General features: G+C 66.3%; 49 protein-coding genes and 1 riboswitch (2 of these 50 running past the window's edge). Of the genes, 19 read left to right on the forward strand and 30 right to left on the reverse strand.

All coding sequences use genetic code 11. The features are described from left to right. On the forward strand, positions 1 to 99 hold the final stretch of the coding sequence (locus B9C43_RS30315) for an AfsR/SARP family transcriptional regulator (protein ID WP_084430313.1). The gene continues 2739 nt to the left of window position 1, outside the view; the window shows 99 of its 2838 coding nt (coding positions 2740–2838); the start codon falls outside the window, past its left edge; it ends in the stop codon at positions 97 to 99. 254 nt (positions 100 to 353) lie between these two features. On the opposite strand, the gene dacB is transcribed toward B9C43_RS30315, so the two are convergent. Further along, on the reverse strand, positions 354 to 1883 hold the full coding sequence (dacB, locus tag B9C43_RS30320) for a D-alanyl-D-alanine carboxypeptidase/D-alanyl-D-alanine endopeptidase (protein ID WP_084430314.1): 1530 nt from the start codon (positions 1881 to 1883) through the stop codon (positions 354 to 356). A 333-nt stretch (positions 1884 to 2216) separates the two neighbouring features. Between dacB and B9C43_RS30325 the strand changes: the two genes are divergently transcribed. The 3 genes from B9C43_RS30325 to B9C43_RS30335 are packed head-to-tail and all read left to right on the forward strand — an operon-like array spanning position 2217 to position 5999. After that, on the forward strand, positions 2217 to 3779 hold the full coding sequence (locus tag B9C43_RS30325; RefSeq protein WP_235038918.1) for a discoidin domain-containing protein: 1563 nt from the start codon (positions 2217 to 2219) through the stop codon (positions 3777 to 3779). Positions 3780 to 3792: 13 nt separating this feature from the next. Beyond that, positions 3793 to 5013, forward strand: a complete 1221-nt coding sequence (locus tag B9C43_RS30330) for an MFS transporter (RefSeq protein WP_084430315.1) — start codon at positions 3793 to 3795, stop codon at positions 5011 to 5013. After that, positions 5010 to 5999: a TolB-like translocation protein gene (locus tag B9C43_RS30335; RefSeq protein WP_084430316.1), complete on the forward strand. Its 990-nt coding sequence runs from the start codon at positions 5010 to 5012 to the stop codon at positions 5997 to 5999. Before B9C43_RS30330 ends, B9C43_RS30335 begins: the two co-directional genes overlap by 4 nt. Before the next feature lie 60 nt (positions 6000 to 6059). Here the strand turns inward: B9C43_RS30335 and B9C43_RS30340 are convergent, their stop codons facing one another. From B9C43_RS30340 to B9C43_RS30365, 6 genes are all read right to left on the reverse strand, one after another. Continuing rightward, entirely contained in the window at positions 6060 to 6917 is an 858-nt protein-coding gene (locus B9C43_RS30340; RefSeq protein ID WP_160096780.1) for a peptidoglycan recognition protein family protein, read from the reverse strand. A 136-nt stretch (positions 6918 to 7053) separates the two neighbouring features. After that, entirely contained in the window at positions 7054 to 8037 is a 984-nt protein-coding gene (locus B9C43_RS30345) for a hydroxyacid dehydrogenase (protein ID WP_235038919.1), read from the reverse strand. Next, the gene (locus B9C43_RS30350) at positions 8034 to 8870 is read right to left on the reverse strand and encodes a carbohydrate ABC transporter permease (RefSeq protein WP_084430319.1); all 837 of its coding nucleotides are present in this window, start codon (positions 8868 to 8870) and stop codon (positions 8034 to 8036) included. Before B9C43_RS30350 ends, B9C43_RS30345 begins: the two co-directional genes overlap by 4 nt. Next, positions 8867 to 9778, reverse strand: coding sequence for a carbohydrate ABC transporter permease (locus B9C43_RS30355; RefSeq protein ID WP_235038920.1), 912 nt, complete (start codon positions 9776 to 9778; stop codon positions 8867 to 8869). Before B9C43_RS30355 ends, B9C43_RS30350 begins: the two co-directional genes overlap by 4 nt. Positions 9779 to 9827: 49 nt before the next feature. Beyond that, positions 9828 to 11150 carry an ABC transporter substrate-binding protein gene (locus tag B9C43_RS30360; RefSeq protein ID WP_235038921.1) on the reverse strand — a complete coding sequence of 441 codons (1323 nt, stop codon included), beginning with the start codon at positions 11148 to 11150 and terminating at the stop codon, positions 9828 to 9830. Positions 11151 to 11218: 68 nt separating this feature from the next. Next, positions 11219 to 12295, reverse strand: coding sequence for a substrate-binding domain-containing protein (locus B9C43_RS30365; RefSeq protein ID WP_084430322.1), 1077 nt, complete (start codon positions 12293 to 12295; stop codon positions 11219 to 11221). A gap of 69 nt (positions 12296 to 12364) precedes the next feature. Next, a riboswitch (cobalamin riboswitch) is annotated at positions 12365 to 12568 on the forward strand. Between the two features lie 95 nt (positions 12569 to 12663). Here B9C43_RS30365 and metE point away from each other — a divergent pair. Both metE and B9C43_RS30375 read left to right on the forward strand, forming a co-directional pair. Then, a complete protein-coding gene (gene metE, locus B9C43_RS30370; protein WP_084430323.1) occupies positions 12664 to 14922 on the forward strand; it encodes a 5-methyltetrahydropteroyltriglutamate--homocysteine S-methyltransferase in 2259 nt (752 codons plus the stop codon). A 228-nt stretch (positions 14923 to 15150) separates the two neighbouring features. Further along, positions 15151 to 17253: a transglycosylase domain-containing protein gene (locus tag B9C43_RS30375; RefSeq protein WP_235038922.1), complete on the forward strand. Its 2103-nt coding sequence runs from the start codon at positions 15151 to 15153 to the stop codon at positions 17251 to 17253. Here the strand turns inward: B9C43_RS30375 and B9C43_RS30380 are convergent. Beyond that, positions 17250 to 18815: an MFS transporter gene (locus B9C43_RS30380; protein WP_084430324.1), complete on the reverse strand. Its 1566-nt coding sequence runs from the start codon at positions 18813 to 18815 to the stop codon at positions 17250 to 17252. The two genes, B9C43_RS30375 and B9C43_RS30380, sit on opposite strands and share 4 nt — an antisense overlap. Positions 18816 to 18886: 71 nt before the next feature. Between B9C43_RS30380 and valS the strand changes: the two genes are divergently transcribed. Continuing rightward, on the forward strand, positions 18887 to 21379 hold the full coding sequence (gene valS, locus B9C43_RS30385) for a valine--tRNA ligase (RefSeq protein ID WP_084430325.1): 2493 nt from the start codon (positions 18887 to 18889) through the stop codon (positions 21377 to 21379). Here valS and B9C43_RS30390 read toward each other — a convergent pair. Both B9C43_RS30390 and B9C43_RS30395 read right to left on the reverse strand, forming a co-directional pair. Beyond that, positions 21347 to 22114 (reverse strand): EI24 domain-containing protein, encoded by a 768-nt coding sequence (locus tag B9C43_RS30390; protein WP_084430326.1) that lies wholly within the window; start codon positions 22112 to 22114, stop codon positions 21347 to 21349. The genes valS and B9C43_RS30390 overlap by 33 nt on opposite strands. A 175-nt stretch (positions 22115 to 22289) precedes the next feature. Next, the gene (locus tag B9C43_RS30395) at positions 22290 to 22856 is read right to left on the reverse strand and encodes a TetR/AcrR family transcriptional regulator (RefSeq protein WP_033381823.1); all 567 of its coding nucleotides are present in this window, start codon (positions 22854 to 22856) and stop codon (positions 22290 to 22292) included. A gap of 181 nt (positions 22857 to 23037) precedes the next feature. Between B9C43_RS30395 and B9C43_RS30400 the strand changes: the two genes are divergently transcribed. The 3 genes from B9C43_RS30400 to B9C43_RS30410 are packed head-to-tail and all read left to right on the forward strand — an operon-like array spanning position 23038 to position 26601. Then, the gene (locus B9C43_RS30400) at positions 23038 to 23490 is read left to right on the forward strand and encodes a (2Fe-2S)-binding protein (protein WP_033381824.1); all 453 of its coding nucleotides are present in this window, start codon (positions 23038 to 23040) and stop codon (positions 23488 to 23490) included. Then, positions 23477 to 24427 carry an FAD binding domain-containing protein gene (locus B9C43_RS30405; RefSeq protein ID WP_084430327.1) on the forward strand — a complete coding sequence of 317 codons (951 nt, stop codon included), beginning with the start codon at positions 23477 to 23479 and terminating at the stop codon, positions 24425 to 24427. Before B9C43_RS30400 ends, B9C43_RS30405 begins: the two co-directional genes overlap by 14 nt. After that, positions 24427 to 26601, forward strand: a complete 2175-nt coding sequence (locus B9C43_RS30410) for a xanthine dehydrogenase family protein molybdopterin-binding subunit (RefSeq protein ID WP_084430328.1) — start codon at positions 24427 to 24429, stop codon at positions 26599 to 26601. Before B9C43_RS30405 ends, B9C43_RS30410 begins: the two co-directional genes overlap by 1 nt. On the opposite strand, the gene B9C43_RS30415 is transcribed toward B9C43_RS30410, so the two are convergent. Genes B9C43_RS30415 through B9C43_RS30435 form a run of 5 tightly spaced genes read right to left on the reverse strand, consistent with a single transcriptional unit; the run spans position 26576 to position 31401 of the window. After that, complete coding sequence (locus B9C43_RS30415) at positions 26576 to 28156, reverse strand: bifunctional lysylphosphatidylglycerol flippase/synthetase MprF (protein WP_143446688.1); 1581 nt, start codon at positions 28154 to 28156, stop codon at positions 26576 to 26578. The two genes, B9C43_RS30410 and B9C43_RS30415, sit on opposite strands and share 26 nt — an antisense overlap. A gap of 48 nt (positions 28157 to 28204) precedes the next feature. Further along, on the reverse strand, positions 28205 to 29359 hold the full coding sequence (locus tag B9C43_RS30420; RefSeq protein ID WP_235038923.1) for an epoxide hydrolase family protein: 1155 nt from the start codon (positions 29357 to 29359) through the stop codon (positions 28205 to 28207). Then, a complete protein-coding gene (locus B9C43_RS30425) occupies positions 29352 to 30767 on the reverse strand; it encodes a dihydrolipoyl dehydrogenase family protein (RefSeq protein WP_084430331.1) in 1416 nt (471 codons plus the stop codon). The genes B9C43_RS30420 and B9C43_RS30425 overlap by 8 nt, the downstream gene beginning before the upstream one ends. A 15-nt stretch (positions 30768 to 30782) precedes the next feature. Continuing rightward, positions 30783 to 30971 carry a cupredoxin domain-containing protein gene (locus tag B9C43_RS30430; RefSeq protein ID WP_033381830.1) on the reverse strand — a complete coding sequence of 63 codons (189 nt, stop codon included), beginning with the start codon at positions 30969 to 30971 and terminating at the stop codon, positions 30783 to 30785. Continuing rightward, complete coding sequence (locus B9C43_RS30435) at positions 30955 to 31401, reverse strand: VOC family protein (RefSeq protein ID WP_084430332.1); 447 nt, start codon at positions 31399 to 31401, stop codon at positions 30955 to 30957. Before B9C43_RS30435 ends, B9C43_RS30430 begins: the two co-directional genes overlap by 17 nt. Positions 31402 to 31525: 124 nt before the next feature. Here B9C43_RS30435 and B9C43_RS30440 point away from each other — a divergent pair, with 124 nt between their 5' ends. From B9C43_RS30440 to B9C43_RS30450, 3 genes are all read left to right on the forward strand, one after another. Continuing rightward, the gene (locus B9C43_RS30440; protein WP_200825744.1) at positions 31526 to 32086 is read left to right on the forward strand and encodes a TetR/AcrR family transcriptional regulator; all 561 of its coding nucleotides are present in this window, start codon (positions 31526 to 31528) and stop codon (positions 32084 to 32086) included. 1 nt (position 32087) lies between these two features. After that, on the forward strand, positions 32088 to 32474 hold the full coding sequence (locus B9C43_RS30445) for a tautomerase family protein (protein WP_084430334.1): 387 nt from the start codon (positions 32088 to 32090) through the stop codon (positions 32472 to 32474). Between the two features lie 161 nt (positions 32475 to 32635). Further along, the gene (locus tag B9C43_RS30450) at positions 32636 to 36229 is read left to right on the forward strand and encodes a discoidin domain-containing protein (RefSeq protein ID WP_084430335.1); all 3594 of its coding nucleotides are present in this window, start codon (positions 32636 to 32638) and stop codon (positions 36227 to 36229) included. On the opposite strand, the gene B9C43_RS30455 is transcribed toward B9C43_RS30450, so the two are convergent. From B9C43_RS30455 to B9C43_RS30505, 11 genes are all read right to left on the reverse strand, one after another. Next, positions 36226 to 36966, reverse strand: a complete 741-nt coding sequence (locus tag B9C43_RS30455) for an SDR family oxidoreductase (RefSeq protein ID WP_084430336.1) — start codon at positions 36964 to 36966, stop codon at positions 36226 to 36228. The two genes, B9C43_RS30450 and B9C43_RS30455, sit on opposite strands and share 4 nt — an antisense overlap. A gap of 80 nt (positions 36967 to 37046) precedes the next feature. Further along, entirely contained in the window at positions 37047 to 37910 is an 864-nt protein-coding gene (locus B9C43_RS30460; RefSeq protein WP_235038924.1) for an RNA polymerase sigma-70 factor, read from the reverse strand. Positions 37911 to 37944: 34 nt separating this feature from the next. Next, entirely contained in the window at positions 37945 to 38871 is a 927-nt protein-coding gene (locus B9C43_RS30465) for a hypothetical protein (protein ID WP_143446689.1), read from the reverse strand. Between the two features lie 41 nt (positions 38872 to 38912). Then, positions 38913 to 39323, reverse strand: a complete 411-nt coding sequence (locus B9C43_RS30470; protein ID WP_143446690.1) for a hypothetical protein — start codon at positions 39321 to 39323, stop codon at positions 38913 to 38915. A gap of 128 nt (positions 39324 to 39451) precedes the next feature. Further along, on the reverse strand, positions 39452 to 40660 hold the full coding sequence (locus tag B9C43_RS30475; protein ID WP_084430339.1) for an ABC transporter permease: 1209 nt from the start codon (positions 40658 to 40660) through the stop codon (positions 39452 to 39454). Further along, positions 40660 to 41337: an ABC transporter ATP-binding protein gene (locus tag B9C43_RS30480; RefSeq protein ID WP_084430340.1), complete on the reverse strand. Its 678-nt coding sequence runs from the start codon at positions 41335 to 41337 to the stop codon at positions 40660 to 40662. Before B9C43_RS30480 ends, B9C43_RS30475 begins: the two co-directional genes overlap by 1 nt. Beyond that, entirely contained in the window at positions 41334 to 42857 is a 1524-nt protein-coding gene (locus B9C43_RS30485; protein ID WP_084430341.1) for a peptidoglycan-binding protein, read from the reverse strand. Before B9C43_RS30485 ends, B9C43_RS30480 begins: the two co-directional genes overlap by 4 nt. Before the next feature lie 67 nt (positions 42858 to 42924). Next, a complete protein-coding gene (locus B9C43_RS30490; RefSeq protein ID WP_084430342.1) occupies positions 42925 to 44376 on the reverse strand; it encodes a flavin-containing monooxygenase in 1452 nt (483 codons plus the stop codon). Then, positions 44373 to 45221 (reverse strand): SDR family NAD(P)-dependent oxidoreductase, encoded by an 849-nt coding sequence (locus B9C43_RS30495; protein ID WP_084430343.1) that lies wholly within the window; start codon positions 45219 to 45221, stop codon positions 44373 to 44375. The genes B9C43_RS30490 and B9C43_RS30495 overlap by 4 nt, the downstream gene beginning before the upstream one ends. Continuing rightward, positions 45205 to 46092, reverse strand: a complete 888-nt coding sequence (locus B9C43_RS30500; RefSeq protein ID WP_235038925.1) for an alpha/beta fold hydrolase — start codon at positions 46090 to 46092, stop codon at positions 45205 to 45207. The genes B9C43_RS30495 and B9C43_RS30500 overlap by 17 nt, the downstream gene beginning before the upstream one ends. Further along, the gene (locus tag B9C43_RS30505) at positions 46089 to 47408 is read right to left on the reverse strand and encodes a cytochrome P450 (protein WP_235038926.1); all 1320 of its coding nucleotides are present in this window, start codon (positions 47406 to 47408) and stop codon (positions 46089 to 46091) included. Before B9C43_RS30505 ends, B9C43_RS30500 begins: the two co-directional genes overlap by 4 nt. 87 nt (positions 47409 to 47495) lie before the next feature. Between B9C43_RS30505 and B9C43_RS30510 the strand changes: the two genes are divergently transcribed. The 4 genes from B9C43_RS30510 (at position 47496) to B9C43_RS30525 (ending at position 50779) form a co-directional block, all read left to right on the forward strand. Next, complete coding sequence (locus tag B9C43_RS30510; protein ID WP_084430346.1) at positions 47496 to 48080, forward strand: TetR/AcrR family transcriptional regulator; 585 nt, start codon at positions 47496 to 47498, stop codon at positions 48078 to 48080. A 12-nt stretch (positions 48081 to 48092) separates the two neighbouring features. Next, complete coding sequence (locus tag B9C43_RS30515) at positions 48093 to 48698, forward strand: hypothetical protein (RefSeq protein ID WP_084430347.1); 606 nt, start codon at positions 48093 to 48095, stop codon at positions 48696 to 48698. A gap of 117 nt (positions 48699 to 48815) precedes the next feature. Continuing rightward, on the forward strand, positions 48816 to 49298 hold the full coding sequence (locus B9C43_RS30520) for a luciferase domain-containing protein (protein ID WP_235038927.1): 483 nt from the start codon (positions 48816 to 48818) through the stop codon (positions 49296 to 49298). A 47-nt stretch (positions 49299 to 49345) separates the two neighbouring features. Next, complete coding sequence (locus B9C43_RS30525; RefSeq protein WP_084430348.1) at positions 49346 to 50779, forward strand: Nramp family divalent metal transporter; 1434 nt, start codon at positions 49346 to 49348, stop codon at positions 50777 to 50779. Here B9C43_RS30525 and B9C43_RS30530 read toward each other — a convergent pair. Then, positions 50748 to 51851 carry a hypothetical protein gene (locus tag B9C43_RS30530; RefSeq protein ID WP_084430349.1) on the reverse strand — a complete coding sequence of 368 codons (1104 nt, stop codon included), beginning with the start codon at positions 51849 to 51851 and terminating at the stop codon, positions 50748 to 50750. The two genes, B9C43_RS30525 and B9C43_RS30530, sit on opposite strands and share 32 nt — an antisense overlap. A 139-nt stretch (positions 51852 to 51990) precedes the next feature. On the opposite strand from B9C43_RS30530, the gene B9C43_RS30535 reads away from it, so the two are divergent. Next, positions 51991 to 52731, forward strand: a complete 741-nt coding sequence (locus B9C43_RS30535) for a class I SAM-dependent DNA methyltransferase (protein ID WP_033381845.1) — start codon at positions 51991 to 51993, stop codon at positions 52729 to 52731. Here B9C43_RS30535 and B9C43_RS30540 read toward each other — a convergent pair. The 3 genes from B9C43_RS30540 to B9C43_RS30550 are packed head-to-tail and all read right to left on the reverse strand — an operon-like array spanning position 52728 to position 57024. Continuing rightward, on the reverse strand, positions 52728 to 54455 hold the full coding sequence (locus B9C43_RS30540; RefSeq protein WP_084430350.1) for an ABC transporter ATP-binding protein: 1728 nt from the start codon (positions 54453 to 54455) through the stop codon (positions 52728 to 52730). The genes B9C43_RS30535 and B9C43_RS30540 overlap by 4 nt on opposite strands. After that, positions 54452 to 56173: an ABC transporter ATP-binding protein gene (locus B9C43_RS30545; RefSeq protein WP_084430423.1), complete on the reverse strand. Its 1722-nt coding sequence runs from the start codon at positions 56171 to 56173 to the stop codon at positions 54452 to 54454. The genes B9C43_RS30540 and B9C43_RS30545 overlap by 4 nt, the downstream gene beginning before the upstream one ends. Positions 56174 to 56193: 20 nt before the next feature. Continuing rightward, complete coding sequence (locus tag B9C43_RS30550) at positions 56194 to 57024, reverse strand: helix-turn-helix domain-containing protein (RefSeq protein WP_084430351.1); 831 nt, start codon at positions 57022 to 57024, stop codon at positions 56194 to 56196. 153 nt (positions 57025 to 57177) lie between these two features. Here B9C43_RS30550 and wrbA point away from each other — a divergent pair, with 153 nt between their 5' ends. Beyond that, positions 57178 to 57671, forward strand: the 5' portion of a protein-coding gene (gene wrbA, locus B9C43_RS30555; RefSeq protein ID WP_033381848.1) for an NAD(P)H:quinone oxidoreductase. It continues 118 nt past the right edge of the window; only the first 494 of its 612 coding nucleotides appear in the window; its start codon is at positions 57178 to 57180; the stop codon falls past the right edge of the window.

The following is a 57671-nucleotide window of genomic DNA, read 5'->3' on the forward strand; positions in this document are numbered from 1 at the left end:
CGGTTCGGGGCTTTGACGACCGTGGTGGAGCTGCGGACGAGGTTGGGGGAGTCCGAGGGGTCCACGGCGGATGCGGGTGAGCCGGGGGATCCGGGGTAGTGCGGCCGTCGGCCCCCCGGTTTCCAGTGTAGTGGTGGGTGGGGACAGTTTTGGCGTGCGGAAGATCCGTAGCGGCGGGTTGTTCACAGGCCCTGTTGGGGGGCTTCGGAGCGGCGGGTTTGCCCACAGGCCAGATGCTGTGGTGTGGCTTGTTTTCCATGGGGTTAGCGGGGTGGCGGGTGCCCACAGGCCAGGCGCTGCGGCCTGGCCTGTTCCCACGGGCAACTAACTTCTGTCCGGGCCGCGCCGCTCTCTTAGCAGGCTTTGACCCAGCTGCATTCGACGTTGGTCGGCAGGTCTGGGAACGTCATGCTCTGCCGTGCGGTGGTCGGCTCGCTGGTCTCATCTGCGCGGTACTGCGCCAGCCGGACGCCGACCAGGTCCTCGATTCGCTTGGCTGAGCCGATGAAGTTGTTGCTCAGCATCGAGAAGACCAGTGGTTGGCCGTCCGCTGACGTCACGTATCCGGACAGGCCGCTGATCCCGGTCAGCGTTCCGGTCTTCCCGCGTAGGTTGTTCGCAGCCGCCGTACCCTGCATTCGGCTGCGGAGTGTTCCTCCGACCAGTTTGTCGGACATGCCCGCGATTGGCAGGGAGTTGTACCACGTGGCGAACCACGGTTTGCCGCGCACGGTCCGGAGCATCGAGGTCAGTTGGTCCGGGGCGATCTGGTTGAAGCGGGACAGGCCCGAGCCGTCGGCCAGGTATGTCTGTCCCTCGATGCCCAGGCCGCTCAGCCGCTGGCCCATCGCGGTGAGGCCCGCGTTCCAGGTTCCCGTGCCGGACACCGCTCGGCCTGCGCTCTTGACCAGGATTTCGGCGTGCATGTTGTTGCTCAGCTTCATGAAGGGCACCAACAACTCCGACAGCGGCATCGACTTGTGCTCGGCGACGACCTTCGCGTCCGAAGGGGTCGTCACGCCGGTGACCGTCGGGCCGGCTACCTGGACCCCGCGCTTCTGCAACAAGTCACGGAACACGCCCGCCACGTACCCTGTCGGCTCCTTGACCGTGGTCAGCTTCTGCACCGCCGGTGCCTGTTGCGAGATGAATCCGCTGACCCGCACCACGTTCGAGCCGTGCTTGCGTTCCACCGCGATGGTGTTGGGCAGGCCTGGGCCGCGGGTGATGGTGGCGTTCTCGATGGTCACGTGGGTGGTGGGCGGATCCATCGAGACGACGGCCGCCTTGCCGGGAGCGCCTGGCATGATCGACACGAACGCGGTTCCGGCGTCGTAGTCGCTGTTCGGGGACATCGTCAGGGCCGAAGTCTCGGCACTGTAGTAATAGGGCTCGTCGTCCCAGGCCCATCCGGTGCCCAGGCGGGTCGCGTCGAACCAGGTGTCGTCGGCGATCAGCTTGCCGGCCACCGTGGTGATGCCGCTGGCGGCCACCTTGGCGGCCAGGTCGTCGAGGTTCGCCAGCAGCACCGTCGGGTCACCGGTGCCCTTGAGGTACAGGTCGCTGCCCTGCGTCAGTACGGATGTGGTGAAGCGGTGGTTCGGGCCGAGGATCTCCAGTGCCGTGGCCGAGGTCAGCAGTTTCATGTTCGACGCCGGCTGGCGGCGAGCGGTGCCTTCGCTGGTGTACAGCACCTCACCGGTGTCGGCCTTGCGGACGACCAGGCCGACGCTCGCGCCGCGCAGGCTGGGGTCGTGCACGAGGGTGTTGAGGTCCGTCACGAGCTTGCTGTCTGCGTCTGCCGATCCTGATGCCGGTAAACCGGCCAGTACCACGGCGGCCACTGCCACTCCGCACCCGACAAGTAAGCGTCTCCGAGCCATCGGCACTCCCCAGTAAAGGTTGGATCTCTGGCCTCCCCAGCCTACTGACGAGGACCTTGCACCCCGGGTTTGATGACAGCTGAACGACACTGCTCCGCAAATAGTCGACAGCCCTGAACGGACGCCCGAACCGTCCTTGACGCCAGGGTAGGAAGCCAGGTCATGGGGGTGAATGTTCCGATGTATGGGTTGACACTGTCGTTCACTCGCCGTTAACCTCGCGTTCGTTAGGAAAGTTCCTTAACAAAGTCCCTCTGACGTCCCGGCTTCTCACTGCTCGTGCCGCCGCCAAGCGCCGGTCCTGTCGACCCTGCCAGTCGAGGAGTGTGTTCTGTGACCCGACCTGTCCTGCCCCGCGCCATCGCCGTTGGCGCGGTCCTCGTCCTTGTCTGCCAACCGGTTGTTTCCGCGAACGCGGCGGAGAACCTGTTGTCCTACAACAAACCAACCACCACATCGTCCATTGAGAACGCCAGTTTTGCCGGAAACTACGCGGTGGACGGGAATGCCGCGACCCGCTGGGCGAGCGCGGAAGGCTCCGATCCGGAGTGGATCAGCGTGGATCTTGGTGGTCCCGCCGCCATCACCAAGGTAAAACTGTCGTGGGAGGCTGCTTACGCAAGCGAATACAGAATTCAGACCTCTTCGGACGGTTCGTCGTGGAGCGACGTGAAGTCCGTAACCGGTTCCGACGGCACGGTCGACGAGCACGCCGGGCTTAGCGTCGCCGGTCGTTACGTCCGGATATACGGCACGAAACGCGGCACGCCGTACGGTTATTCGTTGTGGGAACTGGAGGTCTACGGGTCCCGGACCGGCGGAGGCGACGTCGATCCGCCGACTGCGCCATCCGGTCTGCGGGTCACCTCGTCCACTTCGGACTCCGTCGCGCTCGCCTGGGACCCGGCCAGCGACAACGTCGGCGTAACCGGTTACGAGATCCTGCGCAACGGCAACGTGGTCGGCACCGCCACCACGACGACGTTCACCGACTCGGGCCTCGCGTCCGGAACCAGTTTCACCTACACCGTCAGGGCACGCGACGCGGCGGGCAATCTCTCCGCAGCCAGTGCTCCGATCCAGGGCGCGACCCAGCCAGGCAGTTCGACGGGCACCGTCCTCGTGGTCGCCGGCGATATCGCCAAGCCGGAGCTGCCCGGCGAGCACACCAAGACCGCCGCGCTGATCGCCGGGATCAAGCCGAGTTACGTCCTGACCGTGGGCGACAACCAGTACGACAACGGCACGATCTCCGAGTTCCGCTCGTACTACGACAAGACCTGGGGCAGGTTCAAGAGCATCACCAAGCCGACGCCCGGCAACCACGAGTGGTACGACAAGCTCAAAGGGTACAAGGCGTACTTCGGCTCCATCGCGACCCCGCAAGGCAAGCCGTACTACAGCTACGACATCGGCGACTTCCACTTCGTCGCGTTGGACTCCGACCCGTTGACCGACGGCATCACCGGCGAGCAATTGACCTGGCTGCGGCAGGACCTCGCCCGTAACCAGAAAGCCTGTGTGGTCGGCTACTGGCACCACCCGAGGTTCAACTCCGGCAAGTACGGCGACGACAAGACCATCGCTCCCTTCTGGAACGAGCTGCTCAAGGTCCGTGCCGACGTCGTCTTCAGTGGACACGACCACCACTACGAGCGGATCAAGCCGCTGAACTCCAGCGGGCGCGTCGACGAGGCCAACGGACTGCGCTCGGCGATCGTCGGTATCGGCGGCGACAGCCTGTACACGCAGATCAAGCCGCGCGAAGGGGTGGAGAAGTCCTTCGCCAAGCACGGCGTGATGAAGCTTGTCCTGAACGGCAAGTCCTACTCGTGGGAGATCATCGGCACGGACGGGACCACCTTGGACAAGGCCGGCCCATACACCTGCAGGTAGGGGAGACGGGCTCGTGTACATCGCCTCAGCGCGGGATACCGAGTCCCTAGGTGCCAAAGGTCATGACAGTGGCAGGATCGTCTCGGCCAACGTGATCGCGCTGGGCGCGGTCAGCCTGGTCACGGACATCTCCTCGGAGATGGTCACGGCGATCCTGCCACTGTACCTGGTGCTGGGACTGGGTTTCTCGCCACTGCAGTTCGGCATACTGGACGGCCTCTACTCCGGCGTGACGGCGTTCGTCCGGGTCATCGGCGGCACCTTCGCCGACCGGTGGCAGCGCCGGAAGCTGATGGCCGGCATCGGTTACGGCATCTCGGCAGTGGCCAAGCTCGGTCTGATGGGCGCAGGAGGTTCGGCGTCCACTTTGGGCATGGTGCTGGCGGCCGACCGGACCGGCAAGGGGCTGCGGACCGCCCCGAGGGACGCGTTGATCTCGTTGAGCAGCACACCGGACACTCTGGGCCGAGCGTTCGGTGTGCACCGGGCCATGGACACCATCGGGGCGTTGCTCGGTCCCCTGGTCGCGTTCGTTCTGCTGTGGACAGTGGCTGGTGGATACGATGTTGTGTTCGTCGTCAGCTTCTGCTTCGCCGTTCTCGGTGTTCTGCTCCTGGTGTTGTTCGTTCATGACCACAGTGGACCGGTCAAGCAGCGGATCTCGCTGCGTGTGGCGTTCGGGTTGTTGCGGGACAACGATTTCCGTCGAGCGTGTTTCTGGGCGGTAGTACTGGGACTGGTGACTGTAGGTGACTCGTTCGTCTATCTGTTGCTGCAAAGCAGACTGGACATCGAACCGGCCTACTTCGCGATGTCGCCCCTCGGCACGGCCGCGGTCTATCTGACGTTGGCCGTGCCCGTGGGTCGGATCGCGGATCGGCTCGGCCGCTGGAAGCTGTTCCTGATCGGGCACGTCCTGCTGTTGTGCGGGTACGTGGCATTGATCGGTGCGGTGGACGGGGTCTTCCTGCTCTGCGTGACTCTATTGGCACACGGTGCTTTCTACGCGTGTACTGATGGAGTGCTGATGGCTGCGGCGTCTCCATTGGTGCCGTCGGAGCTACGCACGAGCGGGATGGCGCTGCTGCAAACCGGCCAGGCCGTGGCGAAGATGATCTCGGCAGTGCTCTTCGGACTGGCGTGGACAGTCTGGGGAATGCAGGCCGCGGTGATCACGGCGGCCGTGGCGTTCGGCTCTGTAGTCGCTTTGGCGTGCCTGCGGGGGAAGCGATGAGACTCAAACTGTCCATTGCGTTGGTTGCAGTGGCGTTGCTGGCTGGCATCGCCCTGGTCTACATCCAGCAGGCCAAGGCCACTGATCCACGCAGTCAGCCCGTGGACGTGTCCGTTGTGGTGGATCAAGGTGCGATTGTGCTGACCGACCCTGGAAGGCTGTTGTTCCGCAACGAGGCGCCAGGTCCTGATTACGGCAAGGTCGCATCGGTGTCGTTGTCCGATCCACAAGGACCGCGCCGGATCAGCCAGCTGCGGTGCGAACGCTTCTACACCAGTGCTGGACAGGGGCTCTGCCTCGCCGACACGCCAGGGCCGTTGCCCAGCGCCACCCTGGTGACGCTGGAATCGACCATGACGGAGGTGAAGCGCGTCGAAGTGGCTGGAACTCCCAACCGCGCCAAGCTTTCGGCAGACGGCCGGTTCGCGTCGTGGACGACGTTCGTCACCGGCGATTCGTACGCCAGGACCGGCACGTTCTCGACCCGCACCGGAATCATGGCGCCCGAGGAGATCGACACCAACATCGAAGACATCCCACTGCGAATAGGTGGCCGGACGCATCGCGCCGAAGACGTCAACTTCTGGGGCGTCACCTTCGCCGCGGACGGCAGAACCTTCTACGCGACCGTGTCCACCGGCGGGCAAACTCACCTGGTGAAAGGAGATCTCGAAGCGTGGCACGCCGAAGCGTTGCGGGAGAACGTGGAATGCCCGTCGCTGTCACCGGACGGCACCCGGATCGCGTTCAAGAAACGCATTGCCCAGGATGGCGCACGGCCATGGCGTGAACATGTCCTCGATCTGGCCACAATGACCGAGACCGCATTGTCGGAAACGCGGAGTGTGGATGATCAAGTGACCTGGCTGGACAATTCCACAGTCGCGTACAGTCTGCCCGATGGGGAGATTTGGTCGGCCTCAGCGGACGGTTCGGGAGTGCCCCGATTGCTGGTACGCCACGGATCTTCGCCATCGGTCAGCTGAGCGGTAGTGGTTCTGACAAAAGGCCCCATCCTCGCGGATGGGGCCCTCAGTGCGGCAGTGTCAGGACTCTTTGCCGAAGCGGCCTTCCAGCGTCGTGTAGAGACGTCGGGCAGCGTCCTCGGACAGTCCGTTGAGCAACATTTTCGCCTGGTCTTCGGTGAGGTCGACCTGGGTCGGGTTTTCGCCGATCGCGGCGAGCAGGGTGGCCTGGTCGGTGCTCAGGCTGCCCGCGATCGAATCCAGTTTGGCGTTGGCAACGGCCGTGTTGTTGGCCGCCTGCCACGCCGCGTGGTTCGTCCACATCAGCCAGTCGCGCGCCTGGACCGTCGTGACTGTGCCGTCTGGGGCGGTGAACGTGAGGTTCTCAGTCCAGGACAAGTCGTCCTCCTCGCTAATCTCGGTGATCGGTGGCCCAGCCGCAAGCGAGTTGATCAACCCGATGGCCGCGTACGCGTGATTGCCCGGGCAGCCGGTGGCTTTCACGTCCCGGTGCCCGCCGTTGAGCCGGGCGTGCCGGATCCAGCCGCGGCGCTGGCCTTCCTGCAGCAGCCACGCGGCCGCTTGGATCTGTGCGTTGGTAGGGCGCTGGACGTCGTAGTTGCCGACGAAGCAGATTGCCCGGGCTTTCGAGTTGCGGCCGCCGGTGTGCGAGCCGAGCCGGTTGGCCGAGTGGCCCTCGAAGATCAGTCCGGCCGGTGTGATCGGCCAGGTATAGGAAATTCCGCGGCCGAACCGCTGTTCACCGATGGCTTCCAAGGTCCGGATCGCCGCGTAGTCGTCGTCGAACGGCGGCAGCACATCGGGCGCGATCGTAACCGAATGGTGTAACCACATCTCGGACGCGGGCAGCGGAGCAGACCCGCCACCGTTGTCGTGTCTTGCTCCCCATTCACCGCGGAGAATGACGCGCGGTGCCATGCCCATAAGCTCACCTCGACCTGTTGGTTCCCCACTTCGGGCGTGCTTTGAAGCGCCGATTGAAGAACAAGTATCCGACGGATACCCGGTGCACTTCATCAGAAGTACCCCATTCGGCCGAACCTGTCGAGGGCAGTCAGGCCAATTGGCCGAGCCGTTCGCGCAACACCGAATAACCGAAAGGTTGCCCGTTCGCATATCGACGCACTTCGTCGACGGCCAGCGCGGCGAGGCGCTGCCATTCGTTTCCTTGCGAACCAGCGAGATGCGGCGTGATGAGGATGTTGTCGCGCTCCCACAACGGATGGTCCGGCGGCAGGACGTCTGGATCGGTCACGTCCAGTATCGCCCGGATATGACCGGCGTCCAGCAGTGCTTCCTGATCGACCACGGCGCCTCGGGCAGTGTTGATCAGCACGGCGTCCTTGCGCATCGAGAAGATCAACGAACGGCTTACCAGGCCACGGGTTTCGGGCAGCAGCGGAGTGTGGATGCTGACGACATCACTGCTGCTGAACAACTCCTCGATGCTGACGCCGGTGACACCGAGTCCGGCGGCGTCGGTGACATAAGGATCGTGCAGGAGTACCTGGAAATCGAAGGGACGCAACAGGTCGATCACCCGTCGGCCGATCGTGGACGCCGACAGGATTCCGACAGTGCGCCGATAGTTTCCAATGGACTGCGGCGTGGCCAGCCAGTCGTCACGCACGCGGGTGGTGCGCAGGTCATGGGCACGTTCCAGAACCCGTTTGCCGGACAACAAGATCATCGCGAGGGTGTACTCCGCGACCGGCAACGCGTTGGCCGAAGCCGCTGAGGACACCACGATTCCACGGTCCCAGCACGCCTTGGTCACGTGCCCGCGAATCGACCCGGCGGTGTGCACGATCGCGCGCAGCAGAGGCGCGTCGGCCAGCACGGCCTCGTCGATCGGCGGGCATCCCCATCCGGTGACCAGGACCTCCACGTCCCGCAGGAGGTCTTGGGCCTCGGTGAAATCGGTGATGAGGCCAGGCACGAGGTCGCAGACCTCACGCAGTGCGGTCAGCGCGTCGGGGGTGAGCACCGCGGCGGCCGCGTCGGGCTCCATCGCCAACGCCGTACGAGGAAGTCTCACTTGACGGCTCCCGCGGTCAGACCGGATCTCCAGAACCTCTGCAGCAGGGCGAAAGCGACGATCAACGGGATGATCGCCAGCAAGGATCCGGTGATCACCACCGGGTAGTACTCCGGCGACACGGTGGCTTGGCTGTTCCACTGGAACAGACCGAGGCTGACCGGGTAGAGCTTCTGCTCCGACAGCATCACCATCGGCAGGAAGAAGTTGTTCCAGATGGCGGTGAGCTGGAAAAGGAAGATCGTGACGAGCCCGGGGGCGAGCATCCGCAACGAGACCCTGGCGTACACCTTCAGCTCACCCGCGCCGTCCATCCTGGCGGCCTCAAGCACTTCGTTGGGCACGTAGCCCTGGCTGAACACACGTCCCAAGTAGACGCCGAACGGGTTGAACAACACCGGGACGAACACCGCCCAGAAGGTGTTGACCAGACCGGTCTCGGCCGCCATCAGGTACAGCGGCAGCGCGAGCACGGTCTGCGGCACCATCACGGCGGCGAGCACAAGGCCGAAAAGCTTTTCCTTGTGCCGGAACTGGTATTTGTCGAATGCATACCCGCAGGCGACGCTGATCATGGCGGCTGCCGCGGCACCGAGTACGGCGTAGAGCAGGCTGTTGACGTACCAGCGGCCGTAGATCCCGCCGTCGATGGTGAACACGTTGCTGAGGTTGTCGATCAGGGAGAAGTCCTTGAGCGAGAACAGATCACTGTTGAACAGCGCGTCGGTGTTCTTCGTCGCGGCGAGCACGAGCCAGAGCACCGGCAGCAAGGTGTAAAGCACCGCGATGCCGACGACGGCGTTGGCCGTCGTCCGGCCGAGCAGGCGGTTCATTGGGCCTCCTGCCGGTTGGTCCAGCGAGTGACGAAGTACGACAGGGCGATCGTGAAGGCCAGCAGCACCACCGCGGCCGCGGCGGACATGCTGTAGTTGTTGCGGGTGAACGCGGCGTCGAAGATGTACATGTTCGGCGTGTACCGGGAGTTGATCGCCGGTGTGGCCTGGTTCAGCAGGACAGGTTCGGTGAACAACTGCAACGACCAGACCAACGTGAACATCACGACCGTGACGATTGACGCCCGGATCATCGGCGTCTTCACCCACACCGCTGTGCGGACCGGTCCGGCACCGTCCACCACGGACGCCTCGACCACCTCGTTCGGAATGGCCTTGAGCGCGGCGTAGAAGATCACCATGTTGTAGCCGAGGTTGCTCCACAACGCGATGTTCACAATGGACGGCAGGACCGCGTTCAGCCCGAGGAAGTCGATGGTGATGTCGGCCTTGGCGAACAGGTCGATGATCGGGCTCAAGCCAGGGGTGTACAGGTACAGCCAGATGAGGGCCGCGATGATACCGGGAACCGCGTGCGGCAGGAACAACGACAGCTGCGCCCAGCGGGTCAGCTTGGCCATCCCGGAGTCGAGCAACAGCGCGAGCGCGAGCGCGCCGGCCACCATCAGCGAGATGTAGATCACGCAGTACAACACCACGACCGACAGTCCATTGAGGAATGTGGGGTCGGACAGCACAGCCGCGTAACTACGCAGTCCGATGAAGACGGTCTGCTCGGGCCCGAAACCCAGACCGGGCTCGTCCTGGCTGAACAGGCTCAGCCAGAGTGCGGTGCCCAACGGGATCAGGAAGATCAGGGTGAACAGCGCGAAGAACGGCGCCATCAGCACCGCACAGGCGATCTTCTCGCGCCGCCGGGTCTTGGTCTTGGTCTCGCCTGTCCCCATTGGTTCGGCTGTCCGAGGCGGGGATGCTGTCAACGTCATGGCTCGCCTCTCAGCTGCTGTGTTCCGATGTGGACAGGCCAAGGGCCTTCAGGTCGGGCATGGTGCCGCTTTGCCCGTGACGCAAGGCTTCGATGATGGTGCCGCCCGCGCTCATCCGCGCGAAACCGTCGTTCACCACCCGTTGGGTCGCGGACATCCGCGGTCCCCAGATCCAGCCGTCCCTGATCTTCTTGGCCTCCTCGTCGAACAGCCGGTAGATGTCCTGCCCGCCGTAGTAGGCACGGTCGAACGACTCACTACCGACCGGGATCAACGCGGGCGACGAGGGAAACGCGCTGCTGGTGCCGCTGGTGAGCCGGGCTCGCAACGAATCGGGCTGGGTGACTTGCCACTCGATGAACTCCATCGCGGCTTCCGCGTGCCGGCTGTCCTTGCTGATCGCGAACGTGGAACCGCCTTGCGTGCCGACGACCGCGTCAGCGGGGTCCCACTGCGGCAGCGGAGCGATGGCCCATTGGCCCTTCTGCTTCGGCCGGGCTCTCATCTGCGCGCCCGCTTCCCACGCACCGGAGAATCGAACGAGGAGAAGGCTGTTGCCGATCTGCGCGTCGTATTGCTTGCCCGCGCTGGGGTTCACCCAGACCAGGTCGTCGTCGACCAGCTTCTGCCAGTACTCGGCGATCCGCCGGGACGGAGCGTCCGTCATGGACACGTTCCAGACGCCCTTGGAGATGTCGAACCACTGGCCACCCGCCTGCCAGGCGAAGGCGGCGACGTTGTACGCCCCGTCTGTCGCGAAAACCGCGGCCCGCTTGTCCGGGGCCTTGTCGCGCACTTTGCGGGCGAGACCCGCGAACTCGTCCCATGTGCGCGGCACGGTCAGCCCGTACTGGTCGAACAGGTCCTTGCGGTAGTGCATGACCATCGGTTCGATGTCGAACGGCACCGCGAAGGTCTTGCTGTCGAACGTGGCGAGCCGCCACGCCTGCGGCACGATCTGGTTGCGCAGCCGGTCGCTCATCAGCCCGGTGATGTCGGTCGCGACGCCGTCGATCGCGAACCCCGGCAGCTGCATGTATTCGATCGTGCAGACGTCCGGCGCGTTGCCCGCGCGAGCGGCGTTGCTGAGTTTGGCGTATCCGCCTTGGTCGCCGCCGGGGATCTGCTGGAAGATCACTTTGATCTTGTTCTGACTGCGGTTGAACGCGTCGACGACGGGCTGGCTGCCCCGCAGTGCCGACCAGAACGTGATCTGAACGGGCCCGCCCGAGGACTGTGTCGCGGCAGGCGCGCAGGCACCGGCGAACGGTGCGGCTATGGCCCCTGCCAGCAGGGAACGGCGACTCACCACAGGCTGACCCAATAAAGGCACCGATGCCTCCTCGTGTCGAGACACCGCCATCCTGATCGGCTGAGCGATAAACGGTCAATAGTGCCGAGCTAATCGGTCAAACGATCAGTCGAGCCGCGAACCTTCAGCTCCGGCATCAACTCGATGCGCCTCGGCCGTCCCCAGCCCGGTTTGCTCAGCCGTTCGAGCAGCAGCTCAGCGGCCACGCGGCCGACCTCGGCCTTCGGCGGGGCGACCGCGGTGAGCGGCGTGCTGCCCAACGCGGCGACCACATCGTCGTACGCCACGACCGAGCAGTCCTGCGGCACCCGGACACCGGCCTCGGCCAGTTGCTGGACCAGCATCAACGCGTCTTCGTCGCCGTGCATGACCGCCGCCGTCGCCTTGTGTTCACGCAGGACTGTGGCGAAATCCGGTGGCTGATCGGTCGGGTCGATACCGGCGCCGCGACCGCTGAGCACCACGACCGCGTCCTCGATCTCCGGACGATCGGCCACGATCTGAGCGAACGCGGCACGCACGGTCCGCGCGGTCGGGCTGTCGTAGCGCGCGGCCAGCACGATCCGCCGATGGCCAAGCCCGACCAGGTGCTCAACCGCGAGGTAGACGCCGTACCAGTGGTCCGAACACACCGAATCGACGGCGTGCAGCAAGCTGCCGGTCGACGGCCGCCGTTCCATGATCACCATCGGCACGTCGACGTTCGCCAGCCAGGTCCCCGCGGCTTCCTGCTCCTCGGCGGTCCGCCACCGCGGTGCGATCAGCAGGCCTTGGGGGTTGTCCGCCAGCGCTCGTTCGACCAGCGACTGCTCGACTCCGGCGTCTTTCGGCGCGATGTGCAGCACGACCCGCATCCCGGCTTCCTCGAGCGTGGACCGGGCGCCGTGCAGGGTCTCGTAGAGGTACGTGTGCCGCTCGGGAACCATGAGTGCGATCGCTCGGTCGTTGTCGGGCATGGGGTCCGCGGGAGCCTCGACGGGCACGATCGAACGGGCGACGCCGTGGCCACGGCGCAACTTGCCAGCGCGGGCGAGTTCCTCCACGTCACGGCGGGCCGTGACGATCGAGACTTCCAGCTCTTCGGCCAGGTCGCTCACGCGAGCGGCGCCACGGGAGCTGACCATCGCGAGGATGCGCTGCCTTCGGACGTCGCCAGGTTGCCGCATGATCCATCCTGTTCGTTTGATCGCTTGACCGGATCATATCGATCGCTCTGCTGGGAAGCGAGCCTCGGCTAAGCTCGCAGTGCTGGTGGTTCGCCGTGCCCCCGTGGTGTGGCGAGGCAAGAGGGAACCCGGTGCGAATCCGGGACTGCCCCGCAGCGGTGAGCGGGAACGACCGCCGTCATCAAGCACTGGGCGAGAGCCTGGGAAGCGACGGCCAGTAGGACCAGTTGGATGCCCGCGAGTCCGAAGACCTGCCACCGGTACACGCACCGCCGGTGCGTGTGGTCCGGAGCCTCTCGGGCGGGCTCACGCGACGCTTCTTTTCGCGTGCGCTGCCCGTGGGCTCACGAGCTCGCGAGGAGAGAGCTGTGTCCCTCATTGGGTCGACGGTGCTGGGGTATCCGCGGATTGGTCCGCGGCGGGAACTCAAGCGCGCGTTGGAGAAATACTGGGCCGGTGACCTGGAGGCGTCCGCGCTGCGCGGCGTCGCACGAGACCTGCGGGTCTCGACGTGGGCCGAACTGGCCGCCAGCGGCCTGGATTCGGTGCCGTGCAACACCTTTTCGTACTACGACCAGGTGCTGGACACCGCCATGCTGGTCGACGCGATCCCGCAGCGGTATCGCGATCTCGGACTGACCGGACTGGACACGTACTTCGCGATGGCCCGCGGCCGCGACAGCGTCGGCGCGCTGGAGCTGACGAAGTGGTTCGACACCAACTACCACTACCTGGTGCCGGAACTCGGCCCGGACACGAAGTTCGCGTTGACCGGCGACAAGCCCGTCGCCGAATACCTCGAGGCGAAGTCGCTGGGCGTGGACACCCGTCCGGTGCTGCTCGGCCCGGTCACGTTCTTGCTGCTGTCCAAAGGCGAGGGACGGCTGGACCTGCTGGACGCGTTGCTGGAGTGCTACGCCGAACTGCTCGGCCTGCTGGCCGGAGCGGGCGCGGCGTGGGTGCAGCTGGACGAGCCCGCGTTCGTCGCGGACCGCACGCACGAGGAACTGGAAGCACTGCGCCGGGCGTACGACAAGCTGGCGAGCCTCCCGCAGCGGCCGAAACTGTTGGTGGCCGGTTATTTCGGTGATTTCGGCCCGGCGTTGCCCATCCTCGCGAACACCGTGGTGGACGGCGTCGCCGTCGACCTGGTCGCTGGACGCGAGGCGGTGGATCGGATTCCCGCCGTCCTCGGGCTGCGGACGAAAACCGTGGTCGCCGGAGTGGTGGACGGCCGCAACATCTGGCGCACGGACCTCAGCGCGGCCGCCTCGATCTGCGCCCAGCTCATGGGATCAGTCGGTGAGCTCGCGGTCTCGACATCATGTTCGCTGCTGCACGTGCCCTACGACCTGTCCGCCGAGAAGTCCCTGGACCCGGACCTGGCCGCACGGCTGGCGTTCGCCCGTCAGAAGGTCGACGAGGTCGTGGTGCTGGGCAAGGCGTTGAAACGCAACGATCCCGCGCTGGTGAAGGAACTCGTCGCCGCGGGCGAAGCGGTGCGCAAGGGCGTCGAACAGGCCAGGCGGGACGACCGGGTCCGGGCTGAGATCGCGGCCCTGCGCCCGGAACACCGGCGACGCGCGCCCTACGCCGAACGCGCCGAGATCCAGAACGAACGCTTGAACCTGCCGCCGCTGGCGACCACCACGATCGGATCCTTCCCACAGACCGGGGAAGTCCGCAAGGCCAGGGCGGATCTGCGCGCCGGACGGCTGGACGAAGCGGGGTACGCCGAGCGGATGCGGGCCGAGATCAAGCGCGTGATCCGGACCCAGGAGGACATCGGCCTGGATGTCCTGGTGCACGGCGAACCAGAACGCAACGACATGGTCCAGTACTTCGGCGAACACTTGGACGGCTTCGCGTTCACCGACAACGGCTGGGTGCACTCGTACGGATCGCGATGCGTGCGGCCACCGATCCTGCACGGTGACGTGTCCCGCCCGGCGCCCATGACGGTCGCGTGGAGCACATACGCGCAATCGCTGACAACCAAGCCAGTCAAGGGAATGCTGACCGGCCCGGTGACGATCCTGGCGTGGTCGTTCGTGCGCGACGATCAACCCCTTGACGTGACAGCCGACCAGGTCGCGCTGGCATTGCGCGAGGAGATCGAAGACCTCGAGGCGGCCGGGATCAGCATCATCCAGGTGGACGAGCCGGCGTTGCGGGAACTGTTGCCGTTGCGCGCCGACGCCCGCAAGGAGTACCTGGACTGGGCCATCGGAGCCTTCCGACTGGCCACATCCGGTGCCACCGCGGCGACCCAGATCCACACGCACCTGTGCTACTCGGAGTTCGGTGACGTGATCGAAGCGATCGACGGGCTCGAAGCCGACGTCACCACCATCGAGGCCGCGCGGTCCAAGATGGAAGTGCTCGAAGATCTCGCCGCCGTCGGATACAGCCGAGGCGTCGGCCCGGGCGTGTATGACATCCACTCGCCCCGCGTGCCAAGCGCCGAGGAGATGACCGAACTCCTGCACGCCGCTGTGCGTGCGGTTCCTGCGAAACGCGTATGGGCAAACCCGGACTGTGGCTTGAAGACGCGTGGCTATGGGGAGGTTGAACCCGCATTGCGCAACTTGGTCGCCGCTGCGCGTCAAGTCCGCGCGCAACTGTGACGAATGCGTGGTGGGGTGGTTCATTCGCGCCACCCTGCCACGCTATTCTCGCCACCCTGTGCCGCGCCGCGCGAAAGGCGTCGTACGGCAGATCTATGTGAGATCGATGTGAGACAACAACTGGGGATTTCGTTGTCTGGATCACGGCTGCCGGTACGAGGCAACTTTCCGGGGTACTTGTGCATCTAGTAGTCGGGGAACGATCTTCACAGGTGATTGGGGTTTGGTGTGGCCGCCTCTCAGGCGAAGGCGCTCGGCAAGTTGTTGGCGTTGTGTGTGACAGCGGGGGTGGTGCTTGCCGCCATCCTGTTCCCGTACGTCGGCGGGATGGGGGTGGCCGCGAACCGGGTGAGTGACACCATCGCCGCCGTGCCCGCGGATCTGGTGGCGGCGAATCTGCCGTTGGGCAGCACGATCCTTGATCGCAACGGCCAGCCGATCGCGTACTTGTACGACCAGGACCGGGAGATCGCCAAGCCTGAGGAGATCTCGCAGTACATGCGTGACGCGATCGTCGGCATCGAGGATCATCGGTTCTACGAGCACAACGGGCTGGACACGCAGCGCAGCCTCAAGGCGGTGGGCGGGTTCATCGCCGGTGAGGCCGCAGGCGGCGGGTCGACGCTCACCCAGCAGTACGTGAAGAACTACCTCGCGTACGTCATCGCGACCGACGAGGCCGGGCGCAAGGAGGCCATGGCGCACAGCCCGGCCCGCAAGATCCGGGAGGCCAAGCTCGCGCTGGAAGTCGAGCGGCTGATGGGCAAGGACGACATCCTGGTCCGATACCTCAACCTGGTTCCCTTCGGCGGCAACGTGTTCGGCGTCAAGGCCGCGGCACGGACGTACTTCGACACCACACCCGACAAGCTCACCCTGCCGCAGGCGGCGTTCCTCGCCGGACTGGTGAACAAGCCGAGCACCCTGCTGAAAGACCCGGTCCAGGCCCTTGAGCGGCGCAACCTGGTGATCGACCGGATGCTGGCCACCGGCTTCCTCAAGGAGGGCCCGGTCGCGGCCGCGAACGCCAAGAACTCACCTCTCGGCGTGGTCGAGGGGCGCAACAACCGGCCGAACGACTGCGGCAACACGCCCGGCGGCACCACGACCGGCTTCTTCTGCGGGTACGTCCTGGACTACCTGGCCAAGGCCGGTATCTCCAAGAGCGACCTGAAGCGCGGCGGGTACGTCATCAAGACCACCATGGACCCGGTCGCCACCGAGAACGCCAAGAAGGCCGCGGAGCACCAGGTCGCCAAGGACACCAAGGGCATCGCCAACGTGATGGCGATCGTCGAGCCCGGCGCCGACAAGCACCCGGTCCGGGCACTGGCGGCCAACCGCGACTTCGGTGTCGACGCCGCCAAGGGACAGACCGCGTACCGGCTGCCCAGCACGATCACCCGGTTCGGCGCGGGCTCGATCTACAAGATCTTCACCGCGGCCGCCGCGCTGGAACACGGTGTCGGTGTGCTCGAACCGATCGACGTGCCCACGACCCACACCTCCACCGTCTACAAAGGATCCGGCAACAAGCCGTACACGGTCAAGAACGCCGATGACGCGGCGGACCGGAAGTTGACGTTGCAGCAGGCGCTCGCCCAGTCGCCGAACACGGGTTTCGTGATCCTCGAGGAGCGTGCGGGTCTGGACAACGTCGTGGACATGTCCGTCAAGCTGGGCATGCGCGACAGCATGCAGTCGGTCAACCGCGGCGGGGAGAAGCCGGACCCACAGGCCAAGGACCCGTCGCTGCGGATCAGCCAGGACAAGTGGATCAAGGACGGCAAGGTCGGCTCGTTCACCCTTGGCGTGACCGTGACCAGCGTGCTGGAGCTGGCCAACGTCGGCGCCACCATCGTCAGCGACGGCAAGTGGTGCCCGCCCAGCCCGATCGAGCAGATCACCGACCGCGACGGCAAGCCGGTCACGATCAACGAACCGGGGTGCGAGCAGGCCGTCGAGCCTGGCCTGGCGCGCAGCCTGGCCCAGGGTTTGAGCCACGACACGGTCAGCGGTACGGCGGTCAACGCGGCGCGTAAGACGGGTTGGGACAACCGTCAGATGATCGCCAAGACCGGGACCACCCAGATCCACCAGTCCGCGGGCTTCGTGGGTGCCACCCCGCAGATGGCCGGCGCCGTACTGACTTTCAGCGACAGCGACACACCAAGGCCGATCTGCGACGGCGACCGCCCGTTCCTGTGCAAGACCGGAAACATCTTCGGCGGCAAGGTCCCGGCGGAGACGTGGTTCGAGGCGATGAAGCCGCTGCACAAGGACATCAGGCCGACGCCGCTGCCGCCTGGCGATCCGAAGTACATGAACTAGACAGCCCAGATCAGGTGCCGGACCGTCGGGTCCTCCTCCGCCAGGTCACGGGCCCGCTGCTGGACGTTCACATCTACGGCAGTACCTCGCTCGAGGTGCTGCCGTAGATGTTCTTGCCAGGTCGCGAGCACGAACGTCTCCAGGAACAACTCGGGCGCCTCGGCGTCACGGAACAGCCCCCACATGGACGCTCCGGTCCGCCGCCGGGAACGCCCGACTCGTTGCATCGCTTCGGCGAACTGCGTGACGTTCTCCTCCGACACCCGCCATTCCAACGTCACCAGGACGGGACCGTCCTTCTCGTCAGGTCCCTCCGGCGGCTCATTCCAGACACTCGCCGGTGTCACGTCCAACTGCCGTTCGGTGAGGGGAAGTTTGTACACCGCGTAGAACGCGATCAGGGCCATCGCGACTGCGGGGATCACCATCGCCCAGCGCAGGTCCAGCGCATCGGCGATCACGCCCCACAGCACCGCGCCGATGGCCTGGCCGCCCATCAGCATCAGCTGGTAGTACGCCAGCGCGCGAGCACGAGTCCACGCAGGCAGGAGCACCTGGGCCGTGGCGTTGAGGGTGGACAGCACGGCTATCCATCCCGCGCCGGTGACAAGCATGGACAGGACCGCCACCGTGGTCGAGGTCGTGATGCCCGCGATGGCCGTGGACGCCGCGTAGGCGATCGTCGCCATGGTGAGCACGAGGTTCTTCCCGGCCGTCCGCAGCAGCCGCGGCACGATCAGTGCGCCGCCGATCGCGCCCGCGCCGACGCAGCCGAGCAGGACGCCGTAGCCGCCCGCGTCCAGGCCGAGCGGACCACGCGCGATCGCGGGAAGCAGTGCCCACAGTGAACTCGCGAAGAGGACAAAGAGGACGCACCGCACCAGAACCCGTGAGTACGCGGGCGAACTGCGGACATATCGTGCGCCGCTGCGAACAGCGGTGAGGATGTGCTCGGAACCCAGCGGCCTGCGGTCGGCCGGACGCCGCCAGAATCCCAGTACCAGCAACACACCGATGAACGACACGGTGTTGAACGCGAACGTCGCCTCCGGACCGACCGCCGCGATCAGCACGCCACCCAGCGCCGGACCGATCGCCCGGCCCACGTTCATGTTCACGCCGTTGAGCAGCGCCGCCTGCGGAATCTCCTCGCGCGGCACGAGTTCCGGCTGGATGGCCTGGAACGACGGCATCGACAGGGCCTGCCCGACACCCATCAACGCGATCAACGCCAGCAGCGTGGCGGGCGTGGTGATGTCGCTCGCGGTCAGCACCATGAGAGCACCCGCGCCCAGCAGCATCAGCGCTTGGCCGGTCATCAGCACCAAGCGCCGATCGAGGATGTCGCCCAGCGCGCCCGACGGCACGACCAGCAAGAACACCGGGAGGGTAGTGGCTGCCTGGACGAGCGCGACCTGCAGCGAAGTGCCGCCGAGGTCGCCCATCAACCACTGGGCGCCGACAGTCTGCGCCCACGTGCCGACGTTCGACGCGAACTGAGCCAGCCACAGCGCACGGTATGCCGTGCGGCGCATGGGAGCCCACGCGGATGGTGCGGTCATACCAGGAATCTTGCCCCGCGGCGGCCATATTCACTCGGTTCGCCAGGACGACACGACTAACCTTGGCCCTCATGAGTGTCCCGGATCGACCGTCATTGGACGGGTTGGCTGAGAAATGGTCGGCGCAATGGGAGGCGACGGGCCTGTACAGGTTCGACGCCCCGCAGCAGCGCGCCGACGTATTCTCAATCGACACGCCGCCGCCGACGGTCAGCGGGTCACTGCACGTCGGGCACGTGTTCTCCTACACCCACACGGACATCATCGCCCGATACCAGCGCATGCGCGGCAAGCACGTGTTCTACCCGATGGGGTGGGACGACAACGGACTGCCGACGGAACGCCGTGTGCAGAACTACTTCGGCGTGCGATGCGATCCCTCGCTGCCCTACGACCCGTCCTTCGAGGCGCCGCGACCGGGGAACAAGAAGGTTCAGGACGTGTCCCGGCGCAACTTCATCGAGCTGTGCGAACGGCTCACGGTCGAGGACGAGAAGGCCTTCGAAGACCTGTGGCGCAGGCTCGGGCTGTCGGTCGACTGGGCGATGACGTACACGACGATCGGCCAGCGTTCACAGCGCGTCTCGCAACGCGCGTTCCTGCGCCAGCTTCAGGCCGGTGAGGTGTACCAGTCCGAGGCGCCGACGTTGTGGGACGTCGGTTTCCGCACTGCCGTCGCGCAGGCGGAACTCGAGGATCGTGATCACCCGGGTGCGTGGCATCGCATCGCGTTCCACACGCCGGCGGGGGAGAAGCTCCACATCGAGACGACACGGCCTGAGCTGCTGCCTGCGTGCGTCGCGCTGATCGCGCATCCGGACGACGCGCGGTATCAGGATCTGTTCGGCACAACCGTGACCTCGCCGGTGTTCGGTATGGAGATTCCCGTTCTGGCGCACCAGGCCGCGGAGCCGGAGCGCGGCGCGGGCATCGCGATGTGTTGCACCTTCGGGGATCTGACCGACGTGCGCTGGTGGCGTGAGCTGAAACTGCCCACGCGCACGATCATCGGCCGTGACGGGCGGATCTTGCCCGACGCGCCCGAAGGCTTGAATGCCGAGGCGTACCAACAGATTGCCGGGGCGACCGTGCACACGGCGCGGGAACGTGTCGTGGCCATGCTCCGGGAATCGGGCGACCTCGACGGCGAGCCGCGTGCGATCGTCCGGCCGGTGAAGTTCTACGAGAAGGGCGACAAGCCCCTCGAGATCGTCGCGAGCAAGCAGTGGTTCATCCGGTCCGTCGCGCACCAGGACGTTCTGCTGCGGCGCGGCGAGGAACTGCGGTGGCATCCCGCGGCGCTCAAGGTCCGCTACGACGACTGGGTCCGTGGTCTCAACGGCGACTGGCTGATCTCCCGGCAACGGTACTTCGGTGTGCCGTTCCCCGTCTGGTACGCGCTGGACGCACAGGGCGAACCGGGCGAGCTAATCCTGCCAAGCGAGGACGTGCTGCCGGTCGACCCGTCGTCTGACGTGCCTTCTGGCTACACGGCTGACCAACGCGGCAAGCCTGGTGGCTTCATCGGTGAGACCGACGTGATGGACACGTGGGCCACGTCGTCGTTGACCCCGCAGATCGTGTGCGGCTGGGAGGAAGACCCGGCGCGGTACGCGCTGACCTATCCGATGGATCTGCGTCCGCAGGCCCACGACATCATCCGGACCTGGCTGTTCGCCACGATCCTCCGGGCGGAGCTGGATTCGCGGACGTTGCCGTGGCGGCATGCCGCGCTGTCGGGCTGGATCCTCGACCCGGACCGCAAGAAGATGAGCAAGTCCAAGGGAAACGTCGTCACGCCGATGGGCCTGCTCGAGCAGTACAGCCCGGACGCCGTCCGCTACTGGGCAGCCAGCGGACGGCCGGGCACGGACACCGCCTTCGACCAGGACCAGATGAAGATCGGCAGGCGGCTGGCGACGAAACTGCTGAACGCGGCCAAGTTCGTGCTCAGCTTCCCGGCGCCGGAAGCGGACGCCCAGATCACCGACACGCTGGATCTGGCGATGCTCGCGGTGCTGGACGACGTGGTGCGCCAGGCGACTTCGGCGCTCGAGGACTTCGAGTACACGACCGCGCTGGAGCGGACCGAGCGGTTCTTCTGGGTTTTCTGCGACGACTACCTGGAATTGGTCAAGCAGCGCGCGTACGGCGACGTCAGCGAAGGCAGTGCCGAGTCGGCCCGGCTTGCCCTGCGCACAGCGTTGGACACGATCCTGCGTCTCTTCGCGCCTTTCCTGCCGTACAGCGCGGAAGAGACGTGGTCGTGGTGGCACACCGATTCCGTGCACAAGGCTGCATGGCCTGTGCCGCAAGCAACTCCGGCCGACGGTGTCGCCCTCGACCTGGCCAGCTCGGTGATCACGGCGGTGCGCAGGGAGAAATCGGCCGCGAAACTGTCCATGAAGGCCGCGGTGGACAGTGTGTCGGTGTACGCCCCGGCCGACCAACTCGACGTGATCAAGTCGATCGGCCCGGACCTGCGAGCCGCGGGCAACATCACCGCACTGGACGTGCAGGCGTCTGACGACCTACGCGTTGAGGTGAGCCTGGCCGGCGTGTGAGTCCTGCAAGACCTCACGCGCGACAAGGACACCGCCGACGAACGCCACCGGCATGACGATGATCGCCAGGAACGGGATGGCGCACAGCAGAGACGCGGGCACCCCAAGCCCCAACGCCAGCATGCGGCGCTTACGCATGTGCTCGCGTCGCTGCTTCAACGCCATCCCGCGCCGGTAGAACGGCACACCAACCAGCTCAAGAGAAAGGAACCACGCCGCGACCAACGCCATCAGCACCGGCACGACGAACTGCCCGAACACCGGGATGAAGCCCGCGACGAACAACGGGATCGTGTACAACAAGGACAACAGGACCAGGACGATGCCGTCCCGGATGCCCATCCCGAGCAATCGCCACCCTGACATCTCGACCGCGTTGGGCACGCCACCTAGGTCGTCTTCGACCTTCTCAGCGATGTACTCGTAGAACGGCGCACCGATGGCCAAGGTCAACGCCGTACTGCCGAGCAGGGCGATGGATATCGCGGCCGCGAACAGGGCGACACCAGCGGCGATCCGGACGGTCGTCTGCCACCCGGCGGACCAGTCGTCGGCGAAGGGCGTGACCCACGTGGCGAGCTCGTCGATCCACACCACCAACGCGGCCAACCCGCCGAGCAGGATCGCCGTGGTCAATACCGCCGGAATGGCCCCGAGCAGGAGCAGCTTTGGCCGTCGCAGCAGGATGCCCAGCCCCTGCCCGAACATCCCCACACCTTTGACGAAGTCGCGCACGGGGGTATTTGTATCAGTGCCTGGCCCGGCCGATCCGGGCGACGCGACGCAAACGGGACTTTTAGGGGTTCGTGGTCAATAAGGGGTTGGCGCCCGCGGCTGATCCCGGCTGTGCCTCAACCGGCAGTCTAATGTGGACCGTGTCGATCAGCGGGCCTGGAACTGCTGGAGTCGCTCAGCAGGCGCGCAAGCCCAGCCACAGCAAGTCGAACAGCCGCTGGGTGTCGCCTTCCCAATCGCCGTTGGGGTCGAGGAACATCATCCCGCCCAATGCTTGCATCACCGTCGACGGGTCCAGCCCCGGCCGGATCGTCCCGGCTTCGGCGTTGGCGTCGAGCAGTGTGGACAGTGCGCTGAGGATCGCCTCGTAGGACTTGGCGGCGAACTCGGCGTGCGAGGTGGTCGCCGCCTGCATGGCCGACGCGAGGCCTCGCTTGGTCATCAGGTATCCGGCCACGTGGCCGATCCACTTGCGGAGCGCCTGCTCCGGCGGGTTGTCCTTGAGCAGTGCCGGCACCGCTTCGACGAGGTTGTGCACCTCGCGCTGGTAGACCGCCAGGATCAGCGACTCGGGAGTGGGGAAGTGCCGGTACACGGTGCCGACGCCGACTTCGGCCTTCTTGGCGATCGCGTTGTACGACACCTCGCCGCTGGTGGTCAGCGACTCTTTCGCCGCGGCGATGATGCGCTCGTTGTTGCGCCGGGTGTCCGCGCGCCGAGGACTCACGGATCCCGTGGTCATCGTCCCTCCCGGCGGTCGCCTGCTGCCTTGCACTGAAAAATCTTGCAGTGGGAAATGTAGCCCACACACGCCCGGACCTGGTGCATCTTCAGCACGTTGCCAACCGGATAAGAATCCGGTAGCGTCGGCAAGACCGGATAGATATCCGGTTCGCTCTCGCCCATCTGGGAAAAGAGATCTGGTGGACATTTCTCTCGAAGTCAATGGCAAGAAAGAACAGCTGAGCGTCGATCCCGGCGTCACACTGCTGGACGCGTTACGTGAGCGGCTCGGGATAACCGGTCCCAAGAAGGGCTGCGACCGTGGCCAGTGTGGCGCATGCACGGTCCACGTGGACGGGCGGCCCGTGCTCTCGTGCCTCACGCTGGCCGCGACGGTGAAACAGCAGGTCACCACGGTGGACGGACTGGCTGACGGGGACGATCTGCACCCGGTTCAGCAGGCGTTCGTCGACCAGGACGCGCTGCAGTGCGGGTTCTGCACATCTGGCCAGATCATGTCAGCTGTCGCCGCGGTCGAGCAGGACGTCGAGGACGTGCGCGAGTTCATGTCCGGCAACATCTGCCGGTGCGCGGCGTATCCGAACATCGTCGCTGCCGTCGAGCAGGCAAGGCGGGCCGATGCGACCGTTTGAGCTCACCGCACCCGACACCGTCGAGGCCGCACTGGCCACAGAGGGCACATTCCTGGCAGGCGGTACCACGCTTGTCGACCTGATGAAACTGAATGTCCTGACGCCACAGCACGTCCTGGACATCAACGCGTTGCCGCTGCGCGGCATCGACACGAGCGACGGCGTGCGCATCGGTGCACTGGAGCGCATGAGCGACATCGCCAAACACCCCGGCGTGTACCCGGTCATCGCCAGCGCGCTGCTGCAGAGCGCGTCACAGCAGCTGCGCAACATGGCCAGCATTGGCGGAAACCTGTTGCAGCGCACCAGGTGCACGTACTTCCGGGACGTGAACACGCCCTGCAACAAGCGCAATCCAGGCAGTGGATGTTCGGCCATCTCCGGGATCAACCGGATGCACGCGATCCTGGGCACGAGCGACTCGTGCGTGGCGACGCACGCCAGTGACGTGGCCGTTGCACTGGTCGCACTGGACGCGGAGATCACGCTGGCCAGCGCGGCAGGCACGCGGACGGTCAAGCTCGACGACTTCTACCGCGTTCCTGGGGACACGCCAGAGGTCGAGAACGATCTCCGCCCTGGGGAGTTGATCACCGAGATCGTGGTGCCGGAGCTGGACTGGGCGCAGCGGTCGACGTACGTCAAGGTCCGTGACCGGCAGTCGTATGAGTTCGCGCTGTGCTCCGCGGCAGTCGCCTTGGACATCCAGGACGGGCGCGTTGCTGACGTTCGTGTGGCTGTCGGTGGCGTGGCGACCAAGCCGTGGCGGCTGAGGGCTGTCGAGGACGCGCTGCGTGGCAAGCCCGCGACCGTCGAGTCTTTCGAAGAAGCCGCGACGATCGCGGCCGACGGGGCAAAGCCGTTGACGCACAACAGCTTCAAACCGGCGTTGGTGCGGCGGACGGTCGTGCGGGCACTGATCGAGGGGAGTCGCTGATGCCCAGCAGGGTTGACGGCCCGCTGAAAGTCACCGGCCGGGCCAAGTACGGCGCGGACAACGTCGTGCCGGGCACAGTGCACGGCTATGTCGTGGTGAGCACGATCGCCCACGGCGAGATCACGGCCATGGACGTCACCGCGGCCAGGAACGCGCCCGGCGTGATCGCCGTGTACACCCCGCTCGAGCCACTGGTGATGCAGCCGGTCCAGATGCCGATGTTCGGCGGCGAGTGGTGGGTTCCTTTGCAGGACAAGGAAGTCATCTACCACGGCCAGCCGATCGGTTTCGTGGTCGCGGAAACGTTCGAACAGGCACGGGACGCGGCGATGACCATCGAGGTCACGTACGCCGAGCGGCCCGCGGCGACCTCGATCGAGGACGGCATGGACACCGCCGAGATGGCGCCGGTGCCGCCGCGGAACGCCCCGCCCGAGATCACCGCGCTCGCCGACGGTGTGGAGTCCATTGAGGACGCATTGGCGGCGAGTCCGGTCGTCGTCGAGGGCACGTACTCGACCGCGACGCAGCACCATGTCGCGATGGAGCCGCATTCGGCTGTCGCCGTCTGGGACGCCGATGGCCTGACTGTCTACACCGGAAACCAGGCAGCCATGTTCCCGGCCGCGCAACTGGCCCAGGCGCTGGGCGTGGAGGAAGCGCGAGTCCGGGTGGTGAACCCGTTCGTCGGTGGAGCGTTCGGTGGCAAGGCGTTCGCGTCCGCTCCCGCGTTCCTTGCCGCAGCGGCGGCGCGAGACCTGGACCGACCGGTCAAGTCGGCGCTGACCAGGGAACAGGTCTTCACCGCCACCGCGGGCCGGGCCGGGACCATCCAGAAGGTCGCGCTCGGTGCGGAGCGGGACGGCACGCTGATCGCGGTCCGGCACGACTCGTGGTCCAGCACCGGCCTCGACCGGGCTTTCACCGAACCGACCTCGCACTCCACGTCACCTGAGTGGTACGCCACCCAGAACCTGGCCATCACCCAGCGGCGGGTACCGCTGAACGTCCCGCCGGTGACCTTCATGCGGGCGCCGGGTGAGGCACCAGGGTCGTTCGCGTTGGAAAGTGCGATGGACGAACTGGCCATCGCACTGGACATGGACCCGATCGAGCTGCGTCTGCGGAACAACTCGACCGGGCCGAGCGGGCACGATCTGAAGTGGTCCAGCAAGTACCTCGACGAGTGCTACCGGATCGGCGCGGACCGCTTCGGCTGGGCGAGCCGTTCGCCGGGTGGTCGTGAGGACGGCGACTGGCTGGTCGGAATGGGCATGGCCACGGCCATGTTCCCGGCGGGCCGATTCCCGACGACGATCAGGATCACGTTCCGGGACGACGACACCGCGGAGGTCGCGACCGGCGGTGCCGACCCTGGCACCGGCCTGTTGACCGTGATGGGTTTGATCGGCGCCGAATCGCTGGACATCGGGCCTGACCAGGTCAAGCCGCTGCTCGGTGACTCGGTACTGCCGCCGGGCGGCATGTCCGGCGGGTCGACCGCCACGGCGAGCGTGAGCTCGGCGATCATGATCGCCGCTGCCCAGGCGATCGACGAGTTGACCGCACTGGCGACGTCCGCCGGGGCGCCGTTCGAAGGACAGGAAGTGTCCTATGAGGACGGACGGGTGGTCGCCGGCGGCCGGTCGATGACGTTCGGCGAGTTGCTGCGGGCGACGAACCGCATGTCGATCTCCGCGACCGGGTCGTCGGCGCCGGGTGAGGAGACGACCAAGCACTCGTTCAGCTCGTTCGGTGCCCAGTTCGTCGAGGTCCGCGTGCACAAGTGGACCCGTGAAGCCCGGGTGTCCCGGATGCTCGGCGTGTTCGACGCGGGCCGGATCATCAACGAGAAGGTGGCACGCAGCCAGATCATGGGCGGCATGATCTGGGGCATCTCGGCGGCGCTGCACGAGAGCCTCGACATCGAGGCGAACGGCCGGTTCGCCAACGCCGACCTGGCCGGCTATCTGGTGCCGGTGAACGCGGACATCCCGGAGGTGGATGTCCACTTCGTCCAGTACCCGGACACGCTGCACAACCCGTCCGGGGCCAAGGGAGTCGGCGAGATCGGGGTCGTCGGCATGGCGGCGGCCGTGGCGAACGCGATCTACAACGCCACCGGCATCCGCGTGCGGCACATCCCGATCATGATCGAGGATCTGCTGGACTGACGCTCTTGATGTGGGTGAACTCCATCCCGATCATCGCGGCCGCGATGATCGGGATGGTGGCCCACGACGGGAACGCCACACCACGGGCCAGATAACCGGGCCGGAACTTCGCGTTGAACCGGTAGAGCGACTCGACCTGGATCAACGGGTCGAGCCGGTGCATCGCCCAATAGCCGAGCTTCGCGAGGCCGGTGCGCTCATCGCCCGCGTCGATCAACGTACGGAACGCGGCGAAGTTCAGCGAGACGGTCTGGACATTGTGGACACGCGCGTACGTCACCAGGTCGACGATCATGCGCTCGTTCAAGCCGTTGGGGCCGTGACGGTCTCTGCGCATCGAGTCGAGCGACAGCGCCGGGCCTGCGGGAGCGTAGCGCTGGAAGCCGACCACATGGTCACAGTCACGGGCGATCACCAGAACACAGTCCGGATGCGCTCCGGTGAGCAGCTCGTCCAGGATCATCGAGAACCCGCGTTCCCGTGACCCGTTGAGCCACTGGGCAGACACGTCGGCGAGTTCCGCGCGAAGCTCAGGAGACAGTTCGTCCTCACGCACGACAGTCGTCGTCACGCCCGCGTTGTACGTGCGCTGGACCGCCTGGCGGACATTGCGCATCTCCCGTCCGTCCAGGGAAAAGCGGGTGACGTCCAGGATGACCTCGTCGCCGATGCCCACAGTACGCAGGCCATGCCGATGCCACAGCGGCGCGAGCTCGTCGCGCATCCCCAGCACGGCCGGGCGCCAACCGGATCGTTGGCAGAGCCGGACGAACTCGTTGACGGCGTCTGCAAAGGAACCGGAGGAGCCCACTGGATCCCCACCCACCACAGCGACACCGAACAGTACCCGGTATCCCAGCACTGCGCGGCCATCGCGGCTGAAGACGTAAGCCTTGTCGCGGCGAAGCATGAACGGGGCCAGCGTGTCCGCCGACGGATGCGCGACCAGATCCTTCACGCGGTCACGCGTCGCCTCGTCGCCAGGCTTCGGCGCAGGTGCGGGCGCCAGCAACACAGCCAACGCGACGCTCACGCCGAGCACGATCAACGAGCCGAGGTCCAGTTGCAGCTCGCGGTGTCCGTGGACGATGCCGTCGTAGATCCCGCCAACTGCCAGGACTGCCAAGCTGGACACCGTGGCGCCACGAATTCGCGCTGGGTCTGGCACAGCGGGAAACGACGAGCGCCGTATGGCGAGCGTCACGCCGCCGATCACGAGCAGCAGAGCGAGTAAACTGCGTCCCGCGGCGAGAACTCCGCACGCTGCCAACACGAGCGCGATCCAGTACGCGGCCTTTCTGCGTCGCAGCAACCCATGCGCCACGACAAGCAGCACGATCGCGAAGAACCCGCAGTGCAACCTGCCGTAGTGGGTCATCACGTGCGCCGCGGGCCGGACCCAGCTCGGCAACGCCACCTGGACAGCGGACAACGCCGCGACAACCCCGAAACCCGCCGCAACAAGACCAAACGGCCATACCTGACGGCGTGCTTTCCTGCCGCCCGGCACGGCCAGACTGCGTGGCCGGTCGAGCACCCCTGTGGAAACCCGCACCAGCAAAGTCTGCCAGACGCCGCACCATTGGCGAATTGTCCTAAATGGTCACGGTCGTACCGTGCCGAAGAAGGCCCGGAGGTCCTCGACGAACAGGTCGGGCTGTTCGAACGCGCCGAAGTGACCGCCCTTCGCGGGCTCGTTCCAGTAACGGATGTCAGTGAACCGTTTCCCGGCCCATCGCCGGGACGGCCGCTGGATCTCCTTGGGGAACACCGAACACCCGGTCGGCACGTCGATGGTCTCGGTCACAGTCCCGGTGATCCACTCGTCCACGTCACGGATGCTTTCCCAGTACAGCCGGGCGGAGGAGGCGCCAGTGCCGGGCAGCCAGTAGAACATCAGGTTGTCCAGCAACGCGTCCTTGCTGAAGATGTTCTCCGGATGGCCGTCGCAGTCGGTCCACGCCCAGAACTTCTCGACGATCCACGCGCACAGCATCGCAGGGGAGTCGACCAGTCCATAGCCGACCGTCTGCGGCCGGGTCGCGTGCACCCGCGAGTACCCCGATTCCCACTCAGCGGCGTACTCCAACGTCGCGAGGGCGGCTCGCTCCCGGTCGGTCAAATCGTCCACTGTGTCCGGATCGGGCGGTGCGAGCGGTGGGACGAGGTGCATGCCGATCAGGCTTTCCGGGTGCAGCCTGGCGATTTCGGCCGACACGCTCGTGCCCCAGTCGCCGCCGGCTGCCCCGAACTTCTCGTAGCCCAATCGTCGCATGAGGACAGTCCAGGCCTCGGCGATCTTCCCGATGCCCCATCCGCGCCCGGCCGGGCGGTCGCTGAAGCCGAAGCCAGGCAGGGTCGGACAGACGACGTGGAACGCGTCCTTGGCTTGGCCGCCGTGCGCGACCGGGTCGGCCAACGGCCCGATCACCTCCTCGAACTCGATGATCGAGCCGGGCCAGCCGTGCGTGAGCACCAACGGCACCGCGTCCGGCTCCGGCGAGCGGACGTGCAGGAAGTGAATACCAAGGCCGTCGATGTCCGTGCGGTACTGCGGTATCGCGTTCAGCCTCGCCTCGGTCGCCCGCCAGTCGTACTGCCCGACCCAGTACTCGCAGAGCTCGCGCAGGTAGTTCAGCGGAACACCTTGCGACCAGTCGTCGACCGTCTCGCGCTCGGGCCAGCGCGTCGACCTGAGCTTCGTCCTGAGCTCGGTCAGATCCTCCTCGGGAACCGCGATACGGAACGGCTCAACCACGCGGCCTGCCATAGGTTTCGAGCAAGCGCAGCCAGATCTCGTTCATCGTCGGGTACGCGGGCACGGCATGCCACAGCCGGGCGATCGGCACCTGGCCGACAACCGCGAAGGTGGCCGCCTGCAGCAGTTCGCTGACGTCCGGGCCGACGAACGTCACGCCGAGGATGACCGAGCGATCCTCGTCGACGACCATCCGCGCCTTGCCCTCGTACCCGTCGGCGTGCACGCTCGCGCCCGCGACGTTGCCGATCTCGTAGTCCACGACGCGGATGTTGTTGTAGCCCGCCTTCGCCGCGGCGTCCGCCGTGAGACCCACCGACGCCACCTCCGGGTCGGTGAATGTCACCTGGGGCACCGACTCATGGTCGGCGGTCGCGACGTGCGTACCCCACGGATCAGCGGACACCGGCTTACCCTTCGCACGTGCCGCGATGACGTCACCCGCCGCCCTGGCCTGGTACTTGCCTTGGTGGGTGAGCAGAGCCCGGTGGTTGACGTCACCGACGGCGTACAACCAGTCGAAGCCGGGGACCAGGAGTGTGTCGTCGGTTTCCAGCCACTTGCCCGGCGTCAGGCCCACGGTTTCCAGGCCGATGTCCTGGGTCCGCGGGGTCCGGCCGGTCGCCACGAGGACCTCGCTCGCCGTGATCACCGAACCGTCACCGGTCTCGACCACAACGCCGTTTTCGTTGCGCTGCACGCGTTTGGTCTCGGTGTTGAGCAGCACCGTCGCGCCGAGATCACGCAGTGCCTTGGTGACCATCTCGCCGGCGAACGGTTCCATTCCGCTGAGCAAGCCGCCGCGGGAGATCAACGTGACGGTCGTGTCGAACCCGGCGTACGCGGTGGCCATCTCGGTCGCGACCACGCCGCCTCCGATGATGACGAGGCCGTCCGGCGTCTGCCGGGCGCTGGTGGCGTCACGGCTCGTCCACGGTTTCGCGGCGCGCAGGCCGTCGATGTCCGGGATGAACGCGTCCGAACCCGTGGCGATCGCGACGGCGTGCTGGGCTGTCAGCACGGTCTCGGATCTGTCCGACGCGGTGACCGTGACCTCCTTGGTGCCGGTCAGCCGGCCGAACCCGCGCACGAGCGTGATGCCCGCGCTCGCTACCCACTCAGCCTGACTGTCGTCGTTCCAGTCGTGGGTGAAGGAGTTGCGGCGAGCAAGGACGGCCTGCACGTCCAGCTTTCCGGTCACGGCCTCGGCGGCGCCGGGAACGTGCTGAACCGCGCGCAGGACAGCACCGGAGCGCAACAGCGCCTTCGACGGCATGCATGCCCAGTACGAGCACTCACCGCCGACGAGCTCATGCTCGACGAGGGCGACGGTCAGCCCACCCTGAACGGCACGGTCAGCGACGTTCTCGCCGACCGCTCCGGCGCCCAACACGATGAGGTCGTACACGTAGCGTCCCTCTTCTCAGTCCGACGATCTGACGATCCGGTAGCCGGATTCGCGCAGCGTCTGCGTCATGTGCTCCGCGTACCACTCTGGCCATTCCTCGTCGTACTCGCCACCCAGATGTGTTTCCTCGTACTCGCCGTGCGCCGCGGCCGTCTTCTTGAGCACGACCAACAGGACGTCGGTCACGTCATCGTCCGGGAGCACGGACTTTCACCTCCTGCAGGACCCAGCCGTTGCCGTCGGGGTCGCTGAAGGAGGCAAATGAACCGTAGTCGGCACGCGCCGGATGCGGGCCACTGACACGGTTGCCGGTGCCCGCGTGGTGGAACACACCGTCAGCGTCGTGGAAGACCTCGGAGATGTCGAGGCCCAGCCCGGCCAGCTCGTCGCGGGCCGCCACGATGTCGTCGACGACCAGATGCAGGCCCTGGACCGATCCCGGTTCGGCGGTCGTGACACCGTCACCGAAGATGATCGAGCACTCCGAGCCGGGCGGGGTCAGCTGCACCACCCGGAACTCCTTGTCGCTCACCGGGAAGTCGGCGTCCAGCCGGAAGCCCAGTCCCTCGTAGAACGCCTTGGCGACGTCCACATCGGACACCGGCAGCACCAGAACCTCGAGTTTCAGCTTCATGGCTGATCAGGATTCTCGGTCCGCCCTGGCCGTCGCAAACCCACGAAATGGCCGTTGACCTGCGGCATCAACAATCCGGCACTATGCCGTGCACTCTGTACCTACTAGTATGTACACTGCGGTTGTGGACACCAGGGAACGGCTGATCGAGAGCACTCGCGAACTGTTGTGGGAACGCGGCTACGTCGGGACGAGCCCGAAAGCGATCCAGGCGCGCGCGGGTGCGGGCCAGGGCAGCATGTACCACCACTTCAGCGGCAAGCCTGACCTGGCCCTCGCCGCGATCAGCCGGAACGCCGAGGAGTTGCGGAACCGGGCCGAGGCCGCTTTCAGCCAGCGAGGCACGGCGTTGGACCGGATCACGACCTACCTGCGGCGAGAACGGGACGCGCTGAAGGGCTGTCCGGTCGGCCGGCTGACGCAGGACCCTGACGTGATGGCCGACGAGGCCCTGCGAAAGCCGGTGGAAGTCACGTTCGCCTGGTTGACCGATCGGATCGCGGCGCTGCTTGCCGAAGATCTCGATTCCCGATTGGACCCTCGGGCGACGGCGACCGCGTTGGTCGCGGTTCTGCAAGGCGGTTACGTGCTGGCGCGGGCCGCCGGATCGGCCGACGTGTATGCCCATGCCATCGACGGTGCCCTCGGTCTGCTTGCTGCTCATGTCTCCGCGGAAAGGAACTGACGTGCCGTTCGTCCGGATTGACGCGTTACACGCCGACAATGACCGACTCGAGGCGCTCGGACGAGCTGTCCACGAGGCGATGGTGGATGCGATCGGCATCCCGGCCGACGATGTGTTCCAGGTTCTGACAAGCCACGACGGTGTTCGCAGCATGATCCGCTACGACAGTGGCTATCTTGGCGTGCAACGGGATGACGGCATCGTCTTCGTCTCCGTCACGTTCCGGTCCGGCCGGACGACCGAGCAGAAGGTGGCGCTGTACAAGCGGATCGCCGAACTCGCCGAGAAGTACGCCGACGTCGAACCGCGCAACGTGGTGGTGAATCTCGTTGAAAACCAGTCAACGGATTGGTCGTTCGGCAACGGAGTCGCGCAGTACATCACGTGAGGCGCGTGGCATACTTCTGCCACCTTGGCCCGAAATGTCCAGTTTGGACTGACATCGATGTCGGCAGGAGAAATTCTTGTCCACTTTGTCGTCTTGACCTTGACGCCTGCGCCGCAGAAGCTACCTGGCAACGTTGTCAGGGGATCTGATCGGAGCTCGCAATGGCGCACGACAACGGCGGCGGTGTTTCCCGACGTCAGGTGTTGACTACCGGAACCGGTCTGCTCGCCGGTTTCGGCCTGACCACCATGCTGCCGGGTGTGGCGACCGCGGCCCCGGACGTCCTCGAGGCGCAAGCCGTCACTGACCTCGCACTGTTCCGTCCGGTGACTGTCTCGTCGACTGACTACGCCGCGACACCGGCCGAGTTCGCTGTGGACGGTCTGGCGCAGATCGGTGTGCGGGGTTCAGGCTGGCGCGCGGCCCAGGGTGACTCGCAGTGGATCATCGTCGACCTGCAGGGCCGCTGTGACGTCAGCTCGGTCGTGCTCACCTTCGAGGCCAAGCCCGGCGACGGCCCGTTCGACGCCAACGGCGCGCGTGACAGGACGCTGGGCGACGAGATCCAGTCCAGCTATGCCACGATCTTCGACCTGGACGTCTCGGAGGACGGCCGGACCTGGCGGACGGTCTACCGGACCGAGTCCGGCGCCGGGGGAGTGGTCACGATCCCGCTGACGCCGAGCGTCCGCACCCGCTGGGTGCGGTTCTCGGCATCGCGCCGGTCCACGACCAACCCGTTGGGCCTCAACGGCTTCCAGGTGTACGGGACGACCAGGGACAACCGGCCCGCGGTGCGCGGCTGGACGAACTGGCCGATCCGGGACCATGACAACCCGCCCGCACTGGTCGTGGCGCCCGACGGGTCCGTGCCGATCGAGTCCGGCTGGGTGCTGACCATGCAGGACTTCGCGCCCAGCTCCGACGGCGCGGTGCTGTCGGGCCCGTCGGTCGACACGCGTGGCTGGGTGCCCGCGACCGTGCCGGGCACTGTGCTCGCCTCGCTCGTCGAGCAGGGCCACTTGCCGGACCCGGTGTACGGCATGAACAACCTGAAGATCCCGGAGGCGCTGTCCCGGCACGCCTGGTGGTACCGGCGCACGTTCAGCGTGCCGCGCGGTCTGGACACCGGCGCGGGCCGCTACGTGTGGCTGGAGTTCGACGGGATCAACCACGAGGCGGAATTCTGGCTCAACGGAGCCAAAATCGGCTCGATGGTGTCGCCGTTCGGCCGGTCCGCGCTGAACGTGACCGCCGCCCTGCGCCGCACCGGCGACCAGAACCTCGCCGTGAAGATCTCGCCGATGCCGTATCCGGGCAGCCCTGGTGACAAGGGGCCACGTGGTGAGGCGTGGGTCAGCGCCAACACCACGATGTTCAAGAACTCACCCACGTATCTGGCGGCGTCCGGATGGGACTGGATGCCCGCGGTCCGCGACCGTGCTTCGGGCATCTGGAACCATGTCCGCCTGCGGTCGACCGGTGCCATCGTGGTCGGTGACCTGCGCATCGACACCGTCCTGCCGAACCAGTCCACGGCTGAAGTCACCATGACTGTCCCGGTCCGCAACGTCGCTCCGACCGCGCAGCGCACGACCGTGACGGCGGCGTTCGACGGAATCAAGGTCAGCTCTACCGTGACCGTGCCCGCCGGGCAGGAAGTCGCGGTCGTGTTCGCGCCTGCCACGCACTCGCAGTTGCGGATCCAGAACCCCAAGCTGTGGTGGCCCAACGGCTACGGCGACCCGACTCTGCACGACCTGACCATCACGGCGGCGATCGGCAGCACGGTCAGCGACCGCAAGACACAGAAGATCGGGCTGCGGCACATCCAGTACCAGTACGACCTGCCGATCACGATCGTCGACGGCCGCGCCGAGCAGAAGGTCGACTTCGCGCCACAGCAGGCCCGGTACGTCCGCATGCAGGGTGGTAAGCGCGCCACCAGCTGGGGATTCTCGTTGTGGTCGATGTCCGTCGTGGACAGCAAAGCCGCGGATACCGACCTCGCGTTGAACAAAACCGCCACCGCGTCGTCCTCAGCCGACGGCACTGCGCCCGGGAACGCCTTCGACGGCAATCCTGGGACCCGCTGGACCTCGAACTACCAGGACAACGAGTACGTGCAGGTCGATCTCGGCGCGGTGGTCTCCTTCGACCGGGTCGTCCTGACATGGGAGACGGCCTACGCGGCGACCTTCAAGATCCAGGTCTCCCAGGACGGCCAGACCTGGACCGATGTCTCCTCAGTGGACAACGCGCCCAAGCCACTGATCATCATCGTCAACGGGGTCAAGGTGTTCGCCCGTGGCGGCAGCTGGGGCTGGGACGAGCTGCTGCGCCGGATGCCCGCCGCACGCGTGGATGCCGCCGTGGCGCTGCACCGGGACATGAACTTCACCTTGATCCGCAACTGGGTCGGCTCCTCCTACCGTGAAGAGCTGTTCCAAGCATGCGACAAGTACGGAATCCTGCTGTGGAACGAGTTCTGGCTCGGCTGGTCCTACGATCCGGCCAACCACGACACGTTCTTCGCGCAGACCAAGGACACTGTGCTGCGCTACCGATCGCACGCCTGCGCGACCGTGTGGTTCGGGTGCAACGAAGGCAGCCCACCCTCGGACGTCGACAAGGTGCTGCGCGAGATTGTCACGAGCAACACCGACATGCTGTACCAGCCCAACTCGGCGAGCGGCGCGATCACCGGCGACGGCACCTACCGCTGGGTGGACCCGCGCCATTACTTCACCGGCGAGGCAACGGGCGGCAAAGCCGGTTTCTGGAGCGAGATCGGCCTGCCGACGGTGTCCACTGTGGAGAGCATGCGCAACCTGGTCGGCCCGGGCGAACCCGGCTGGCCGATCGGTGCCGCGTGGTACATGCACGACTGGTCGACGAACGGAAACCAGCAGCCGCAGGGCTACCAGGCTGCGATCGACGCCAGGCTCGCACCGTCGACCAGCCTGGCCGAGTTCTGCCGCAAAGCCCAGTTCGTCAACTACGAGAGCATGCGCGCCATCTTCGAGGCGTGGAACTCCAAGCTGTGGAACGACGCCACCGGCGTCCTGCTGTGGATGTCCCACCCGGCGTGGCACAGCACGGTCTGGCAGACCTACGACTACGACATGGACGTCAACGGCAGCTACTACGGCTCCCGGAAGGGCTGCGAACAACGGCACATTCAAGCCAACCCGCAGACCTGGCAGGTGATGGCCGTCAACCACACGGGAACGGCCTTGACCGGTGTGACGGTCAAGGCGCAGCTACACGGACTGGACGGCAAACCCATTGGCGCGCCACAGGAGCAGAAGCTGGACGTCGCCCCGACGTCGACCACGTCCGCGTTCACCGTGCCGTTCGAGGACGCCCACCCGGCCTTCCACCTGTTGCGCCTCACCATGACCGACGCGCGAGGCGCGGTCATCTCCGAGAACATGTACTGGCGCTACCGCACCGACACGTCGATGCGCGCGCTCAACCAGCTGTCGTACACGCAACTCTCGGTGAGCCTGGACTCCACAAGGGACGGATACTCGGCAACCATCCGCAACACGGGCAAGACCGTGGCCGCGATGGTCCGGCTGTCGCTGCGGGAACGCAACGGGACTGATCGTGTACTGCCGACCTTGTACGGCGACAACTACTTCTGGTTGCTGCCGGGGGAAAGCCGGACAGTCACGATCAACCCGCAACGCTCGGTCAGCCATCCCCGTCTGCTGGCCGAGGCGTACAACAGCGCGCCCAAGCTGAGCTAGTTCTTCGCCGACCAGTCCTCGTACCGGGTCTCGGCGAGATGGCCGTCGGGACCCGGCACCAGCTCTTCGTGGATGAGCGTGCCGAAGTAAGGCGCGGCCGGGTCGGAGACGACCTCACGCGGGTCGTTGACGCGAGCCAGTGCCTTGCGGGCGAATTCAGCCATCCCGAACTTCTCCGGCCCGCCGATCTCGAAGATGCCGTTCAGCGGCGCGCCCACGGTGGCCTTGGCGACCATCCTGGCCACGTCGTCGGACGCGATCGGCTGAACCGCGCCGTCGGACAGGCGCACGACGCCGTCCTGGGTCGCCGAGTCGGCGATGGCCTTGCCGAACTCGAAGAACTGGGTGGAGCGAACGATGGTGAACGGGACACCCGAATCCCTGATGAGCTTCTCCTGCGCGACCTTGGCCCGCAGGTAGCCGCTGTCGGGCAGCCGGTCGGCGCCGACGATCGACAGCGCGACGTGGTGGCGGACGCCGGTCTCCTGCTCGGCGGTGAGCTGGTTCTCCGTCGAGGTCGTGAAGAAGTTCATCACGTCGTCGTCGGCGAACGACGGTGAGTTGGAGACGTCGAGGACGACGTCCGCGCCGACGAGGGCCTCCTTGAGGCCTTCGCCGGTGAGGGTGTTCACCCCCGACTGGGGCGATGCCGCCACGGCCTCGTGACCGTGGCTGGTCAGGTTGGCGATGACCTTGGTGCCGATCAGGCCGGATCCGCCGATGACGACGATCTTCATGGTGTGCCTTTCGCTGGTGTCTCGCTGTGTCGGAGCGGGTCACCAGCTATGACAAGACCGGTTCGAGGTTTGTGACAACCTCAGGCGAAGGCGGCCAGCTTCTCCGGGTTCATCATCCAAAGCAGCTGGTCGATGCCGCTTTCCGACGCGGTGATACTGAGTACGCCGTAGATGTGGCCGTCTCGCCTGAGTACGGCCGCCGGCTGGCCGTTGACCTCCGCCCACGTGATGTCCACGCCGATCCAGAAGGTGTTCGAGAAGGCCTTGATGACCTTCGCCACCACTGGCCTGCCGAGCAGCGGAACCCTGGACGCGCCGCGGACCGCGCCGTTGCTGTCGGCGTAGCTCACGACGTCCTCGGCGAGCAGTTCCTCCAGTTTGGCCAGGTCCCCGGTCTTCGCAGCAGCGACGAACGCCTGCAGCAACCGCTGCTGTTCCGCACGGCTGACCGGCGCCCTGCGCTCTGCGGCGAGGTGTTTGCGCGCCCGGCTGACCAGCTGACGTGCTGACGCTTCGCTCACTTGGATGATCTCGGCGATCTGCGGATACGGGTAGTCGAAGGCCTCGCGCAGCACGTACGCGGCCCGTTCGGTGGGCGTGAGCTTCTCAAGCAGGATCAGCACGGCGAACTCGACCGCCGCGTCCCGCTCCGCGCCCAATTGCGGGTCCGCCGCGGTGTCGACGGGTTCGGGCAGCCACGGCCCGACGTACGTCTCGTGCCGTGCTCGCGCCGTCTGCCCCGCGTTGATCGCCAGCCTGGTGGTGACTGTCGCCAGGAAAGCTCCGGGGTTCTTCACCTCGGCGTGGTCGTAGTTCTGCCAGCGCAGCCAGACCTCCTGCAGCAGGTCCTCCGCGTCGAGCGCGCTGCCCAGCATCCGGTACGCGATGCCGAACAGGCGCGGGCGTACCTCCGAGAACAACTCCAGAGCCACAGCAGCGTCCACACTGTCACTGTAGACACAGTTCCGCGGGTGCGAATTACTTGGGGCCGAGGTTCTGTTCGATTTTCTCTTTGAGCACGGCATCCCGTACCGCGGCGAGATTCACGCCGCAACGTTTGTCGGCCGCGGCCGCGGTCAGCTCGAAGCGCTGCACGGCGGCGAGTTCCTGCTCCTGTTGCGGGCTCAGCACGTCTTTCAGTTTCAGAGCGTTTCTCGCGTTCTGATCCTTGAGCGCGCCGCGTGCGTTTTCATAGGCTTCACGGAAAGGTGCCGCGCGGCGTTCGACTTCGCCCTGGAGTTCCTTCGGGCTGGCCGCCGTGAATCCCTGACCCGCGACACAACCCGACCATTTCTTGGTCTCTTCGAGTACGCGGGGGTCGTTGTCGACCTGTTTCTGGACTTCGTCGAGGATCTTCGCGCTGTCGCCGGAAGCCCTGATGTTTCCCGGCGGCAGTGGAATGGTCTTGTTCGCGAGGGTGAAACATTCGCCCTGTGCGGTGTCGTATGCCGCTTTCTGCTGCTCCGAAAGGCGGCTGCGGATCGCCGTGTTGGGGTCGGCTTGCGGTAGTGCGCCGGACTGCGACGACGCGATTTCGACGGCGTCGATCCTGGTGGCGATGCCGTAGCCGTACTGCTGAGTGAACTGCTCGGGACTCAGACCGCTGCCCACCGGGCCCGGCACGTTCGGGACGAACGGTTCGTAGGCGAAGCCCTTCTGGCGCATGCAGTCGGCGACAGCCTTCTGGTGTTTGTGGTTGTAGTCGTCGACCCGCTCCTTGTCCTTGGCCGGATCGGCCGTGCGGGCCGCTTCCATCTGCTTGGACAGCGAGGTCCGTTCGTCCTGCGCGATGCCCGGCCCGGTGGGGGAGGATCCTGTGCCTCCCCCACCGGTGCACGCGGTCGCACCGAGCAGCGCAAGGGCAACCAGGCTGAGCAGCCTTCGAGGTGCGACAGCATGTTTCATGATGGTCATTTCATCGTGATCGGTGTCGAATCAATTGGTGATCAGTAGCCCCACGTGTTCCACCATACGCCGCATGAGGCCGAGCAAATCCGCACTTGTGCGGAACTGTTGCCGGTTTGGTCCCAGAAGCTGTATGCCGCCGCGGAACCATTGGTCGTGCAGTCGGTTCCTTGCGTACCGAAGTAGCTTCCATCCTGATACTGTGCGAGTGCACAGTGGCCGTCGTTGGCCGAGTCGTTGATATATCCTCGGTACACCCTGTTGTTGTCACAGTTCTCGCGCGCCCACTCCCGCGCGACCTCGCGACCGCCCTCGAATCTTGTGATCGTGTCCGGGCTGCCGACGCCGCTGCACGCCGCTTGCGCCGGTGTCGCCATTCCAATCACCATGCCCGAAGCGAGCAGAGCGAGAACCATGGCGAGGCGCAGCCCGAGTCTTCGAACGAACCTCATTGTGTTCAACCCCTCTTGAATCCACCCAGAAAATTGATCACCGTGCACGTGTCGGTCAATAACGGTGAACAATTCCCGAAGTTATCGGTTGATCAAGAAATTCGTCAAAAAGTGGTACGGGCCACATGTCATTCGCCGCGCAGTACCGCGACGGGTTCCAATCGGGCTGCTCTGATGGACGGATAGGTGCCCGCCAACAGGCCGATCAGCGCGCCGAACGCCACACCGGCCACGGGCAGCCACGGGTACAGCACGGGAGTCCACGTCTTGGCCCACGCGACCAGGACGATCGTGACAACGCCGAGCGCGGATCCGAGTACGCCGCCGAGTAGCCCGGTCGCGCCCGATTCGACGAGGAACTGGGCGGCGATCTGCCGTCTGCGTGCGCCGAGGCTCCGGCGCAGTGCGATCTCCGCGCGCCGCTCCAGCACCGAGACCAACGTGATGTTGGCGATCCCGACACCGCCGATGACCAGGGACACCGCCCCGAGCAGCAGCAACAGCGCCTGGACGTCGGACGCGACTCTCGCCTGGACCAACTGCGGGTCGGCCGGGACCTGGGTGGCGACCAGCTCGGGTGTCGCGGGTGCGAGGGCGAACGGTGTCTCGGCCGCGACCTGCCGTGCGGCGCCGATGTCCGTGTCGACAACGATCTGCGCCGGCCGGTCCACTCCGAACGCCGCACGCGCGGCACCGTCTGGCACGATCACCGCCCCGGTGAGCGAGGCCTCGCGTTCGGTGGTGTCCAGCAGGCCGATGACGGTGAAGAGCTCGTCGCCGACGAATACAGCGGGCATGCCGTCGAGCCGGTTCACGTTCAGCTGTTCCGCGGCTGATTTGCCAAGTACCGCAACCCGATCGGCCCGCGTGTTGTGTCCTTCGTCGAACCACCGCCCGGCGCCGACCGTGCCGCGCACGGCACCGAGAAGTCCCGACGATGCCGCCACAACCGGGATCTGCGATACCGCGGCCGCTTGCGGGTCGACCAGTTCGACCGTCCGAACGCGACGCGTGCCTATGTCCAATTTGGTCAGTGTGCCCGCGGCGGTCACGCCGTTGAGCCGGTCGATCCTCGCGGCGGCGTCCCAGGGCAGGATGTTGACGGGCGGCTCGTTCGGCACAGAGGAGCGGGCCGGCACCACGACGACTTCGGTGGCCGCCAGCTCGTCGAACCTGGTCACGATGTGGTTGCCCGCCGTGGCGGCGAGCCCGAGCGTGGCGACTATCGCGGCCGTCCCGACGACCGTGCCGATGGTGGTCAGCACCAGCCGGGACGGCCGGGCACGCAGGCTCGCGGCCACCTCGGAGATCAGGTCGAGCGCGCCGGAGATGCGCATCAGGTGACCTCCGTCAGCATGCCGTCGTTGATACGGACCTGACGCTGTGCGTGCGCGGCAACGGCCTCGTCGTGTGTGACGGTGATGACCGCCAGGCCAGTGGAGTTGAGCTCGTCGAACAGTTCGAGCACCGATTCGGCGGTGGCGCTGTCCAGGTTGCCGGTCGGTTCGTCGGCCAGCAGCAAGGCAGGTCTTGTGGCGATAGCCCGTGCGATCGCGACCCGCTGCCGTTCACCGCCGGACAAGGTGGTGGGGAAGAAGTCGGCGCGGTCGGACAACCCGACCTGGCTGAGGACTGCGCGTGCCCGCTTGTGGCGGTCCGCTCGGGGGACACCGCTGTACATCAGGCCGAGTTCCACGTTGGCTACCACGGTCCGATGTGCCAGCAGGTGGAAGGCCTGGAAGACGAAGCCGATCATCCGGCCGCGCAGCCGCGTCCGCTGCACGTCCGACAAGCCCGACGTATCGGTCCCGCCGAGCAGGTAGGTGCCCGCCGTCGGCCGGTCCAACAGGCCGAGCAGGTGCATCAAGGTCGACTTGCCTGACCCGGACCGGCCCATGATCGCGACGTACTCACCCGCCCTGATCACCAGATCCGCCGGCCGCAACGCCAGCACGGGCACCGGGCCATCGAACGTGCGCGTGACTCCGTGCAGTTCGATGACTGGTTCGTTCACCGCTGACCCACCACTACGGGATCGTCGGCCTGGAGCGTGCCGTCAACCGACTTCAGTTCCGCGAACCCGTTGGCCACCAGACCAGGCTGTACCTCGACGTCCTCAATGGACCCATCGCGCACCACACGGACCCGGACCTTGCCGTCGGACGCGGTGTAGAGGGCGCTGACGGGCACCGCGAGGACCGCGCCTTCGGTTGACGCGATCGGAATCGACACCCGCACGTTCAGACCGAGCATCGCGCGGGGATCACCGCCTGTCGGCCGGATCCTGATCCGGTGCATCCCGGCCGCTGCGCCGTCGGTCCCCGGGCGTTCGGCGACGTACGACACCTCACCCGGCACCGGGGCACCGAGGCTTGGTTCGTCCAGTTCCACTTTGCCGCCCGCCTGGACGAGGCGCTGGTTCGCGGGTGACAGCTCACCGTCGACCTGAGGTTCGCCGCCGATCAACGTCATCAACGCGCCTTCTGGCCGGGCGCCGAGGGCCGCCTTCACGCCCTGGACCCGGCGGGGCAGGTCGGGCACGAACACGACCTCGCCCCTGGGCAGCCTGACCCCGTACTCCTTTTCCATGTCCGCCAAGCGGTTCTCGGCGTCGCGCACCGCGGCCTGCGCTTCGGTGACGGCCTGCTGCTGGCTGCTTGTGTTGGGCGGTCGCGTCAGCTCGGTGAGCGCCGCCTGTGCCGATTCGAGCTGGGATTCCGCCTGCCGCACCAGGAGGTTCTGTTCGAGGCGGACACGCTCCTTGTCCTCTGGTGGCGCCTTGGCGATCTCGTCCGTACGCCGCTGTTTGGCCAGTTCCAACTGTCCTGCCGCTTGCTCGACCTGGTCCCTCGCGGCACGCAACGCCGACGGCGCGGGAGGCGCTTTCGCCTGTGCCAACGCGGCATCGGCCTGTCGCTTGGCTGCCCGGGCGCTGCTGACCTCGCCGCGTGCGGCTTCCACGCGCTCCCGCTCCTCGGGCGTGGGCTGGACCGGTTCGTATCCACTTGCCTTGTACCACGCGGAGACCGCCTGTGCGGTGGCGTTGTCGTACAGGTCGTCAACAATGCCCGGACTGTGGCCGAGGCGTGCCAGCGCCGCTTCCAGTTGACGCACGTCAGCGCCACGATGACCGGGACGCAGCGACCGGTACATCGGCAGGTCACCGCGCAGCAGCAGAACCGGGCGTCCGGACACTTCGACGGCCACGCCGCCCTCGTTCAGTTCCGTTCCTTCGGCCGGGACCCGGCCGGTCACGACAGGGGTGCCCGCCTCGCCCGAACCCGTCGCCGGGCCGATGCCGGAGTCCGCCAGCACTTCGGTGCTGCTGGACAGCCGTACGTCACCGCGGATGACCACCGTGCTGTTCAGCACCTTCCGCTCCACCGGCGCGGTGATCAACGATGGTTCGGGAGCCTGCCGAGACCGTGCGACTTCGTCCGGCGAGCGGATCTGGGAACCTGCCGCCATCGCCACGATGGCCACGGTTACCGCCGCCGCCGTGATATAGGTCAGTGGCCCCACACCTCTGGCCATGGCCAACTCTTACCACAGCGTGACGGTGGGTGGTTAGTCCTCGCGCGGGCCAAATGGCTTTGTATGATCAGGTTCTCGCGAATCGCATCGCGCCGTCATCGATCTTTCCGAAGCGTAGATTCACGACGTCGTGGGCGTAGCTCATCCCGAGTTGCCAGGGTGCCCTGGACCCGGCTTTCGGGAACTCATGGATCGCGCGCAGCACGTAACCCGCCTGGAAGTCGAGCAACGGCTGCTCGGTCACGGTCGGGTCGTCGTTGGTCGGCACGCACCGGGAGTAGCCGTGGGCGTCCATATGGCGCAGGAGACGGACCACGTACTCGCTGACCAGGTCGGCCTTCAGCGTCCACGAGGCGTTGGTGTAGCCGATGGTGAACACGAAGTTGGGCACACCGCTGAGCATCATTCCCTTGTACGCCATGGTCTCCGGCAGCTTCACGTCATCGCCGTCGACGATCAGCCGCATGCCGCCGAAGACCAGCAGGCGCAGCCCGGTCGCGGTGACCACGATGTCGGCATCCACTGTGGACCCTGACTCGAGGCGGATCCCGGTCGGCGTGAACTCCCGGATGTGACCGGTCACCACCGAGGCCCGTCCCCGGCGGATCGCGCGGAAGATGTCACCGTCCGGGGCCAGGCACAGTCGCTGGTCCCAGGGCTGGTAACGCGGGGTGAAGTGGGTGTCGATGTCGTAGTCGCGTGGCAGTTGCCTGGCGGCAGCCTTGCGCAGGAGGGACTTCACCAGACCGGGGCGGCGACGACTGAGCTGGTAGATCAGGGTGGCCACGGCGACGTTCTTCCATCGGGTGATGGAGTACGCGCGGCGGTTGCCCAGCAGCTCGCGCAGCCTGTTGGCGATCTTGTCCTCACCCGGCATCGTAGCGATGTACGAGGGGGAGCGCTGGAGCATGGTTACGTGCTCGGCGTCGGAGGCCATCGCCGGAACAAGCGTCACGGCGGTCGCGCCGCTGCCGATCACGACGACCTTCTTGCCCTTGTAGTCCAGGTCCGCGGGCCAGTGCTGCGGATGGACCACCGTGCCGCCGAACTGTGACATCCCGGGGAATTCCGGTGTGTGGCCGGCTTCGTAGTGGTAGTAGCCCGTGCACAGGTACAGGAACGATGTGGTGAGCTCGACCTGTTTGCCGTCGTGCTCGGCCGTGACCGTCCACTTCGACTCCTCAGTGGACCATGACGCCTTGACCACCCGGTGGCTGAACCGGATGTGCCGGTCGATGCCCGCGTCGGCCGCGGTCTGCCTGATGTACTCGAGGATCGACGGCCCGTCCGCGATGGACTTCGCCTGGGTCCACGGCCGGAAGCGGTAGCCGAGGGTGTGCATGTCGGAGTCCGAGCGCACCCCGGGATACCGGAACAGGTCCCACGTGCCGCCAATGGCTTCGCGGGCTTCCAGTATCGCGTACGTCCGGCGTGGGAACGCCGAGTGGATGTGGTGCGCCGCACCGATACCGGACAGGCCGGCACCGATGATCAACACGTCGACATGCTCAGTGGTCACTCGCAGTCCTCCTGTTGGGCCCGGATCTTGGCCTGGATGCGGGCCAGTAAGGGGAAGTAGTGCGTCGGCGCGACCCTGGCGAGCAGATCGAACACGTACGCGTCCGGGCCGACCAGGATGCGGGCCTTGCCCCGTTCGACACCGCGGTGGATGATCTGCGCGGCCTTGTCCGCCGACGTCATGGCGATGTTCTGGAACTGGGCGGCCAGCACTTCTTTTGTCCGGCCACGGCCTTCCGGATCAACCGGGAACCGTCCATTGCGGACGATGTTCGTATCGATCCCGCCGGGATGCACGTTGACCGCGCTCACACCGGTGCCGCGGAGTTCCTGGCGCAACGAGTCGGTGAAGCCGCGGACGGCGAACTTCGAGGCACAGTAAGCACTCTGCGTCGGCATGCCGAGCAACCCGAACACACTTGAGGTGTTCACGATGACGCCCTCGTCCTGCTCGACGAGTATCGGCAGGAACGCGCGCGTGCCGTTGACCACGCCGTGGAAATTGATGTTGTGCAGCCAGTCGTCGTCCTCGGGAATGGCGTCGATGACTCGCGACGATGTCGCCACCCCCGCGTTGTTGAACACCGCCGCCAACGGAGCCGTCAGCCACTCACGGACTTCCTCGGCGAACCGCCGCTGGTCGGCAGCGTCGCTGACGTCCATCACCCGCGTGAGCACCGGCCCGGACAGCGAGGCCGCGGTCTTCTCCAGTTCGGTCTCGTTGATGTCGGCGATCGCCACCGGTGAGCCCAACCGGGACAGTCGCTGGGCCAAGCTCCGGCCGATACCCGAGGCGGCGCCGGTGATTATCACGGGACGGCCGGTGAGCTTAGGAAGTTGACGCATCAGTCCTCCTGCCGACGTGCTTGTCGATGAGATCAAGCAACACCGGCCAGGCCCCCGTTGGCAAGTCGTGGCCGAGACCTCGCACAGTTTCCAGCCGCGCACCCGTGATCGCCCGAACCGTCGCAGCGCCACCGGTCGGATTGACCATCCGGTCGCGATCACCGTGAATCACCAGCGTGGGCGCGGTGATCCGGCGCAGCAGCTTCGTCCGGTCGCCTGAGCGGAAGATCGCCGCGAGCTGCCTGGCCACGCCACTGGGCGACGGATCGCGATCCCAGGCCGCCCCGGCCTGTTCGCGCACCCATGTCTCGTCGAACGGGAACCCGTGCGACCCGATGTGCCGGAATATCCGGATGGACCGGTCGATCGCTTCCTGCCGTGTTCGTCCGGGTGTGCCTGCCATCAGCAGCCATGTGGACAGTGCGGGGCGGCCGACGCGGCGGGCGCCGGTCGTGGACATGATCGAGACGAGAGTGCGGACGCGTTGTGGGTTCAGGGCAGCCACGGTCTGCGCGATCATGCCGCCCATCGACACTCCGACGAGGTGCGCCGATTCGTAGCCGAGCGCATCGAGCAAGCCGACGGTGTCTGTGGCCATGTCGGTGAGGTCGTACTGCTGCGCGGGCCAGCGGCGCATAACGGTCGCGATCGGACTGGACGGCCGGAACCGCATGTGCGTCGATTCGCCGACGTCACGGTTGTCGAACCGGGTGACGCGATAGCCACGGTCGGCCAGTTGTTCGCAGAACACCGTCGGCCAGCTGTGCAGTTGCATGCCAAGCCCGGCTATCAACACCAACGGCTCGGCGGACTCGTCGCCGAACTGTTCGTAGGCAAGGGAAATTCCGCGTCCGACGTCCACTGTGTTCACGGCTGGGCTCCCGCGGTGCTGGTCTGGACCGGTGACTGGGATGACGTGACCCGGCGGCGCACGATCGCGAGGCCGCCTTGTTCCGGAGCGTTGGCCACGCCGCGGGAGTGCCAGCGCTCGCCCGGCTCCGCGGTGGGCAGCACCGTGAAATCACGCAGCATGGTGCGCAGCACGACGTTCATCTCCATGTTCGCGAACGCGGCACCGAGGCAGCGCCTGGTGCCGCCGCCGAACGGGATCCATTGGTAGAAGTCGGGTTTCTTGTCCAGGAAGCGGTTCGGGTCAAAGGTGCGCGGGTTCGGGAACACGGCCGGGTTGACGTGGATCAGCGCGATGCTCACGATGATCGTGTATCCCTTGGGCAGCGTCCACGGGCCCAATCGCATGCTGTCGGCCTTGACTTGGCGGCCGACCAGGTCGATGACCGGGCGGATCCGCTGTACTTCCAGGATTGTCGCTTCACGCAGCGCTTTTTCGCCCGCGTCCACTTCCGCGACCAGGTCATTCAGGACCGATGGGTGACGGCGAAGGCGCTCGACTGCCCACGCCAGCGTCGTCGCCGTGGTCTCATGCCCGGCAGCCAGCAGCGTGAGCAGTTGGTCGGCGACGTCGCTGTGGCTCATCGGCGAGCCGTCGTCGTAGCGGCTCTGCAGCATCATCGCCAGGACGTCGTCGCGTCCGTCGAGGTCGTCCGCCTTGGCGATCAGCCGCTCGATGATCGCGTCGTACTCGCGGCGCATGGCCCAGAACTTGCGCCAGGGGCCCCACTTTCCTTGGGGGAAGGGCATGACGGCCAACTTGGAGCCGAGGGCGACCAGTTTGGGCAGCAGTTCGCGCAGTTCGTCGAACTCGGCACCCTCGGCGCCGAACACCGCGCGCAGGATGGCGTTGAGGGTGATCCGCATCATCGACGGCAGCACCGGGAACGGCTGGTTCTCCGGCCAGGATGCCAGTTCGCGGACAGTCTCCTCTTCGATGATCTTCTCGTATGCGACCAGACGGCGGCCGTGGAACGGCGGAACCAGCAGCTTGCGCTGCTTCTGGTGGTTCTCCCCGCGCAGCGCGAACATCGAGCCGGGCCCGAGCACCCGGCCAAGGTCACGGTCGATGTTGTCCAGCACGTCGGTGCCGGTCGTGAAGACCTGTTTGATCTGGGCGGGATCGCTGATCACCACGGCCCGGCCGAAGATCGGCACGTTGATGGCGAACGCGTCGCCGTAGCGCTCACGCAGCCGCCGCATCCCGCGCTGCGGCTTGGTCCACGCGTAGAGGCCTTGGACGATGCGCGGAGCGGTGGGGCCTGGAGGGAGCGTCATCGGTTTCCTTCCCGCCGTGGTACATGCGCGTACCGCTCCGACGGTACGGGCATGTACCATCCGGTTTCAAGAGATATCGTGATAGGTGTGACGACTGTTGAAGACACCTTCCGGCAACGCCTGCTCGACGGCCTTGCCGCCGCGATAGTGCAGGACGGCTACCGCGCCACGACAGTCGCCGACATCGTGCGCAGGGCCCGGACGTCGCGGCGGACCTTCTACGAGCACTTCACCAGCAAAGAAGAGTGCTTCGCGGCGTTGCTGACCGAGGCGAACGCCGAGATGATCCGGTACATCACGGCCGCGGTGGACCCCAAAGCGCCATGGCAGAGCCAGATCAGGCAGGCCGTCGAGGCGTGGATCGCGTGCGCGGAATCGACGCCGGCGATCATGGTCAGCTGGATCCGGGACCTGCCGTCACTGGGTTCGGCGTCCCGCCAGTTGCAGCGCGGCATGATGGACGCGTTCATCGACATGGTGCAGTCCCTGATGGACACCGAGGAACTGCGTGCCGCGGGAGTCCGTCCGCTGTCCCGCCAGGAGGCGATCATCCTGCTCGGCGGGCTGCGCGAGCTGATCGCGACGACCGTCGAGGACGGCGGCCGCCCGTCGGACATCTCGGAGGTCGCGGTTCGTTCGACTTTGGCCCTGCTTGGCCCGGCAAGCAGCTAAGGTGCCGGGGATATGGAGAAGACGCCATCTCCGGCCCGCCGGCGGCTGCTGATTTCGCTTGCCGCGGTGATTGTCGTGGTGGGTGCGGTGCTTGCGCTGAACCTGGCTTCATCTGACGACGTCAGTCCAACGGCCGCACCGCCCTCGACGGCCGTGCTCCACGGTGGCGGCAGCGCGGTGGCCAGCGTGTACGCGTGCGCGGTATCAAGCACGGACGCGGACAAGATCTGCGAACGCCAGGCCAAGGACCACGCGCGCAGGACCCAGTTGACTCCACAGCAGCGGGCGGAAATCGCGGACAAGTCCGTCGAAGTGCGGTCTTTGATCCCGCCTTTGCCGTCACGGGAGCCGACGTGCCCGACTCCGGGCGGCCCGTGCCGGATGAACACCGGCCCGGTCGATGCTGAGTACGTCGCCAAGGCGTGGTCCGCGGTTTTCCGCGCTGGCTATGAGGATGCGGTGATCCGCCTCGCCCGCGCAGATGATCCGGCCCCTGCGGAAACGATGGTCTACGGGATATCGGTCGGTCCTGGCTGCGTGATCGGCTACGTCAGCACTAGCGGCGGCAGTAGCAACGTTGCCGGAGTGTTGCCCGAGGGCGGTTGCCTCACACCGTAGAAGAGCGCTTTCTCCTAGGTAAGCATCGGAGCGAGCCGGTTAGCTGTGGCCATGACGATGCCAACGCTTCCGATCAGGCTCGGCCAGCGCCCGAAAACCGGACCTGAGGTGCCGCACGTGCAACTCACACAGCTTGGGCCGCAGGCGATCCGCGACGAACTGACGCAGTGGATGTCCGGCCGCTTTCCCGCGACAGTGACCGGACCGAGCGAGATCTCCGATCCAGCGAAGATGCGGCCGTGGATCGCCGCCACGTTCCCGGACGCGCCCGTCGCTGAGGACATTCCCGTTGAGAAAGCGACAGCGTTGTTCCTGGACGGTGTCCATCCGGCACCGGGTGCAGTGTTGTTGCCGCCCAGCTTGACCTTGGAGTTCGCCCACATCCACCCGGACGGGAGCCTGCACGTGGCGCTGTCCGCCGAGGACCGGCACGAGGTGCTCGACAAGGGCTGGGGCGAACCACATCCGTTGTTCTCGCCGCAGGTGAACGTGGTCATGGTCTACAGTCCCCGCACCTCGGAAGAACTTCACGTCGTGCAGACCGTCCTCGAAGCGTCCTACCGATACGCGGTGGCCGAACCCGTTGCGATTCGCGCGTGACCTTGCTTCCCTGATAGTTCCCAACGAGGACTGATCGGGGTGGGGCAATGGCGACTCATCGTGAGCCAACCGATGTGACCGACCGGTTTCCAGCCAAACACCTGGCACGCCCGCAGATCCGGCAACTGCCGGAACCGCCCACGTCGACCTGGCGGATCATCGGTCCAGGTGTGATCGCGGCCGGAGTGGGCCTGGCGTCCGGTGAGTTCATCCTCTTTCCCTATATCGCCTCGCAGGTGGGCCTGGTCTTCGTCTGGGCGGCACTGGTCGGCGTGGTCACCCAGTTCTTCCTGAACATGGAGATCGAGCGTTACACGCTGGCCACCGGCGAGACCGCGCTGACCGGGTTCAGCCGGTTCTGGCGGCACTGGGGCCTGGTGTTCGCCCTGCTGACGTACCTGGCCAACATCTGGCCGGGATGGGTCACCAGCTCGGCGAGCATGGTCACCTACCTGTGGGGTGGCAACGTCCGGTGGATCGCGATCGGCATGCTCATCGTGATCGGGCTCATCCTCACCCTCGCCCCGATCGTCTACGTCGCACTGGAACGCGCCGAGATGCTCAAAGTGGCCATGGTTCTCGTGCTGGTCGTCGTCGGCGCGGTGTTCGCGATCTCGGCGGACGCGTGGAGTGCCGTGCCGCAGATCATCACGGAGGCAAGCGTGCCGGTCGAACCGCTGGGGTTCGCGCTGCTGCTCGGTGCGCTCGCGTTCGCGGGCGCGGGCGGCGGGCAGAACCTTGTGCAGAGCAACTGGATCCGCGACAAGCAGTTCGGCATGGGCCGCTATGTTCCGCGTATCGCCAGCCCGGTGACGGGTAAGCCCGAGGCCGCACCGAGTACTGGCTTCATCTTCGAACCGACTCCGGACAACCTCAGCCGGTGGCGGTCGTGGTGGCGGCTGGCCAACCGTGAGCAGGCCTACACGTTCGTGCTGATCACGTTCGTCTCGATCCTGTTCACGTCGCTGCTGGCGTATTCGACTGTGTACGGCAAGCCAGGCCTGTCCAACAGCATCGGTTTCCTGCGCGTCGAAGGAGAACAGCTCAACGCCGCGGTCGGCGGCTGGTTCGGTGCGTTCTTCTGGTTCGTCGGTGCGTTCGCGTTGTTCGCCGCCGCGCTCGGCATCGTCGACTACACCAGCCGGCTGGCAGCAGACGTGATCAAGACCGCTTATGCCCGGCAGGCCAAGGAAAGCACGCTCTACTTCGGCCTTGTCTGGGCCTTGGTGCTGATCGGGTGCATCGTGCTGCTCGCCGGGCTCGACCAGCCGTTGGTGCTTCTGGTGGTGTCCGCCTGTGTCGGTGGGCTGATGATGTTCATCTACTCGGTGCTGCTGATCATCCTCAACCGTCGGGTGCTGCCGGAACAGATCCGGATCACGTGGCCGAGGATGGCCGCGCTGGGCTGGTCTGTCGGTCTGTTCGGTGTGCTCTCGGTGCTGACCATCATCACACAGGGCGCCAAGTTGTTCGGGGGCTGACCTTGTAGTCCAGCAAAGCGGCGACCCGCGCGGGATTGGCGAGCAAGTCGCGCCACGAGTACACGGCAACGCCATCCGCGTCGGCCGAGGCCCGTAGCGCGGCAACCCAGTCAGCGTCGGTGATCTCGCGTGCTCGATTCCCGGAGGCGTACTCGGGCTCGAGATACTCCGCTCCAGCCTGCAAGCACGCCAGCAGGGTGCGGTTGGTCCTGGCGCGGGCGTCCGCGATCCGGCGGGGGATCCACGTGGCGGGATCCCGTCGCTGGATCTGGAAGTAGAACATCAGCTCGTAGTGGTCGATCGACGCGTCCAAATCCCCGAAACGTTGTGCCAGAACCTCTTCCACCGCGTTGCCGAAGTCGTCCGTGCCCAAGCCGAACCCGTTGAGCAGCACCTTGATCCCGGGGTCGACGTCCCGCGCCGCCGCGCGCAGCACGGCCGCGGCTTCCGCGATCACGCCGCACTTCCACGCCGTCCACTCCGGCCGCAACTGCCCGAGCAGGACTTCCGGGCGCCGCTCCGAATGCCCGGTCTCCTGGGCGAACCGGTCGAGGCACCGGTCGCAGAAGCAATACTCGGCAATGTCCGACCGGGCGGTCTCCGGCATCCACAGCTCCCAGAACCCCGGGAACCGGATGAACGAAAGGAAGATCCCGTCCGGCCGCAGCCGGTCGACCACTTCCGAGATCCGTTCGGCCTTGCGCGCCAAGTACTTCCGGTCCGACGGGCACACGCCGACATACCACCCTGACGGCTCGAAGACCTGCCCGTGCTGGTCGATCGGCCGCAGCGAAGGATCGGCGGCGAAGGACTCGGGGTCGAAGAACACCGACGTGGACTCGTAGACCACGATCCCGCGTTCGCCCAGTGCGTCGCGGAACCCTTTGTCGCTGTAGGCGCCGTCGGGCGGTTGCTGGTCGACCGCACTGCCCGGCAACGGGTCGATCTGGTTCTGGATGAGAGCCCAGTCCACGCCGTGGCTTGCCATCGTGCCCGCTGCCTCAACCATGGTCAGCCCGTGGATGTTGCTCCAGTCGTAGCCGTACGCCTTCATCGCAACGATCCGGCTCATGGCAACCGGTATAGCGGTCAATGACCGCGGTGTCCACGCCGTGTCCCGGTCACCGGCCAGTCACATTTCAGCCGATTGGGTGATATTCGGTGCGGGGCCGTTGATTCGTCCTTTCTGGACGAACCGATAGTGTTCCGGTGTGATTGGTGAAGACGGGTATTTCGGTGAGGGCGTGGCGCGGCGGTGGGATGACGCGTCGTCGGACATGTTCCTGCCTGGCATTGTCGACACCGCTGTCGACGTGCTCGCGGATCTCGCCGCCGGTGGGACGGCGCTGGAGTTGGGGATCGGGACCGGCCGGATCGCGCTTCCGCTGGCGCAGCGCGGGGTCAAGGTGCGCGGGATCGACTTGTCGCGGGCGATGGTGGCCCGGCTGCACGCCAAACCCGGCGGCAGCGCGATCGACGTGACCATCGGCGACTTCTCCAGCACTCGCGTCCCGGACACGTTTTCGCTGGTCTACAGCGTGTTCAACACCATAACCAACCTCAGGACACAGCAAGCGCAGGTGGCGTGCTTCCGTAACGTCGCCGAGCACCTCGCGCCCGGTGGCCGGTTCGTGGTCGAGGTCGAGGTGCCCGAGGTGCGCAAGCTCCCGGCCGGGCACAAGATCGTTCCCTTGTACACCAGCCCGACCCAGTGGGCGTTCGACGTGTACGACTTCGCCACGCAGTCGCTGACGTCGAACTACGTCGAAGTCACCAACGGGCGTGGCGAGTACCAGTCGATTCCGTTCCGCTACGTCTGGCCTTCCGAACTGGACCTGATGGCACAACTCGCCGGCCTGCGGCTGTCCAACCGGTGGGGCGGCTGGACGAGGCACGCCTTCACGCACGAAAGCACCAAGCACGTGTCGGTGTACGAGAAGCCCGAGTTCTAGGCCAGCCGCCACCCCTGCCCGCTTGACCGTGCGTGCCAGAGCCGCGCGTACGAACCGTCTGCGGCGATGAGGGACTGGTGTGTCCCGGCCTCGACCGCGCGACCGTCCTCGACGACAACGATCTGGTCGGCATCGACGACGTTGCTCAGCCGATGCGCGATGAGCAGCACGGTGCTGTGCTGAGCGAGTTGGCGGATAGAGCGCTGCAGGTAGCGTTCGTTCTCCGGGTCGAGCGCGGCGGTGGCCTCGTCCAACAGCACGATCGGCGCCCGCTTGAGCAGGGCTCGCGCGATCGATACCCGCTGGCGTTCGCCACCGGACAAGGCCACCCCGCCTTCGCCGACTCGGGTGTCCCAGCCGTTCGGCAGACGCGCGACGATCTCGTCCACTCCGGCAAGCCGGGCCGCTTCGACGAATTGCGCGTCGGTGGCCTCCGGCCGGCCGAGCCTGATGTTGGCCGCCAAGGTGTCGTCGAACAGGTAGACGTCCTGGAAGACCAGGGCGAGCTGGCGAGTCAGGTCCTCGGTACGCAGGTCGCGGACGTCGGCACCGCCGACCCGGACGGCCCCGCGCTGGGTGTCCCAGAACCGGCTGATGAGCCGGATAACGGTCGTCTTGCCGGATCCCGACGGCCCGACCAGCGCGGTCACCGAGCCGGGCGGCACGGTGAGCGAGAAGTCGCGGAGCACCGGCGTTTGCGGCTCGTAGCCGAAGGTGACGTTGTCCAGTTCGATCAGCCCTGGCTCGCTGAGCGACGAAGACTCCTCCGGTTCGGGCATTCCCTGTTCGCGGAGCACGTCGGTGAGACGGTGCAGGTCATTCCCGGCGATACGGATAGCGCCCGCGTACTCGCTGACATCGGCGAGCGGGCCCGCGAAGCGGAACGCGAGTGCGATCAACGCGACCGCGACCACGGGAGAAACGGATCCGTCGAGCACGAGCCACACCCCGGCCAACATCAGCGCGGTCACGGCGAGCTGCACCGCGAGTCCGCTGACGCTCAGGCCAACCACGGCTTGGCCCAGGGTGCGGCGACGGGTTCGCCGCTGTGCCTCGATGGCGTCTTCGAGCGGCTGGTAGCCGTGGATGCTCCGGCCGAACGCGCGCAACACCCGCTGTTTCTGGCCGAACTCGATGACTCTGGTGCCTGCCTCGACATCGGCGGCATGGTTGCGCGCCTCCCCACGGGCCACACTCGCCGCGGCGAAGCGGAACGCGAACGCCAGCACGGGAATGGACAGCGCGGTTGCGAGCCCGAGACGCCAGTCGTACCAGAACAAGGCAATCGTCACCGTGGCAGGTGCCGCGACACTGATCACCAAGGGGGCCAACAGGTGCGCGAAGATCCCGGTGATCATCATGGTGCCGTCGGTGGCCACGCGGGTCAGCCGCCCGGTGCGGTCGGCGTCGAACCAGCCCAGCGGCAGGCTCACCAGGTGGTCGCCGAGACGCTGGTGCGTCGACGACAATGTCTCCAGTGCGGCGGCAGATCCGCGCATGGTCTGCACATATCGCACGATGCCCGCTGCCACGGTCACGATCGCCAGTGTCAGCAGATGCGTGTCGATGGCGTCCCAGTCGCCGGACGCGAGATCCACGATCACTGGCACGAGCAGCGCTGCGGCGACGCCGCTGAGTACGCCGTACAACAGAGTCCAGGCCACATATATGGTGAGGATGTGGGCTTTGCCCGGTCCAAGCAGCAGTCGCAGATCGGTGATCATGCGGCGACCCCCTCGTGTGCATCCCACATGCGTGCGTACTGCCCGCGCACGGCGAGTAGTTCGGTATGAGTGCCGGTCTCCACGACCTGTCCACGGTCGAGCACGACGATCTGGTCGGCGCTGGTGATGGTGGCGAGCCGGTGCGCGATCACCAGCACAGTCCGCCCACCGACCAAGCGCGAAAGCGCGTCCTGGATCGCGGCTTCCGACTCCGGGTCGGCGAAGGCAGTGGCCTCGTCGAGCACCAGGATCGGCGTATCGGCGAGCAACGCCCGCGCGATGCTGATCCGCTGCGCCTCACCTCCGGAGAGCCGGACATCCTGGCCGACAACAGAGTCATAGCCGCGTGGCAACGCGGTGATCCGGTCGTGGATCATGGCCGCGCGGCACGCGTCCGCGATCTCGCTGTCTGTCGCTTGTGGACGGCCGAGTGCGACGTTGTCCCGGATCGACCCGCCCAGCAGCTGCACGTCCTGCAGCACGAACCCGACGAGCCGGTAGAGCTCTGCCGGGTCGATGTCCCGGATGTCCACGCCGCCGATGTGGATCGCGCCACCGGTGACGTCGTGGAACCGGGGGAGCAGCGTGGCCAGAGTCGACTTCCCCGAACCGGACGGGCCCACCAAGGCCGTCACCGAACCCGGTTCGCAGGTGAAGCTCACGCCGTGCAGGACCTCATGACCGTCATAGGCGAACCGAACCGAGCGGTACTCGACCCCATGGCCCGACGGACGTTGCGGCGATTTGGGCGCTGGCAGCGCCGGGACTTGTAGCAGCTCGTGGATCCGCTGCGCGGCGGCCTTGGCACCGCGCTGGTTCATCGCGGCGAAACCGAGCGGCTCGATCGCGACCGGGATCACGCACGCCAGCAGCACACAGGCCACCGCTTCACCGGCACTGACCCACCCCTGACTGACGAACCACGCACCACCCGCGACGGCGATCAGGCCGACCACGGGAGCGGAGACCAATAGTCCTGCCAGTGCTTCGATGCGGTTCATCGGCTGGACCCATGCGGCGAAGAAGTCCGTGTACTCGGTGGCGGCCTGCCGGTAGGCGGCGTGCGCCTTGCGGGCCCGGCCGAAGGCCTTCACCACCGCGATGCCCGAGATGAACTCGACCAGCGCACTGCCCAGCCGTGCGTTGCTCTCGTCGAGCTTGCGGATGACTTCGTTGGAGCCGCGTTCCATCCAGGCGTAGGCGGCGATGTACAGCGGGATCGTGGCGATCGCGAGCAGGGCCAGCCGCCAGTCCAGGATGACGAGATACGCCAGCGCACCGAGTGGCGTCACGGCAGCCGCTGTCACCTCGACCGCTTGATGAGCGACCAGCTGGTGCAAGGCGTCCACGTCACCCATCGCGGTCTTGCGTAACCGGCCGGAGGAGTTCCGGGCGAACCAGCCGAGTGGGACCCGGCCGAGGTGAGCGATCATGCGACGGCGCAGGATTGCCTGCAGCCGCACGTCCGCTATGTGCGTGATCGTCAACGCGGCGCTCATCAGCCCGCCGCGCAGCACCAGCCCGCCGACGATCAGCACTGCCACCACGGCCACCCGGTCGCGGTCGACCGGCGTCGCCAACAGCGCGTCGGTCAGCTCGACCAGACCCACGAACGGAGCCAGCCCGGCCAACGCACCCAGGGCACTGAGCACACACGCCAACCGGATACGACCGGCGACGGGACGACGCACTTGGTTGAGCGAACGATCGTGAGACATGGCCACGACCTTGGCGCGGCTCACCCGATGGCGTCTTGGACGAATGTTCCTTCTTGCCAGTCGCGGTACAGCGACCCAGGCGTGTAGCCGGCGAGTTCCTTCAGGTCACGGGTGAGGTGAGATTGATCCGCGTAGCCGTGGACCGCCGCGACCTCGGTGGCCGCCGTCCCATCCACAATGGCTTGGATCGCGGGGGAGAGGCGCACGATCATGGCTGCCCGCTTGGGAGTCACCCCGATCTGGGCGGTGAACCTCGACCACAGGCGCTTGCGGCTCCACCCCGTCTGCGCCGCCAAGTCGCCGATCCGGCGTTGCCCACCACTGGCCACGAGCTCACGCCAGACGAAGGCGATCTCCGGGTCGACGGATCGGTTTGTCCGCAGCTTCTCGGCGAGGGCGGCACGCAGGTGGCTGAACCGCTCCTCCCAGCGATCGGTGCTGGCCAGTGCGGCGCGAAGACGGTGGGCTTCGGCGCCCCACACGTCCTCGAAGCTGACGACTGTCCCGGCCAACTCGGCGACCGCGCCGTCCAGGACAGCATGCGCCGTGACCGGCGAGAGGTGGATGTCCACGCAGGCCACGTCCTGGCCGAGCACCCGCACCGAGCTGACGCCCAGTCCGCTGGCAATTCCGGCCGTCACCGGGCGCTGCTGGTCGAGCCGCAGTTCACCGTCGATCATGAGCACGATCGTCAGCCGTGGCGAAGGCAGGATCCGCATGTCCAGCCCGGTTCCGGCGCGGTCGTGGTAGCCGAGGAGTTCCACGTCGTGGCCGGGCAGCGCTGACTGGACGACCTCCCAGCCGCCTGCCTGCTCAGCGACCAGCGCCATCGGCCCGATTCCCCTCCACATCCCGAAACTATCCGATCACCGGAACCCTGTCACCGCGAATCACACTTAACGAACTCGAAGCCCATTCGCCGCCGAAACGTGCGATCTGCCCGTTTCCTCCGATACCGTCGCCGAAGTGTCACTTTCTGCCACCATCACCAGGGGGATTACGTCATGAGTCCACGGATCGCGGTCGTGTACTACTCGGCGACCGGCAACGTGCACGCGACGGCCGAAGCCATCGCCGAAGGTGCGGCGGATGCCGGGGCGGACGTGCGCCTGCGGCGAGTCGCTGAGGCGGCGCCGGACGAAGCCATCGACAAGAACCCGGACTGGCGCGCTCATCTCGATGCCACCGCGGCCATTCCCGTTGCCACACTGGAAGACCTGACGTGGGCCGACGGCTTCGCGTTCGGCACACCGACCCGGTACGGCAACATCGCCGCCCAGCTCAAAGCGTTCATCGACACCACAGGCGGCATCTGGGAACGCGGCGATCTGGCCAACAAACCGGTCACCGGCTTCACCAGCTCGGTGGAACGGCACGGCGGCCAGGAATCGACCTTGCTGGCGCTGTACAACATCATGCACCACTGGGGTTGCATCATCGTCCCAACCGGTTACGTCGACTACGACATCATTCACGCGGCGGGCGGAAACCCTTACGG

The organism is Kibdelosporangium aridum, from assembly GCF_900176515.1.
In the GTDB taxonomy this organism is placed as follows: Bacteria; Actinomycetota; Actinomycetes; order Mycobacteriales; family Pseudonocardiaceae; genus Kibdelosporangium; species Kibdelosporangium aridum.

Bases quoted from the DNA above. Each gene is read 5' to 3' on its own strand.
- dacB (WP_084430314.1), bottom strand. From the start codon at position 1,883: ATGGCTCGGAGACGCTTACTTGTCGGGTGCGGAGTGGCAGTGGCCGCC.
- B9C43_RS30335 (WP_084430316.1), top strand. From the start codon at position 5,010: ATGAGACTCAAACTGTCCATTGCGTTGGTTGCAGTGGCGTTGCTGGCT.
- B9C43_RS30340 (WP_160096780.1), bottom strand. From the start codon at position 6,917: ATGGCACCGCGCGTCATTCTCCGCGGTGAATGGGGAGCAAGACACGAC.
- B9C43_RS30350 (WP_084430319.1), bottom strand. From the start codon at position 8,870: ATGAACCGCCTGCTCGGCCGGACGACGGCCAACGCCGTCGTCGGCATC.
- B9C43_RS30355 (WP_235038920.1), bottom strand. From the start codon at position 9,778: ATGGGGACAGGCGAGACCAAGACCAAGACCCGGCGGCGCGAGAAGATC.
- B9C43_RS30365 (WP_084430322.1), bottom strand. From the start codon at position 12,295: ATGCGGCAACCTGGCGACGTCCGAAGGCAGCGCATCCTCGCGATGGTC.
- B9C43_RS30380 (WP_084430324.1), bottom strand. From the start codon at position 18,815: ATGACCGCACCATCCGCGTGGGCTCCCATGCGCCGCACGGCATACCGT.
- valS (WP_084430325.1), top strand. From the start codon at position 18,887: ATGAGTGTCCCGGATCGACCGTCATTGGACGGGTTGGCTGAGAAATGG.
- B9C43_RS30395 (WP_033381823.1), bottom strand. From the start codon at position 22,856: ATGACCACGGGATCCGTGAGTCCTCGGCGCGCGGACACCCGGCGCAAC.
- B9C43_RS30405 (WP_084430327.1), top strand. From the start codon at position 23,477: ATGCGACCGTTTGAGCTCACCGCACCCGACACCGTCGAGGCCGCACTG.
- B9C43_RS30410 (WP_084430328.1), top strand. From the start codon at position 24,427: ATGCCCAGCAGGGTTGACGGCCCGCTGAAAGTCACCGGCCGGGCCAAG.
- B9C43_RS30435 (WP_084430332.1), bottom strand. From the start codon at position 31,401: ATGAAGCTGAAACTCGAGGTTCTGGTGCTGCCGGTGTCCGATGTGGAC.
- B9C43_RS30450 (WP_084430335.1), top strand. From the start codon at position 32,636: ATGGCGCACGACAACGGCGGCGGTGTTTCCCGACGTCAGGTGTTGACT.
- B9C43_RS30455 (WP_084430336.1), bottom strand. From the start codon at position 36,966: ATGAAGATCGTCGTCATCGGCGGATCCGGCCTGATCGGCACCAAGGTC.
- B9C43_RS30465 (WP_143446689.1), bottom strand. From the start codon at position 38,871: ATGAAACATGCTGTCGCACCTCGAAGGCTGCTCAGCCTGGTTGCCCTT.
- B9C43_RS30470 (WP_143446690.1), bottom strand. From the start codon at position 39,323: ATGAGGTTCGTTCGAAGACTCGGGCTGCGCCTCGCCATGGTTCTCGCT.
- B9C43_RS30475 (WP_084430339.1), bottom strand. From the start codon at position 40,660: ATGCGCATCTCCGGCGCGCTCGACCTGATCTCCGAGGTGGCCGCGAGC.
- B9C43_RS30485 (WP_084430341.1), bottom strand. From the start codon at position 42,857: ATGGCCAGAGGTGTGGGGCCACTGACCTATATCACGGCGGCGGCGGTA.
- B9C43_RS30495 (WP_084430343.1), bottom strand. From the start codon at position 45,221: ATGCGTCAACTTCCTAAGCTCACCGGCCGTCCCGTGATAATCACCGGC.
- B9C43_RS30505 (WP_235038926.1), bottom strand. From the start codon at position 47,408: ATGACGCTCCCTCCAGGCCCCACCGCTCCGCGCATCGTCCAAGGCCTC.
- B9C43_RS30515 (WP_084430347.1), top strand. From the start codon at position 48,093: ATGGAGAAGACGCCATCTCCGGCCCGCCGGCGGCTGCTGATTTCGCTT.
- B9C43_RS30525 (WP_084430348.1), top strand. From the start codon at position 49,346: ATGGCGACTCATCGTGAGCCAACCGATGTGACCGACCGGTTTCCAGCC.
- B9C43_RS30530 (WP_084430349.1), bottom strand. From the start codon at position 51,851: ATGAGCCGGATCGTTGCGATGAAGGCGTACGGCTACGACTGGAGCAAC.
- B9C43_RS30540 (WP_084430350.1), bottom strand. From the start codon at position 54,455: ATGATCACCGATCTGCGACTGCTGCTTGGACCGGGCAAAGCCCACATC.
- B9C43_RS30545 (WP_084430423.1), bottom strand. From the start codon at position 56,173: ATGTCTCACGATCGTTCGCTCAACCAAGTGCGTCGTCCCGTCGCCGGT.
- B9C43_RS30550 (WP_084430351.1), bottom strand. From the start codon at position 57,024: ATGTGGAGGGGAATCGGGCCGATGGCGCTGGTCGCTGAGCAGGCAGGC.